55 protein-coding genes and 1 pseudogene (1 of these 56 running past the window's edge) are annotated in these 56,540 nt (G+C 51.7%); 30 read left to right on the forward strand and 26 right to left on the reverse strand.

The genetic code is table 11. The features are described 5' to 3' along the window. Nucleotides 1-1,362 (forward strand): chromosomal replication initiator protein DnaA, encoded by a 1,362-nt coding sequence (gene dnaA, locus RHJ80_RS00005; RefSeq protein ID WP_310801195.1) that lies wholly within the window; start codon nt 1-3, stop codon nt 1,360-1,362. 51 nt (nt 1,363-1,413) lie between these two features. Beyond that, complete coding sequence (ispD, locus tag RHJ80_RS00010) at nt 1,414-2,121, forward strand: 2-C-methyl-D-erythritol 4-phosphate cytidylyltransferase (protein WP_310743164.1); 708 nt, start codon at nt 1,414-1,416, stop codon at nt 2,119-2,121. Here ispD and RHJ80_RS00015 read toward each other — a convergent pair. After that, a complete protein-coding gene (locus RHJ80_RS00015; protein WP_310801196.1) occupies nt 2,118-2,507 on the reverse strand; it encodes a hypothetical protein in 390 nt (129 codons plus the stop codon). The two genes, ispD and RHJ80_RS00015, sit on opposite strands and share 4 nt — an antisense overlap. Before the next feature lie 100 nt (nt 2,508-2,607). Next, a complete protein-coding gene (locus tag RHJ80_RS00020) occupies nt 2,608-3,789 on the reverse strand; it encodes an aldo/keto reductase (RefSeq protein ID WP_315863384.1) in 1,182 nt (393 codons plus the stop codon). 155 nt (nt 3,790-3,944) lie between these two features. On the opposite strand from RHJ80_RS00020, the gene RHJ80_RS00025 reads away from it, so the two are divergent. From RHJ80_RS00025 to lipA, 5 genes are all read left to right on the forward strand, one after another. Beyond that, on the forward strand, nt 3,945-4,979 hold the full coding sequence (locus RHJ80_RS00025; protein ID WP_310801198.1) for a PstS family phosphate ABC transporter substrate-binding protein: 1,035 nt from the start codon (nt 3,945-3,947) through the stop codon (nt 4,977-4,979). 95 nt (nt 4,980-5,074) lie between these two features. Further along, nucleotides 5,075-5,779 carry a helix-turn-helix domain-containing protein gene (locus RHJ80_RS00030; protein WP_149817002.1) on the forward strand — a complete coding sequence of 235 codons (705 nt, stop codon included), beginning with the start codon at nt 5,075-5,077 and terminating at the stop codon, nt 5,777-5,779. A 168-nt stretch (nt 5,780-5,947) separates the two neighbouring features. Beyond that, on the forward strand, nt 5,948-7,093 hold the full coding sequence (locus RHJ80_RS00035) for a sugar phosphate nucleotidyltransferase (protein WP_206200534.1): 1,146 nt from the start codon (nt 5,948-5,950) through the stop codon (nt 7,091-7,093). A gap of 16 nt (nt 7,094-7,109) precedes the next feature. Beyond that, nucleotides 7,110-8,114: a permease gene (locus RHJ80_RS00040; RefSeq protein WP_206200535.1), complete on the forward strand. Its 1,005-nt coding sequence runs from the start codon at nt 7,110-7,112 to the stop codon at nt 8,112-8,114. A gap of 2 nt (nt 8,115-8,116) precedes the next feature. Further along, a complete protein-coding gene (gene lipA / locus RHJ80_RS00045) occupies nt 8,117-9,013 on the forward strand; it encodes a lipoyl synthase (protein ID WP_310801199.1) in 897 nt (298 codons plus the stop codon). Between the two features lie 136 nt (nt 9,014-9,149). On the opposite strand, the gene RHJ80_RS00050 is transcribed toward lipA, so the two are convergent. Next, nucleotides 9,150-9,680: a Dps family protein gene (locus tag RHJ80_RS00050; protein WP_310801200.1), complete on the reverse strand. Its 531-nt coding sequence runs from the start codon at nt 9,678-9,680 to the stop codon at nt 9,150-9,152. Between the two features lie 105 nt (nt 9,681-9,785). Between RHJ80_RS00050 and RHJ80_RS00055 the strand changes: the two genes are divergently transcribed. Then, nucleotides 9,786-10,052, forward strand: a complete 267-nt coding sequence (locus tag RHJ80_RS00055) for an Asr1405/Asl0597 family protein (protein ID WP_310801201.1) — start codon at nt 9,786-9,788, stop codon at nt 10,050-10,052. Here RHJ80_RS00055 and RHJ80_RS00060 read toward each other — a convergent pair. The 6 genes from RHJ80_RS00060 to RHJ80_RS00085 all read right to left on the reverse strand — a co-directional run bounded on the left by RHJ80_RS00060 (nt 10,049) and on the right by RHJ80_RS00085 (nt 18,878). Further along, entirely contained in the window at nt 10,049-13,693 is a 3,645-nt protein-coding gene (locus RHJ80_RS00060; protein ID WP_310801202.1) for a right-handed parallel beta-helix repeat-containing protein, read from the reverse strand. The two genes, RHJ80_RS00055 and RHJ80_RS00060, sit on opposite strands and share 4 nt — an antisense overlap. A gap of 158 nt (nt 13,694-13,851) precedes the next feature. Next, on the reverse strand, nt 13,852-15,012 hold the full coding sequence (locus RHJ80_RS00065) for a PQQ-dependent sugar dehydrogenase (protein ID WP_399384617.1): 1,161 nt from the start codon (nt 15,010-15,012) through the stop codon (nt 13,852-13,854). Between the two features lie 28 nt (nt 15,013-15,040). Further along, entirely contained in the window at nt 15,041-15,376 is a 336-nt protein-coding gene (locus RHJ80_RS00070) for a hypothetical protein (protein ID WP_206200539.1), read from the reverse strand. A gap of 10 nt (nt 15,377-15,386) precedes the next feature. Then, nucleotides 15,387-16,556, reverse strand: coding sequence for an RNA polymerase sigma factor RpoD (rpoD, locus tag RHJ80_RS00075; RefSeq protein ID WP_310801204.1), 1,170 nt, complete (start codon nt 16,554-16,556; stop codon nt 15,387-15,389). Nucleotides 16,557-17,042: 486 nt separating this feature from the next. Next, nucleotides 17,043-17,816 carry a hypothetical protein gene (locus RHJ80_RS00080; RefSeq protein ID WP_310801205.1) on the reverse strand — a complete coding sequence of 258 codons (774 nt, stop codon included), beginning with the start codon at nt 17,814-17,816 and terminating at the stop codon, nt 17,043-17,045. Nucleotides 17,817-17,825: 9 nt separating this feature from the next. Beyond that, nucleotides 17,826-18,878 carry a PstS family phosphate ABC transporter substrate-binding protein gene (locus RHJ80_RS00085; protein ID WP_399384330.1) on the reverse strand — a complete coding sequence of 351 codons (1,053 nt, stop codon included), beginning with the start codon at nt 18,876-18,878 and terminating at the stop codon, nt 17,826-17,828. Between the two features lie 749 nt (nt 18,879-19,627). On the opposite strand from RHJ80_RS00085, the gene pstS reads away from it, so the two are divergent. The 4 genes from pstS (at nt 19,628) to pstB (ending at nt 23,467) form a co-directional block, all read left to right on the forward strand. Then, nucleotides 19,628-20,674: a phosphate ABC transporter substrate-binding protein PstS gene (gene pstS, locus RHJ80_RS00090; RefSeq protein ID WP_310801207.1), complete on the forward strand. Its 1,047-nt coding sequence runs from the start codon at nt 19,628-19,630 to the stop codon at nt 20,672-20,674. A gap of 105 nt (nt 20,675-20,779) precedes the next feature. Further along, nucleotides 20,780-21,748: a phosphate ABC transporter permease subunit PstC gene (pstC, locus tag RHJ80_RS00095; protein ID WP_310801208.1), complete on the forward strand. Its 969-nt coding sequence runs from the start codon at nt 20,780-20,782 to the stop codon at nt 21,746-21,748. An 8-nt stretch (nt 21,749-21,756) separates the two neighbouring features. Continuing rightward, the gene (pstA, locus tag RHJ80_RS00100; RefSeq protein WP_302678519.1) at nt 21,757-22,644 is read left to right on the forward strand and encodes a phosphate ABC transporter permease PstA; all 888 of its coding nucleotides are present in this window, start codon (nt 21,757-21,759) and stop codon (nt 22,642-22,644) included. 22 nt (nt 22,645-22,666) lie between these two features. Then, nucleotides 22,667-23,467 (forward strand): phosphate ABC transporter ATP-binding protein PstB, encoded by an 801-nt coding sequence (gene pstB / locus RHJ80_RS00105; RefSeq protein ID WP_310801209.1) that lies wholly within the window; start codon nt 22,667-22,669, stop codon nt 23,465-23,467. Between the two features lie 3 nt (nt 23,468-23,470). Here the strand turns inward: pstB and gatA are convergent, their stop codons facing one another. Beyond that, entirely contained in the window at nt 23,471-24,919 is a 1,449-nt protein-coding gene (gene gatA / locus RHJ80_RS00110; protein WP_302678520.1) for an Asp-tRNA(Asn)/Glu-tRNA(Gln) amidotransferase subunit GatA, read from the reverse strand. Nucleotides 24,920-25,122: 203 nt separating this feature from the next. Here gatA and RHJ80_RS00115 point away from each other — a divergent pair, with 203 nt between their 5' ends. From RHJ80_RS00115 to RHJ80_RS00130, 4 genes are all read left to right on the forward strand, one after another. After that, entirely contained in the window at nt 25,123-25,506 is a 384-nt protein-coding gene (locus tag RHJ80_RS00115) for a hypothetical protein (protein ID WP_302678521.1), read from the forward strand. Then, a complete protein-coding gene (locus RHJ80_RS00120) occupies nt 25,503-27,053 on the forward strand; it encodes a DUF697 domain-containing protein (RefSeq protein WP_310801210.1) in 1,551 nt (516 codons plus the stop codon). The genes RHJ80_RS00115 and RHJ80_RS00120 overlap by 4 nt, the downstream gene beginning before the upstream one ends. Before the next feature lie 79 nt (nt 27,054-27,132). After that, complete coding sequence (locus RHJ80_RS00125; protein ID WP_310437777.1) at nt 27,133-28,608, forward strand: hypothetical protein; 1,476 nt, start codon at nt 27,133-27,135, stop codon at nt 28,606-28,608. 41 nt (nt 28,609-28,649) lie between these two features. Beyond that, nucleotides 28,650-29,393: a hypothetical protein gene (locus tag RHJ80_RS00130; protein ID WP_310437778.1), complete on the forward strand. Its 744-nt coding sequence runs from the start codon at nt 28,650-28,652 to the stop codon at nt 29,391-29,393. On the opposite strand, the gene RHJ80_RS00135 is transcribed toward RHJ80_RS00130, so the two are convergent. The 4 genes from RHJ80_RS00135 to RHJ80_RS00150 all read right to left on the reverse strand — a co-directional run bounded on the left by RHJ80_RS00135 (nt 29,390) and on the right by RHJ80_RS00150 (nt 35,080). Beyond that, nucleotides 29,390-30,532, reverse strand: a complete 1,143-nt coding sequence (locus tag RHJ80_RS00135; protein WP_310453831.1) for a GNAT family N-acetyltransferase — start codon at nt 30,530-30,532, stop codon at nt 29,390-29,392. The two genes, RHJ80_RS00130 and RHJ80_RS00135, sit on opposite strands and share 4 nt — an antisense overlap. A gap of 105 nt (nt 30,533-30,637) precedes the next feature. Then, entirely contained in the window at nt 30,638-30,934 is a 297-nt protein-coding gene (gene petF1, locus RHJ80_RS00140; RefSeq protein ID WP_011056851.1) for a ferredoxin PetF1, read from the reverse strand. A 198-nt stretch (nt 30,935-31,132) separates the two neighbouring features. Further along, nucleotides 31,133-34,486, reverse strand: coding sequence for a glycosyltransferase (locus RHJ80_RS00145; RefSeq protein ID WP_310801211.1), 3,354 nt, complete (start codon nt 34,484-34,486; stop codon nt 31,133-31,135). Between the two features lie 141 nt (nt 34,487-34,627). After that, nucleotides 34,628-35,080 carry a type IV pilin-like G/H family protein gene (locus RHJ80_RS00150; protein ID WP_310801212.1) on the reverse strand — a complete coding sequence of 151 codons (453 nt, stop codon included), beginning with the start codon at nt 35,078-35,080 and terminating at the stop codon, nt 34,628-34,630. A gap of 235 nt (nt 35,081-35,315) precedes the next feature. Between RHJ80_RS00150 and RHJ80_RS00155 the strand changes: the two genes are divergently transcribed. Next, nucleotides 35,316-35,594, forward strand: coding sequence for a hypothetical protein (locus RHJ80_RS00155; protein WP_310801213.1), 279 nt, complete (start codon nt 35,316-35,318; stop codon nt 35,592-35,594). Nucleotides 35,595-35,700: 106 nt separating this feature from the next. On the opposite strand, the gene psaC is transcribed toward RHJ80_RS00155, so the two are convergent. Then, entirely contained in the window at nt 35,701-35,946 is a 246-nt protein-coding gene (psaC, locus tag RHJ80_RS00160) for a photosystem I iron-sulfur center protein PsaC (protein WP_011056855.1), read from the reverse strand. A gap of 314 nt (nt 35,947-36,260) precedes the next feature. On the opposite strand from psaC, the gene RHJ80_RS00165 reads away from it, so the two are divergent. From RHJ80_RS00165 to RHJ80_RS00175, 3 genes are read left to right on the forward strand one after another with little or no spacing between them, the layout of a single operon-like run. Next, entirely contained in the window at nt 36,261-36,680 is a 420-nt protein-coding gene (locus RHJ80_RS00165) for a DUF4168 domain-containing protein (protein WP_206200556.1), read from the forward strand. Between the two features lie 4 nt (nt 36,681-36,684). Then, nucleotides 36,685-37,452 (forward strand): glycosyltransferase, encoded by a 768-nt coding sequence (locus RHJ80_RS00170; RefSeq protein WP_310801214.1) that lies wholly within the window; start codon nt 36,685-36,687, stop codon nt 37,450-37,452. Next, nucleotides 37,407-38,399 carry a glycosyltransferase family A protein gene (locus RHJ80_RS00175; protein ID WP_310801215.1) on the forward strand — a complete coding sequence of 331 codons (993 nt, stop codon included), beginning with the start codon at nt 37,407-37,409 and terminating at the stop codon, nt 38,397-38,399. Before RHJ80_RS00170 ends, RHJ80_RS00175 begins: the two co-directional genes overlap by 46 nt. On the opposite strand, the gene RHJ80_RS00180 is transcribed toward RHJ80_RS00175, so the two are convergent. The 3 genes from RHJ80_RS00180 to RHJ80_RS00190 form a co-directional block, all read right to left on the reverse strand. Continuing rightward, on the reverse strand, nt 38,391-39,392 hold the full coding sequence (locus tag RHJ80_RS00180; RefSeq protein WP_310801216.1) for a permease: 1,002 nt from the start codon (nt 39,390-39,392) through the stop codon (nt 38,391-38,393). The two genes, RHJ80_RS00175 and RHJ80_RS00180, sit on opposite strands and share 9 nt — an antisense overlap. 101 nt (nt 39,393-39,493) lie before the next feature. After that, a complete protein-coding gene (locus tag RHJ80_RS00185) occupies nt 39,494-39,733 on the reverse strand; it encodes a thioredoxin family protein (protein ID WP_190278283.1) in 240 nt (79 codons plus the stop codon). Nucleotides 39,734-39,907: 174 nt separating this feature from the next. Then, on the reverse strand, nt 39,908-40,075 hold the full coding sequence (locus RHJ80_RS00190; protein ID WP_206200560.1) for a metallothionein: 168 nt from the start codon (nt 40,073-40,075) through the stop codon (nt 39,908-39,910). A gap of 118 nt (nt 40,076-40,193) precedes the next feature. On the opposite strand from RHJ80_RS00190, the gene RHJ80_RS00195 reads away from it, so the two are divergent. Further along, a complete protein-coding gene (locus tag RHJ80_RS00195) occupies nt 40,194-40,586 on the forward strand; it encodes a metalloregulator ArsR/SmtB family transcription factor (RefSeq protein ID WP_310453062.1) in 393 nt (130 codons plus the stop codon). Here the strand turns inward: RHJ80_RS00195 and RHJ80_RS00200 are convergent. Continuing rightward, a complete protein-coding gene (locus RHJ80_RS00200) occupies nt 40,560-41,033 on the reverse strand; it encodes a type IV pilin-like G/H family protein (protein ID WP_310801217.1) in 474 nt (157 codons plus the stop codon). The two genes, RHJ80_RS00195 and RHJ80_RS00200, sit on opposite strands and share 27 nt — an antisense overlap. A 76-nt stretch (nt 41,034-41,109) precedes the next feature. Then, nucleotides 41,110-44,439 (reverse strand): tubulin-like doman-containing protein, encoded by a 3,330-nt coding sequence (locus tag RHJ80_RS00205; protein ID WP_310801218.1) that lies wholly within the window; start codon nt 44,437-44,439, stop codon nt 41,110-41,112. 274 nt (nt 44,440-44,713) lie between these two features. Here RHJ80_RS00205 and RHJ80_RS00210 point away from each other — a divergent pair, with 274 nt between their 5' ends. Then, a complete protein-coding gene (locus tag RHJ80_RS00210; RefSeq protein ID WP_225901601.1) occupies nt 44,714-46,057 on the forward strand; it encodes a MotA/TolQ/ExbB proton channel family protein in 1,344 nt (447 codons plus the stop codon). Between the two features lie 4 nt (nt 46,058-46,061). On the opposite strand, the gene RHJ80_RS00215 is transcribed toward RHJ80_RS00210, so the two are convergent. From RHJ80_RS00215 to RHJ80_RS13155, 4 genes and pseudogenes are all read right to left on the reverse strand, one after another. Next, the gene (locus RHJ80_RS00215) at nt 46,062-46,406 is read right to left on the reverse strand and encodes a histidine triad nucleotide-binding protein (protein WP_149817064.1); all 345 of its coding nucleotides are present in this window, start codon (nt 46,404-46,406) and stop codon (nt 46,062-46,064) included. 29 nt (nt 46,407-46,435) lie between these two features. Next, nucleotides 46,436-47,644 carry a (E)-4-hydroxy-3-methylbut-2-enyl-diphosphate synthase gene (gene ispG, locus RHJ80_RS00220; RefSeq protein ID WP_206200565.1) on the reverse strand — a complete coding sequence of 403 codons (1,209 nt, stop codon included), beginning with the start codon at nt 47,642-47,644 and terminating at the stop codon, nt 46,436-46,438. 121 nt (nt 47,645-47,765) lie between these two features. Then, on the reverse strand, nt 47,766-48,005 hold the full coding sequence (locus tag RHJ80_RS13150) for a hypothetical protein (RefSeq protein WP_310801219.1): 240 nt from the start codon (nt 48,003-48,005) through the stop codon (nt 47,766-47,768). A 6-nt stretch (nt 48,006-48,011) separates the two neighbouring features. Next, nucleotides 48,012-48,197: pseudogene (locus RHJ80_RS13155) on the reverse strand (hypothetical protein); the annotation flags it as partial. Nucleotides 48,198-48,296: 99 nt separating this feature from the next. Here RHJ80_RS13155 and RHJ80_RS00230 point away from each other — a divergent pair. The 5 genes from RHJ80_RS00230 (at nt 48,297) to RHJ80_RS00250 (ending at nt 52,144) form a co-directional block, all read left to right on the forward strand. Next, a complete protein-coding gene (locus tag RHJ80_RS00230) occupies nt 48,297-48,512 on the forward strand; it encodes a helix-turn-helix domain-containing protein (protein ID WP_149817070.1) in 216 nt (71 codons plus the stop codon). A gap of 144 nt (nt 48,513-48,656) precedes the next feature. Then, nucleotides 48,657-49,697, forward strand: coding sequence for a GGDEF domain-containing protein (locus RHJ80_RS00235; protein WP_310801220.1), 1,041 nt, complete (start codon nt 48,657-48,659; stop codon nt 49,695-49,697). Between the two features lie 27 nt (nt 49,698-49,724). Beyond that, nucleotides 49,725-49,922 carry a hypothetical protein gene (locus RHJ80_RS00240; RefSeq protein WP_225901602.1) on the forward strand — a complete coding sequence of 66 codons (198 nt, stop codon included), beginning with the start codon at nt 49,725-49,727 and terminating at the stop codon, nt 49,920-49,922. A 15-nt stretch (nt 49,923-49,937) separates the two neighbouring features. Further along, nucleotides 49,938-51,329 carry an argininosuccinate lyase gene (argH, locus tag RHJ80_RS00245; RefSeq protein ID WP_206200568.1) on the forward strand — a complete coding sequence of 464 codons (1,392 nt, stop codon included), beginning with the start codon at nt 49,938-49,940 and terminating at the stop codon, nt 51,327-51,329. A gap of 98 nt (nt 51,330-51,427) precedes the next feature. Beyond that, complete coding sequence (locus tag RHJ80_RS00250; protein WP_310743905.1) at nt 51,428-52,144, forward strand: heme oxygenase (biliverdin-producing); 717 nt, start codon at nt 51,428-51,430, stop codon at nt 52,142-52,144. 1 nt (nt 52,145) lies between these two features. Here RHJ80_RS00250 and RHJ80_RS00255 read toward each other — a convergent pair whose 3' ends face one another. After that, entirely contained in the window at nt 52,146-53,468 is a 1,323-nt protein-coding gene (locus tag RHJ80_RS00255; RefSeq protein WP_399384620.1) for a TldD/PmbA family protein, read from the reverse strand. A gap of 139 nt (nt 53,469-53,607) precedes the next feature. On the opposite strand from RHJ80_RS00255, the gene RHJ80_RS00260 reads away from it, so the two are divergent. Continuing rightward, nucleotides 53,608-54,480 (forward strand): SDR family oxidoreductase, encoded by an 873-nt coding sequence (locus tag RHJ80_RS00260; protein WP_302676930.1) that lies wholly within the window; start codon nt 53,608-53,610, stop codon nt 54,478-54,480. Here RHJ80_RS00260 and RHJ80_RS00265 read toward each other — a convergent pair. After that, nucleotides 54,477-55,343 (reverse strand): peptidoglycan recognition family protein, encoded by an 867-nt coding sequence (locus RHJ80_RS00265; protein ID WP_302678541.1) that lies wholly within the window; start codon nt 55,341-55,343, stop codon nt 54,477-54,479. The two genes, RHJ80_RS00260 and RHJ80_RS00265, sit on opposite strands and share 4 nt — an antisense overlap. A 69-nt stretch (nt 55,344-55,412) precedes the next feature. Here RHJ80_RS00265 and aroF point away from each other — a divergent pair, with 69 nt between their 5' ends. Together aroF and RHJ80_RS00275 are read left to right on the forward strand one after the other, a co-directional pair. Further along, nucleotides 55,413-56,444: a 3-deoxy-7-phosphoheptulonate synthase gene (aroF, locus tag RHJ80_RS00270; RefSeq protein WP_310800312.1), complete on the forward strand. Its 1,032-nt coding sequence runs from the start codon at nt 55,413-55,415 to the stop codon at nt 56,442-56,444. A 9-nt stretch (nt 56,445-56,453) separates the two neighbouring features. Beyond that, nucleotides 56,454-56,540, forward strand: the 5' end (the start) of a protein-coding gene (locus RHJ80_RS00275) for a GNAT family N-acetyltransferase (RefSeq protein WP_206200572.1). It continues 414 nt past the right edge of the window; the window shows 87 of its 501 coding nt (coding positions 1-87); it begins with the start codon at nt 56,454-56,456; the stop codon falls past the right edge of the window.

The raw sequence follows: 56,540 nt of genomic DNA on the forward strand, positions 1-56,540 counted from the left end.
GTGATTAGCTCTGCCGAAGATCTCTGGCACCAAATTTTGGAGCGGTTGCAACTGTTGCTCAGTCGCCCGACGTTTGAAACTTGGATTAAGACAGCAACGGTGCAGTCCTTTGATGGCCAGACCCTTACGATTTGCACCCCCAATCCCTTTGCCCGCAATTGGCTGCAAAAGTACTATTTGAAAACCATTGCCGATGTGGCACGGGAAATTGTCGGTGAGGCGGTGGAGATTGAGCTGGCGATCGCCCAAGGGGCAGAGCATGACACCAGCATTCGCCCCACCAGTCGTGCTGAAGTAGAGGCTACCACCCCGCCCGCTCGTCATCGCGGCAGTGAACTGAATCCCAAGTATGTCTTTTCCCGCTATGTCGTTGGCCCCAATAATCGCATGGCCCATGCGGCCTGCTTGGCAGTGGCGGAATCACCGGGGCGGGAGTTTAACCCCCTCTTTCTCTGTGGCGGTGTTGGCTTGGGCAAGACCCATCTCATGCAGGCGATCGGTCACTATCGCTTGGAAATTGATCCCAATGCCAAGATTTTCTATGTCTCGACCGAGCAGTTTACGAATGATTTGATTGCCGCCATCCGCAAAGACAGTATGCAGAGCTTTCGCGAGCACTATCGGGCGGTGGATGTCATGCTCGTGGATGATATTCAATTTATTGAGGGCAAGGAATACACCCAAGAGGAGTTTTTTCACACCTTCAATACACTGCACGAGGCCGGTAAGCAGGTGGTTTTGGCCAGCGATCGCCCCCCCAGTCAAATTCCCCGCCTGCAAGAGCGCCTGTGCTCCCGCTTTTCCATGGGTCTGATTGCCGATATTCAACCCCCCGATCTCGAAACGCGCATGGCCATTCTCCAGAAAAAAGCGGAGTACGAGAATATCCGTCTGCCGCGGGAGGTGATTGAGTACATTGCCGCCAGCTACACCTCCAACATCCGCGAACTAGAGGGGGCACTGATTCGAGCCGTGGCCTACATTTCCATCTCTGGGTTGCCAATGACCGTGGAAAATATTGCCCCCGTGCTCAGCCCCACCACGCGCAAAATTGAAACCTCCCCAGAGGTGATTCTCAAGGTGGTGTCGGAAGCCTTAAACATCCCCATCAGTGATCTCAAGGGTAACTCCCGCCGCCGCGAAATTAGTATGGCGCGCCAAATTGGCATGTACCTGATGCGCCAATATACTGGCCTCAGCTTGCCGAAGATTGGTGAAGAATTTGGCGGCAAAGATCACACCACCGTCATGTATAGTTGCGACAAGGTGGCCGAACTGCAACGTACCGATCCAGAAATGGGCAGCCTGCTGCGACAACTCAGCGATCGCATTAACTTGGCCAGCCGTCCCACAGAGCCATAGTGCCCAGAGCCTTCCTATGCCAAGATAAAAACAGTCTTAAAAGGGGTATGAATGCACATCCTCATTCCCGCCGCCGGCATGGGTAAACGCATGGGGGCAGGCCACAATAAACTGCGCTTGCAACTCTTGGGTAAACCCCTGTTGGCATGGACATTGGCAGCGGTGGCTGCTGCGGAAGCGATTGAATGGATTGGCGTTATTGGCCAGCCAGAGGATTTTCCCACTTGGGAAGCACTCCTTGGGGACTTGAACCTACGGCAGCCCGTCCAGCTCATCGAAGGGGGTGAGACCCGTCAAGCCTCTGTTTTTAATGGGTTACAGGCACTTCCCGAAAGGGCTGAGCAGGTCCTGATCCACGATGGTGCCCGCTGCCTTGCCACCCCCGATCTGATCAACCGCTGTGCCCAAGCCCTAGAGACCTACGCGGGACTGATTGCAGCCGTGCCGGTCAAAGATACGATTAAAATTGTCAATCGTGAAGGGGTTGTCGTCCAAACCCCAGAGCGGGACTCCCTGTGGGCGGCTCAAACTCCCCAAGGCTTTCGCGTCGAACCCTTGCGTATTGCCCATGAAATGGCGGTGGCCAGAGGCTGGGAAGTCACAGATGATGCTGCCCTTTTTGAACGCCTTGGTTATGCCGTGCACATTGTTCTAGGCGAAGAAACCAATCTCAAGATCACCACTCCCAGCGATCTCCCCCTTGCAGAACGAATCTTGCAGCATCGCCAAGAGCAAGGCCAAAGGGACACGATGCCCTAGGCCAAGGTTTCGGGACAGTAGCCCAAGCCTTGAATGAACTGCTTGCGAAACGCTTCAATGTCGTCGTAGTTGGGGTAGCCATGGGAGACAATCGCCACTTGATAACGGCGCATCACCTCCACCATTGACTGTCCGGTTTCCAGTGCCCACAGTGCCATTTTCAGCGAAATCCCCGGTGTGTAGGGGAATCCCAATTCGTTCAAGAAGGCGCGGAAATTCCCTGCTTGTTCGTCGGAGAGGGGCGAATGCATTTTAATGCGAATCACCCACCCATCCACTTGATGAATGACTGTAACAAACTGTATTGGTAGCTTGGCGTATTCATGCAAGAATTGCACAACCCGCAGGGTAAGGCTGGCATTGCTGAGGTGATAGATGAAATCCATGGTGTTGACCTCTTACCCTTGATACTTTTATTGTCGGTGGCACCTAGAGCGATCGCCTAGGGGAATTGTCCGCGATTTGCTGGGGAAAACTCCCCTATCCTCAAGATTGAGATAATCGCTGCTGCGGCGTGCCACTGAGCAGATCATGGGCTGCCTGCAAAATCCTTGGAATCTTCTGCCGATGGGGACTCTTTTGCAAACAGGGGTCTAAATCCAAGTGCTTGACCTGTGCTGCATTCGCCCCCGGAAACCAGTGGCCACCGTTGCCAAGCAAGTTATAGCGCATACGGGCGTACTCAAGCAAATCGTAGGCCTGCACTAGGTTCCACAGCCAGAGAATGGTGGGGATATTCACCTCACCGGGGGTGTGGCGATAGTCGGGCAGTCCCTGATGCCAAGTGTGGTGCCAGTCTTCCCCCAAACGCTCAATGGCGGCTTGCTCCAGCCGTGCCAAGATCGGCGGCAAAATTTCAGCGGCCTGATCCAACAGATCGAGCACCTTGAGATGCTCATCAAAATCACTGGGGCGAGCAGCACCGACACTCAGGGTATGCACTTGGGGATGGGAGAGGCAAAACAGATCGTTAAAGACCATTGGGCTTAAGGGGGCACACAGTTCCACTAGGCGTTGGGGTGGTTTGTAGAGCATCCCCCCCTTATCCGCAGGGCTAATGATAAAGACGCCCATATCACGGGCTTGGGCATCGAGAATCGCCGGCCAATTCTGCTGATTGATGTAGTACCAGTGCAGGTTGACATAGTCAAAGGCATCACTGGCGATCGCCCGGCGAATCACCTCCAGACTGCCGTGGGTAGAAAAGCCAATGAAGCGAATCTTTCCTGCCGCTTGCCAGTCCCGTGCCACCTCTAGGCATCCCCCCGGTCGCAGCACCTGTTCCAGATGCTCTGGCAAATTAAGGCCATGAATCGCCAGCAAATCGATGTAGTCCAGCCGCAGATTACGCAGCGAGGTTTCCAAGGTTGCCCGAAATTCCTTGGCGGTGGGTCGCGGCCCCACTTTGGTTTGCACGATCAGCTTTTCGCGAGGCAGCCGCGGCAGAATTTTGCCCAACTGCACTTCTGAGGTGCCATAGCCACGGGCGGTTTCAATATGATTAATGCCTAGCTCGACGGCTCGGCAAATCGTCGCCTCTAAATTGCGTTGATTTTCTTCTGGAATCGTACTCGGGCTGACATCCTGCCATGAAAACTGATAGCGCATGCCGCCACAGGAAAAGACAGGCATTGGTAATTGGGTACGACCAAAGCGACGGTAGCGCATGTTGAACTCAATGAACGTTTCTTCATCATTGTCGCGGAATTCCCGATCCTTCGCTAACGGGGGCATGAGGGGCTGAGGCAGCGGCACTGAAGAGAGTATCCACAACATCCCTTGGTTTGGGCTAGGCTGGAAAAAAATGACAGCAATTATTTTGTATGTTCCAAGGGAAAAGCAATTCTCTCCTGCCTCTACTCCTTTCCTTGCTGGCCACCCTCGGCCTTTTGGGCATTGGTGCAGGGCTGGTGCTTCGCCTCATCAATAACGGCGAAATCATTGGCAATGGTGGTCTCAATCTCGGAACCAAGGGTCAATCCACGTTTACCCAAGTCAAGAATGTCCCCAGTGGTCTTTTTAATTATGGCGGTAGCACCACTTGGGCACCCATTCGCCGCGATGTGGATCCGCTGCTGCAAGCGGCTTGGCCCAATTTTCAACTGCGCTATGTGGATCCGCCCACAGGAACGCCGGGGTCGGGCAGTGGGATCCGCATGTTACTGAATCATCAATTGTCTTTCTCCCAATCTTCCCGTTCCCTCAAGGACGAAGAGCTAGCCAAGGCAGCGGCTCAGGGTATTAAATTAACTGCCATTCCTGTTGCTATTGATGGGCTGGCGATCGCTGTCAATCCGAGGCTAGAAATTCCCGGACTGACGGTGCAACAAGTGGTGGATATTTACACCGGCAAAGTAACCAATTGGCAGCAGGTGGGCGGCCCCAACCAAAAGATTACCCCCTTCTCTCGCCGTCCGGAAGATGGTGGTACCGTTGAATACTTTATTCAGGAAGTGCTAGGGAAGCAGCCTTTTGGTCGCAATGTGGTCATGGTTCGCGATACCACCGATGGCCTACGGCGCGTCGCCGCGACACTGGGGGGTATTTATTATGCCTCTGCCCCAGAGGTCGTGGGTCAGTGCAGCATCCACCCGCTTCCCCTCGGCCGCCAAGCCAATGAGTACGTGCCTCCCTATCAAGACCCCTATGTTCCCCCTGAGCAGTGTCCCCAACAGCGCAACCAACTGAATCAGCGTGCATTTCAAGAGGGGACGTATCCCATCACCCGCCGCCTATTTGTCATTATCAAGGAGGACAATAGCCTCGATGCCCAAGCAGGACGTGCCTACGCTGCACTCTTGCTCACGGATCAAGGGCAAGCCGCCATTGAAAAGGCAGGATTTGTGCGCCTGCGCTAGCGATCGCCCCTTGAACAGGGCTTTGGCCAAAATCAACATTCTGGCACCGTCACCCCAGATAATAGATCTGGCCACCTGCTTCTTAATCTGGATCCATGACCTACAAGCGACTCAGTGACAGCGAACGCCAGCGTGTCTTTCAACAGTACACCGCCGGACAAACCATCAAAGCTCTGGCTGCAGAATTTGGTGTGAGTGAAAACACCATTCGGCGTGTGATCAAACAAATGGAAGAAGAAGCGGCTGCCCCTGAAGCTCCCCTATTGGCCATGGCTACAACGGATGACATGCCAGAGGAAGAGGATCTAGAAGATGTAGAGACGGCAGAGGCCGTTGTCCTCGATGAGGATGACTACAGTGATGCAGAGGATGACGATCTCGAAGATGACGATGACGAGGAACTTGAGGGGGACATTCCCTTACCGGATCTCGCCGATGTAGAAGTGGTGCAGTCGGTGGAGGTCATTCCCCTTGCCGAAGCAGTGCTGCCCCGTCCTTGTTATGTTGTTGTGGATCGGCGGGCGGAACTGCTCACCCGTCCCCTAGAAGCCTTTCGCGGTTTAGGTGCCCTCTCCAGTGAAGAAGCGCAACAAAGTACCCTACCCATTTTCGATAGCCGCCCCGTGGCTCTACGCTATTCCCAGCAAAATCAACGCCTCTATAAGGCCAGTGATGTCCAGTGGCGCAAGACCGTTGTTAAGGTACCTGACGGCGAAATGCTGCGGAAAGTGCGCAGCTATCTTCAGTCCAAAGGGATTACCCGCTTGCTTTACCATGGGCGGGTGTATGCCCTGGATTGAGGTAAGCTAGGGGGGATACAGCCCTTTTCTAAAACGTGGGGTTCCTCAAGGAGTAGTGATCAACCATAGCTTTGGCTCTTTCCAGAGTCTTCCATACCTTGTGAAAAGGGCTGTTATCACGAGTGGGGGTGTCTCCCTTTCAGTGTTGGTAGATTAGGTAAAACCGATATGAAAGCAATGATCTTGGCGGCTGGAAAAGGCACGCGGGTACGTCCGATTACATACACCATTCCGAAGCCAATGATCCCAATTTTGCAAAAACCGGTGATGGAGTTTTTGGTAGAACTTTTGCGGCAGCATGGGTTTACTGAAATTATGGTCAACGTTAGTCACCTAGCCCACGAAATTGAAAGCTATTTTCAGGATGGCCAACGCTTTGGTGTGGAGATTGCCTACTCCTTTGAGGGCTATATCAAGGATGGCGAACTCGTGGGCAAAGCCCTAGGCTCTGCGGGGGGGATCAAGCGAATTCAAGATTTTCACCCCTTTTTTGATGACACCTTTGTGGTGCTGTGTGGGGATGCCCTCATTGACTTGGATTTGACGGCAGCAGTGGCTTGGCATCGCCAAAAGGGGGCGATCGCTACCGTGATTATGAAAACAGTCCCCAAAGAGGATGTCTCTAGCTATGGCGTCGTCGTCACCGATAAGAGCGATCGCATTATCGCTTTTCAAGAAAAACCTAGCGTTGAAGAAGCCCTGAGCAACAATATCAACACGGGAATTTATATTTTTGAGCCAGAAATTCTCGACTACATTCCCTCCAACCAGGAATACGACATTGGCAGCCAGCTGTTCCCTAAATTGGTGGAAATGGGTGCCCCCTTCTATGGCCTAGCAATGGACTTTGAATGGATTGATATTGGTAAAGTCCCCGATTACTGGCAAGCGGTGCGCGGCGTTCTTGAGGGCACAATTAAAAATGTCTCGATTCCCGGCCATGAGCAGTTCCCCGGCATTTATACCGGGCTGAATGTGGCGGTCAACTGGGATAAAGTCACAATTCAAGGCCCTGTATACATTGGCGGCATGACCAAGATTGAAGATGGGGCAACGATTATTGGGCCGACGATGATTGGCCCCAATTGCCACATTTGCAGTGGTGCTGTCGTCGATAACTGTGTGATTTTTGAGTATTCCCGCCTTGGTTCGGATGTGCGTCTTGTGGATAAGCTGGTCTTTGGCCGCTACTGTGTTGACAAAACAGGGACAACGATTGATCTCAAGGCCGCTGCCCTCGATTGGCTAATTACCGATTCACGGCAAACGGATATTCAGCCGAGTCCCCTCGAGTTGAAGGAGATTGTGTCCTAGACCCCGCTATACACCCATGACATTTGCGAATCAGTTGCAAAGCGGTTTTACCCTTTTTCTGAGCCTACTGGTGGAGGCAGTGCCGTTTCTGCTGCTGGGCATTTTGCTCTCTAGCGTGCTGCTGCTATTTGTAGATGAGCAGGCGCTCATTCGTCGCTTGCCGCGATCGCCCCTGCTGGGAGCCTTGGTCGGCAGTTGCATTGGCTTTCTTTTTCCAGTGTGTGAGTGTGGCAATGTGCCGGTGGCGCGGCGATTATTGGTGCAAGGACTGCCTACATCCGTGGCCATTGGTTTTTTGTTGGCAGCACCGACAATCAACCCGATTGTGATTTGGGCAACGTGGACGGCCTTTCGTGATCAACCGGAAATTGTCGTCTTTCGTGTCCTCTTCTCACTGGCGATCGCCACCATTATTGGCTGGGTTTTTAGTTTCCAAAAGGATCTAACCCCCTTTTTGCAGCCCACCGTCACCAGTCTCATGCGTCGTCCCCAGCCTCAAGCAGCCACTATACCGGCCTTGCTCCAGTCAGGCACCTACCTGTTGGGAACCCCCGGCCAACCCCTTGCCATGGAAACTCTCACGCTTGCGCCACCGACTGCAACGATGCCTTGGCAGCAGCGTCTGCCCCAAGTCCTGGAGAATGTGGTGCAGGAATTTCGCGAATTGGGGGGAATTTTAGTCCTCGGTAGCCTAGTGGCGACTCTTATTCAGGTGGCGGCTCCCCGCGAACTCATTCTCAGCCTTGGCCAAGGGCCGGTGATCTCGATTGTGGCAATGATGATCTTGGGCACAGTGATTTCCATTTGCTCGACGGTTGATGCCTTTTTTGCCCTTGCCTTTGCTGCCACGTTTACGCCGGGGTCAATTCTCGCTTTTCTTGTCCTCGGACCGATGGTGGATCTCAAGGGACTGGGATTACTGCTGACGATTTTTCGCCCCCGTGCTCTAATTTACCTCTTTCTGTTGGTGGCACAATTGACGTTTTCCCTTTGTTTGTTTTTGAATTTGCAGTGGAGTTAGCCGTGGTTGTTAAGCCAGAGTGGTTACGGGTCAAAGCACCCCAGTGGCAGCGGGTCGGTTCCGTCAAGGAACTGTTGCGGGACTTAAACCTCAATACCGTTTGCGAAGAGGCCTCTTGCCCCAATATTGGTGAATGTTTCCATGAGGGAACGGCGACATTTTTAATGATGGGGCCAGCTTGCACCCGCGCTTGTCCTTACTGCGATATTGATTTTGCGAAAAAGCCACTGCCCTTGGATGCCACTGAACCCCAGCGACTGGCGGAAGCAGTGGTGCGGATGCACCTAAACCATGTCGTGATTACCTCAGTGAACCGCGATGATTTACCGGATGGTGGTGCCTCTCAGTTTGTGGCCACGATTCAGGCTGTGCGGGCGCGATCGCCCCAAACAACCATTGAAGTGCTCATTCCCGATCTCTGTGGCAATTGGCAGGCCTTAGATCAAATTCTCGCCGCCAGTCCCGAAGTGCTGAACCACAACACCGAAACCGTGCCCCGTCTCTATCGGCGGGTGCGTCCCCAAGGCAACTATCAGCGCAGTCTGGAACTGCTGCAACGGGTGCGCGATCGCGCCCCTTGGATCTACTCAAAGTCAGGCATGATGGTGGGTTTGGGAGAAACCCCTGAGGAAGTGGCGGCAGTGATGGCGGATCTGCGTCAAGTGGGCTGCGACATTCTCACGATTGGCCAGTATCTGCAGCCGAGTCCGAAACACTTACCCGTGCAGGCTTTTATTCCACCAGAGCAATTTGAAGCATGGCGGCAGCTTGGCGAATCCATGGGCTTTTTGCAGGTGGTCTCCTCTCCCCTCACCCGTAGTTCCTACCACGCCGAGCAGGTGCGTGCCCTGATGCAACAGTATCCCCGCCAGCGTCCTGCAACAAACCTCCTCGGATAAATTTATTGCAATTTAATCGCAACTAAGCTAGGCTAAGCAATAGGAAAAATCTGCATTAAAAAACCCCCTTGGGTGGGGGCGTTTTATGGACAACCGTGATCTTGCATTAAGGTTCGTTAACCTAAATTGCGAAAGACTACGCCTTCAGGCTGTCATTGGCCAGAAAGTGAGCGATGTGGTAGGCACGCTCCTCCGTTTTCAGCAGGATTTGATCGTACAGATAAGCTGTGGCGCGATCGCCCAAACTCTCTGCTTGGGTAGCCTGTTGCCGCAGAATCCCAATAATCGCCTGCTCCGCTTGCAAATCATTAGTGAGCATTTGGCGGCAATTAAAAGCCCCCTCCGGTTCAGGGGTAAAGCAGCAGAGAGCGGCCAACTGTTGAAAACCGGCGGCGGGAACACCCCCCAGACCATTCAGACGTTCACCCAAGTCATGGACGTGACCTTGCACCTGTTCATAGCAGTCTTGGAAAAACTGATGCAGTGGATAAAATTCTGCCCCCTCAACCACAAAATGATGCTTTTGGTACTGCAAATACAGGGCTTGAAAACTGGCCAAGAGGCGATTCATCCCCTCACAGATGGGCGTGGTGGTGGCTTTCTCCAGCAGTACAACGGTATCTTTCATCTCGCCAAACGCTTGGCGCGGCAATGCACTGGTCGTCATAGCACGATGCTCCTTTGCGGACACTAGTGAGCTAACTAACTTAGCTCTGACAGCCCGATCCTAAACTACCTTTCTGTACATTTTCAATAGTGGAGTGCTTATTGAATGTCTATAAACCCCCACCTTATTGCAGTTCAGTGGCAATTACGCTGGCCGATCTACCAACGGTTGATTGATCTAGAGGTGCCCTGTGACTATGCTCCCTATCAACCCCTGAGGGTCGAGGTCAACTCCCCCTTAGCTGCCTTACAGGTGTGGTCAGTGGTACGCCAAGTCTCTGCCCCTCGCGAGACTTTGATAGACTGGCTCGAACACTGTTGGCAGTGCTCTTTGACCACCTTGAGTGAGTATCACAATCCTGCTGAGTCCTAGGGGAATGTACAACCCGCAGGTGGTGCAGCACTGAATATGGCAGGCGTGATATTGGTAACTGTTCCAGTTATGTTGATGGCCACATTACCATTGTTCAGGCTGAGATTAAGAGAATCAACAATACGGAGGCTGCTACTACCACTACGTAGTAACTCGAAACCTGCACCACTTGTTTGGACATTACTAAATACGTTTGCACACAGGGTTGCACTATTAACAGCCCGCAGCTGTAAACTTTTCGTGGTAGAATTCCCTTGAGTGAGGGTGTTATTGTTGACTGTGGCATTGAGGCGAGAAGTATTCTGAGCACGCAGTCGCACTGCTTCACCACCAGCTGTTGCTTGGATACTGTTATTGCTAACCTCAAGTTGCAAGCTAGCATTGTTAGTGGTATCGATTTCTATCCCGCGATCGCTGACACCAGAAAGCTGATTGCCAACAATTCTGACCCGTGCCGGTGTTGGATTGGCAGCATTCGTGGTGAACTCAATGTCAATGCCGTCATTACCATTGCCAATATTTTGGATTACATTATTTTCAATGTTTAGTACCACTTGCCCTGCACTGTTGGACTCCAGCGTGATGGCATCATCATTGAGGATGTTGCGTATCTCATTGTTGCGAATTGTGATGTTTGCGCTAGGAGGTGCAATTGGAGCCGCACTGCTGACAATATCAAACGTCATCCCCGCATCAGAAATATTGTTAACCACGTTATTTTCTAGAACGGCTGTGAGGTTGGCACCATCGCCAATATTGAAGTCAATGCCATCACTGCCGTCGGTACCTGTACCAATGTTGCGAATCTGATTGTTCCGAACGATCACTGTTGCACTCGCGGGAGCCGCACAGTTCGCAAACTGATTGTCACTGAAACGGTCAGCCACAGCAAAGCTATCGCCACGGCAGAGGTTAAATTCAATTCCATCCACACGATTACCTGGCGTCAAGTTGTTTTCAGTCACGTTATCTTCGATGGTAATGTTGGCGTTGCCACGATTGTTGCGAATGAAGATGCTAGCTTCGAGGTTAGTATCTGTTGCTGTTTGGCCAACATTACGGACAGTGTTGCCACGAATAGTTACATTTCCAAGGGCATTGTCTAGGCCAATTCCCTCACCAACACCGCCATCAATAGTGTTATTTTCAATCGTTGCGTTGGTGCTTTCAGTAATACTGATGCCACGGCGGTTAAAGGCAGGGGCAGTTGTGCTCGTAATTGTAACGGTATTATTGCGAACCACAGGGGATTGTACATTTTGCAAGATAATACCTGCGGCATTTGTAACGGTGATAGTATTGTTGTTAACCGTAGGCGTCAATACAGAGTTATTTTGACCACGTAAGCGAATTGCTTCGCCTGTATTGGTTAAGATGTTGTTGCTGATTTCAATTGCTAAGCGAGCATTATTAGTGGTGTCCACTTCAATCCCGCGATCGCTAATGTTATTCAGTTGATTCCCCACAATTCTGACTTGTGCAGGGGTTGGACTTGCAGCCGTTGTTGTGAACTCAATGTCAATGCCATCGTTACCACCACCGATGTTTTGCATGACATTATTTTCAATGTTTAGTACCACCTGTCCCGCACTATTCGACTCTAGGGTGATGGCATCATCATTGAGGATGTTGCGTATCTCATTGTTGCGAATTGTGATGTTTGCGCTAGGAGGTGCAATTGGAGCCGCACTGCTGACAATATCAAACGTCATCCCCGCATCAGAAATATTGTTAACCACGTTATTTTCTAGAACGGCTGTGAGGTTGGCACCATCGCCAATATTGAAGTCAATGCCATCACTGCCGTCGGTGCCTGTACCAATGTTGCGAATCTGATTGTTCCGAACGATCACTGTTGCACTTGCAGGGGCAGCACAATTGGCAAACTGGTTATCACTGAAGCGGTCGGGCGGGGCAAAGCTATCGCCACGGCAGAGGTTAAATTCAATTCCATCCACACGATTCCCTGCTGTCAGGTTGTTTTCAGTCACGTTATCTTCGATGGTAATGTTGGCGTTGCCACGATTGTTGCGAATGAAGATGCTAGCTTCGAGGTTAGTATCTGTTGCTGTTTGGCCAACATTACGGACAGTGTTGCCACGAATAGTTACATTTCCAAGGGCATTATCTAGGCCAATGCCCTCACCAACACCGCCATCAATAGTGTTATTTTCAATCGTTGCGTTGGTGCTTTCAGTAATACTGATGCCACGGCGGTTAAAGGCAGGGGCAGTTGTGCTCGTAATTGTAACGGTATTATTGCGAACCACAGGGGATTCAGCATTGACTAAAATGATGCCACTGCCATTGGTACTCGTAATTTGGTTATTGGTAATTTGTACACCAGTACTATTCGTTATACTGATGCCGTTGGCATTGATGGTTGTAATTTGATTGTTGAGAATACGCGGTGGATTGACGTTATTACCAATAATTGCAGGTTGGCCGGAAGGCGGTGTAATATTGAACCCCTCAATTGTATTATTCTTAGCTAAAATAATAGTGGCAGCGATAATCGGCTTTTGGCTACTGGGTGTCAGAGCAGGAATCGTAATGGTTCCTACTGTACTTGGTAGTTGCCGATTGACAGTTGTCGAGAGGAGTTGGACGCCATCTCGGAGATTAATTGTGCCCTGACCTGCGGTATTGCCATCGGTGTCAGCAACGCCAACTAAGACAATATCGTTTTGAGCAAGGGGTAAATCATTAATACGAGCCGCGCTGCCAGCGCCAGTATCAACTGTGAAAACGCGATAAGGCTGACCTGTAGCAGGGTTAATTGCCGCAATTTGATCCTCAACAAGTTCGTTATCAACGGTAATAAAGCTGAGACGCTCTGGAGATTCACCTAGACGGGCTGCTACATTTTGACCCTGTTCTGGAGCACGGCGGCGACTACCTGCGACACCGGGAAAAGAAACCCCAATTCCAAACCAAGCTTTCGTGCCAAAGCGATCATCATTTTGCACTGTTGCACTGAGGCTGAGGTACTCAATAGGGCGGGTAGCTAAACGGGCACGGACGCCAACAAAATCAGCAATACTCTCACCGCTGTAGTAGTATAAACCTGCGTAACCCCGCAGATAGTCTTTACCTAATGGAACCAATCGGGTTCCTACTTCAAAGTCAAAACCCGTCAGCGCTTCTTGGAAAAGGCGATCGCGATCAAGAAGAATCTGGTTGTTTTGAATGGTGCCGATTGAACCCACTGCTTGATTGAGAAGGACTTGCCGAGTCCCTAGGGGGATATAGCCGTTTATACGGACATCAACATCTCCCAAGAGTTCCAGACCAAGCCCAAGCTGGTTAAAACCTGCATCTCCCGTGTTGCGAAAATCGTAGGATAGGTAGCCACCAAGGGCAAATTTCTGATTGCCTGTCAGGGCACGGTAGCCAAGGGTCAAATTGTACCCCAAGGCTGTATTGGGCGTGGCCATGAGGAGTTTGCCTTCAAAGAAGCCGACGCTAGCACCCTGCTGTTGAAAGAACGGAATAAATGTTTCTGCACTGAGGTAGTGATCAAAACCAGCGCCTTCACTATTGAAGCGAATCGTTCCACGGGGCTGGATTCGAGGCCCTAACATTTCCTCTGCTGATGACTGGCCAACGGCTGCATTGTTCAATCCCAAAATGACGCCCAAGCCAACTAGGCAGCTTCCTAGAAGCTTCCCCCAAGAACGCATATACACTCCTCAACACACAATTCGGCAGTCACACCTCACCTGCGACTGCTTTTTGTTCCTCGACTCAAGATATTGGCTTGTATTTAAGTGGCGATAAAGATTTGTTTAGCTGAACGTTAAGGAATTAAACGCAACAATCGGCCATTTTGGGGATCATCAGTGAGAACGTACAGGTAACCATCGGGGCCTTGGCGCACATCCCGTACCCGCTGACCTATCGGAATGCGCCCTTGGCTTGCAACAGCATTGTTGGTATTGACTCGAATTTTGCGCACATCTTGGGAGACGAGACCGCCGGCAAAAAGGGCACCTTGCCACTGGGGAGCGCGATCGCCCCGATAAACTGCTAGCCCTGAAGGCGCAATGGCCGGTGTCCACACCACCAAAGGATCCACCATCCCCGGCCGGCGCCGCTCTGGGGTAATTTCTGCCCCCCAATACTCACGGCTATAGGTGACCACTGGCCAACCATAGTTGGCACCACGCTCAATGCGATTGAGTTCATCACCACCAAGGGAGCCGTGCTCCGTTGACCACACCGTTTCTGTGACTGGATCAACCACCAGTCCTTGGATATTGCGGTGGCCGTAGCTCCAGAGTTCGGGGGTGGCCGTGGCATCGCCCACAAAAGGATTGTCCTCCGGCACAGTGCCATCGTCCCGCAGGCGAATAATTTTGCCCAAATGACTGCGGCGGTTTTGGGCTTGCTCGCGAATTAATTTGCCTTCCAGTTCAATTGGGGGATTGCCGCCATCGCCAATGGCCATGAGCAATGTGCCGTCGGGGAGCCAAGCCAAACGGGAGCCAAAATGCTGTGCCCCAGTTTTCGCTTGCGAGACTTCAAAGAGAACTGTCACCTCTTCAAGGCGATCGCCCACCAGACGCCCCCGTGCTAGGCGAGTACGATTCGCGGATGCTGTGCCATGGGCATAGGTAAGATAAACCCAATTGTTTTCAGCAAAGCGGGGATGAAGGGCGACATCCAATAAGCCCCCTTGGCCTTGGCCAAAGACCGGCGGCACGCCACGAATAGGTGAACCCAAACGCCCTTGGTGAAATCGCCGCAACCGTCCGGGGCGCTCAGTAATCAACGCACTGCCATCCGGCAGCCAAGTTACTGCCCAAGGATGCTCTAACTCTTCAACAACGGTTTCAATGCGTACCGCCAGTGTTGGTGGTGGCTGCGATTCTAACAGGGGTTCAGCGGTTGATAAGGGTAACGGGGTATCCGACTGCGCAATGGGACTACAGCCTAGGAATACCCCGATCGCCCCCATGAGGGGGAGTAATTTGACAAATCGATAACTAGGCAATGGGTGTCACATCTTCAGAACGCTCTGCACCTTCAGACTCTGGCAAGACCACCGGCAGTTCCAAAGAGGCAGCATCAGAAGCAGGGGTCGGGGCATCCGTTTGCTGCCGCCGTTGCCAGAGGGTCACCCCCACTGCCGCTGCTGTAATTGCACCTGCACCCAGTCCAAGGGCGATCGGCAGCTTGCTGCTATCGAAGAATGAGGAATTACTCAGACTTTGATGACTTAACCCTTTGGCATAGGCACAGGCTTGGGCAGAACTGGGTTGCGGCATTGCCACCAAAGTGGCAGACAGACCAACAGTCAGGGCAATGAGGGGACGCAACATAAACGACTCCTTAACGAATGTATTCTTTGAGGACACTGTTGCGGTTGGGATGGCGCAGTTTCCGCAGGGCCTTGGCCTCAATTTGGCGAATGCGCTCACGGGTGACATTAAAGAGTTGACCAATTTCCTCCAACGTTTTCATGCGACCATCGTCCAAGCCATACCGCAGTTTTAACACATCTCGCTCGCGGGGGCTAAGGGTGCACAATACCGTTTCTAAATCTTCGCGCAGCAGGTGCTTGGACACTTGATCTTCAGGGGTTTCACCGTCGGATTCAATGAAGTCCCCCAGACGGGAATCCTCTTCTTTACCGATAGGGGTTTCTAGGGAGATGGGCAGTTGTGCCGATTTGGCAATGAAGCGCAGTTTTTCAATGGTCATTTCCATGCGATCGGCAATTTCTTCCTCAGTGGGTTTGCGCCCCATTTCCTGTGAGAGGAGTTTAGTGGTTTTCTTAATCCGCGAAATGGTTTCGTACAGGTGCACAGGCAGACGAATGGTGCGGGATTGATCGGCAATGGCACGGGTAATGGCTTGGCGAATCCACCAGGTGGCGTAGGTGGAAAATTTATAGCCCTTTTCGTGGTCAAATTTCTCAGCAGCGCGGATGAGCCCTAGGCTGCCCTCTTGAATCAAGTCCTGAAAGGATAGCCCCCGGTTCATGTATTTTTTGGCGATCGACACCACCAGTCGCAGGTTCGACTGCACCATTTTTTCCTTGGCTTTGCGACCCACAAATAAGCGATGGCGAAAGGCTTGCACGGTCATACCCAGCTCTGTAGCCCAAGGCTCAGGATTGCGCTCTAGCTCTTCAGGGGTACAGCCGAGTTGTTGACACAGGCGATCGCGCACTCGCTCCATTTCTAAGAGATCGGCAATTTTGCGCGCCAATTCAATTTCTTCGTCGGCACGTAATAGACGAATGCGGCCAATTTCTTGCAAATAGAGGCGTATCGAGTCCTCGGTGTAGTGTTTCTTCTTGACCTGTGTCCGCCGTCGGCTGGCACGACCTTTTGTGGGCTTGCCGTCAAGATCGTCGCTGACCTCCTCAAAGTCTTCGCTCTCCTCCTCTTCTTCGGCCTCTACAGCATCAAGGCCATAATCACTGAGTAGAGCCACCTCATCCTCAAGGGGGGCTGTTGCGGGGTCGTAAACGTCAAGTACATTCGCTTGGGTCATGCCGTTGTCCTCGTAAAATCTCCCTAAATGTGTATTGTCAGTGTGTTGTCGGCAACCGTTGCCTTTGGTGACGCTAGAATCGTCAGCCACATTTCAATCATGGAATGCAGCCAAGGAAAGCGGTTGGACGGGGGCATAGGCTCTAGATTCCACATCCTCAGGATCTCTGCCGCTGGATCATCTTGAAAAATTTCCTGTGTGACCCACGGGGTCAGGGAGCAGGCAGTAGCGAGCGGTTGAGACTGTGCAGGAATCTTTTGACTAATTTTAACTAAAACCTCATTGATTGTAGCCTTTCTAACAGAAATCGCCCACAGCAAAGGGATAAATTTTTCGGGAATTCAGGGCTAGCGATCGCTCGCGTCAACAACCGCTAACAAATTCTAATTTGCTGTTCTCAGATAAAATTTCTATCCCTGCTGAGGGAAATTTCTTGCTTCTAGCCTAGCTAATTTATCACCGTTCCGCCGTACCCGTTACGTTTGATCACGAACGATCACGAAACGCCCGAATCGTGGCTTGCAGTGCCTGAGTGCTCCTGACATCACTGCTGTAATAAAATCGCAGGGGAATTACCTGCCCATTCTGTAACTCCAAGGCTAAACGAGCTGATACTCTGCCCTTCTGACCACGGGAGAGCTGTACGACGACATCCTTGAGGTCATGCCAAGGGAAGGTTTTCTTTTCTGTCCTGAGAAGACTGCTATATTGCAGCGATACCACGCCTGCACTTTTATCAAAAACCAGCACCAGCACCTTGGCTCCGATAAAGATTAGGGGTAAGCCTAGGCCCCAGCCAACAGCTAAGATCAAAAATCCCCACCAGTGGTTGTCTTCCACTAATGTTAAAGGGGGATGTTGCGGCTGCTGCAAAAAGCGACGGATGCGTTCGGCAACGGCTTCCCGATTCTGGCGATCGCGGGTAAATTCACCAAAGGCAATAGAACCCGCGGTGGTTTGTAGGTGCACCTGATAGACACGGTAGCGTCGTCCGCGACTAGAGCGCCACTGCTCGATAATGCCCACCCCTTGGAGCCGATTCAGGGGAATTTGGGTGATCTGTACCCCCGTTGCCCCAGAGCGCACCCAGCGACAGCGACTATCAATAACGCGAACCTCATGGCGGCACACCAGCTCATAGCGGGCTGCAAACCAAATCGGTACAGCAGCACCAACACAGAATATCAGACCTGCCAGCCACACCCCCCAAGGGCGACTGCGCAAAATCAGCCGCTGCTGAGACTTCTCGATAATTTCCATGCCCCTATTCTAGGGGGTCGGATTATTGGCATGGGCCTCTTGGAAGATCACCTGACGCCGCAGCACTTCTTCAATCGTCACATCAGGTTCAGGCACCCCCTTGAAGGCAGTCCCCACCTCTAGGCGAATAAACTGAATGCCTGCCAAGCGATAGCCTTCGGGCGTAAGGGGAACATACCCGACCTTGGGAACGACCGTCGGTGCCTGCTGGATGTAATACTCGACAAACTGTCGCAGCAGGGGCTTATCTTGGGCATATTTGGCATTGACATAGAGGAAGAGGGGGCGCGAGAGGGGCTGGTATGTACTGTTTTGCACCGTTTCCACTGAAGGCGGAATTGCCCCTCGGCCATCATTGACGGGCACAGCTCGTAGCCGATTCTGGTTGGCCATGTAGTAAGCATAGGGAAGGTAACCAAGGGCATTCACATCCCCGGCAATACCCGCTACAATTTCGTTATCGTCTTCGCTGGCTTTGTAGTCGGTGCGAGAGCCGCGCTGATTGCCAAGAATCGCCTCGTTGAAATAATCAAAGGTGCCTGAATCTTGACCCGGTCCCCAGAGCACAATGGGTGCATTGGGAAAGTCGGGACGTAATTGGTTCCAGCGAGTGAGCTTTTTCTCCGCCGCTTTTTCCCAGAGTTTTTTCAGCTCAGCCACAGAAATTTCCTTGAGCCAAGTATTTTGGGGATGGACGGCGATCGTCAGCGCGTCAAAGGCAATGGGCAATTCAATAAAGGGGACACCATTGGCAATGCACTCATTCATTTCGGTAATGAGGATCGGGCGAGAGGCGTCACTAATATCCGTTTTGCCGCTACAAAAGGCTCGAAAGCCAGCAGATGTCCCTGAAAAAGCAACGGCAATATCGGCCTCTTGACCATTGGGCGTGGTCTTAAACTCTTCGGCGATCGCCCTAGAAATCGGATAAACCGTACTCGATCCATCCACCCGAATCACCTTCAGCATCGGATCATTAGATGCCGCCTCCATTGTGCAGCCCACAAGGATGATGGCCAAAAGGGGTAAAACGCTGCGCCTCAATTGCTGAAACTGCATCACTCAAGCCTCACTCTAAAAATGACGGATATTGCATCAATTAGAAAATTGGTGAATTCAACTATTTCCCCACTAAAACAAAATCACTAAAAACGATGAATAACTTGCCAAAACTATTTATAAATAAAACTTCAAAGATGAGTTATTAATATAAATCCTTCTAAAGTTAGTAACTTGAATTCAAGGAATTGAGACTTAAAAAGTCTTATCTTAAGGCATTTCGTTAGCCCTTCTCCCTAGAGAAAGTATTGTTGAGAACACCCTAGCGATAATCTTAGGCTGCCTTTGGTCTCAGGAACCTAGAGATTAAGAAAATTTTTATAAATTGCTTCCTTGAAAGTATTCCTCACTACACTTGGCAATAAATCAAGCTTAGACTATCCTACCCAAGCTTTGGTTCGGAGCGACAGGCGCTGCACAATAATAAAAAAACTTAATTAACAGATGGGGTCGTTCTTAACCTAACCTTTACATCGTTCCCGTAATATCACCCTAGCTTGTTTTTGAGTCGCGATAGATTTGTCGTTGCTATCGAGCAAGCTGTCATGCAGCCCTTGTTCTGAAAACTATGGAGTACATGAACGGGGATGAGATCCTTGTGCCTGCTGTCAGTGCACAGTAGTTCTAACCACTTTGAGCAGTCTCAATCCTCACGAGAGGGGCTGTAAACACTGATGCATCAATGCATTTGTTCATTGTTCTTACTTGCGATCGCGCTTATGATCTTCAAACTCAGAAAATCTCGAATTCTCATGATCCTCTCCGCTATTATTACCGCTGGCATCGTTGTTGCTTGCGGTCCTCAAGGAGGGGGTGGCCCAAATCAAGCGGGCGAGCCGATAAATATTAATGGTGCCGGCGCCAGTTTTCCTGCCCCCCTTTACCAAAACTGGTTCAAAACCTACGCCCAGCAGGTTGATCCCAACGTCCAAATCAGTTATCAATCCGTTGGCAGTGGTGCTGGTTTGGAGCAGTATATTAACGGCACAGTGGATTTTGCTGGTTCCGATGCACCGATAGCCGGCGATCGCCTAAAATCCTTCCAAGAAAAATATAAGGCAGATCCAATTCAAGTGCCCATGGCGGGGGGTGCCGTTGTCTTTGCCTACAACCTGCCTGGTGTGGATGAACTGAAATTACCGCGGGCGGTCTATTGCGACATCGTCATGGGCAAAATTACCCGCTGGAATGATCCCAAGCTGGTTGCTGCAAATGAGGGTAAAACGCTTCCCGATAAACCAATTACCTTTGCCCACCGCTCTGACGGCAGTGGCACCACATTTATTTTCACAAACCACATCAACACCGTGTGTCCTGGCTGGCCGGCAGGGGTTGGCACCTCCGTCAATTGGCCTGTGGGCGTTGGTGGCCAAGGCAATGAAGGCGTGGCTGCCCAAATTCAGCAAAACGAAGGCACCATCGGCTACGTCGAGTATGCCTATGCCAAACTCAACAACTTGCCCCGCGCCCTACTGGAAAACAAGGCAGGTAACTTCGTCTATCCTTCCCCGGAAGCTGCCTCCAAAGCCTTTGAGGGTGCTGACGTTCCCGAAGATTTTGCATTGCTAGTGCCGGATCCCGAAAATCCCGAAGCCTTTCCCATCGCTGGCTTGACATGGATCTTGGTGTACCCTGAGTACCAAGATGGCAGAAAATGGCAAGCCCTTAAAAATGTGCTGCTTTGGGCACTGGGCAATGAGGGCAAAAGCATTGCCGAACAACTGGACTATGTTCCCATGCCTGACGACATCGTCGCGCGAGTCAAGGCAACCCTCGATAAGGTGAAAGTCACAGGCTAAATCATGCAACCGCAGGGGGAGTGTTTCCCCCTCGCAATCCCCTAGGATGAAAAAGAGCCAGTTATGGCAATTGAGGCAACTGATCAATATTACCCGTGAAACCCTATGGCTGTTACCAGCACCCCCCCTGAATCACCGGATTTGGCTGCGATTGAGGCACGGAAAAACCTCCGCTACTACCTCGATCAATCCTTCTACTATCTGACAATGGTCTTTGCCTTGGCGGTGGCTGTTGCCCTGCTCTGGATTGTGATTCAAATTGGCCTTGCGGCTATACCTGCAATTACACGATTTGGTCCGCGCTTTCTGGCTAGCACCACATGGGATCCGGTGCAAAATATCTACGGTATCCTACCCCAAATCTACGGTACCCTTGTCAGTGCCCTCATTGCCCTACTGGTGGCAGTTCCCCTAGGACTGGGTATTGCCGTCTTTCTCAGTGAGGACTTTCTACCTACGTACATTCGTACCCCAATTGCCTTTGCGATTGAGCTATTAGCTGCCATTCCTAGTGTGGTCATTGGCCTGTGGGGCATCTTTGTGCTGATCCCCTTTTTGCGGCCATTTTACAATTTCCTGCACGAGTACCTCGGCTGGATTCCTCTCTTTGGTACCAGTCCTCGCGGTAACAGCATCCTCACCTTAGGTCTAGTGCTGGCGTTCATGATTTTGCCCCTGATCACCTCCATTTCACGGGAAACGCTGGTTTCTTTGCCTCCTTACTTACGCCAAGGAGCAATGGCTCTAGGCGCCACCCGTTGGGAGACGATTTTGCGGGTGCTCATTCCCGCTGGATTTTCGGGGATTGTGGGTTCGATTATGTTGGCTCTCGGTCGGGCGATGGGGGAAACGATGGCCGCAGCCATGCTGGTTGGGAACGCTAACCGTATCAACATCTCTATCCTTGAGCCTGGCTCGACGATCGCGTCATTGATTGCCTCCCAGTTTGGGGAAGCAGGGCGAGAGCAAGTGGCTGCACTGCTGTATGCCGGTTTAGTGCTCATGATCCTGACACTGCTGGTCAATATCTTGGCAGAAATCATTATTAAGAAGTTTCAAAACGTTGAGCGATAGGTTGCACCATGACAGAGATCAGTAACCGCCTTTCTACCGCAGAGATTCAACTAGGCAAGGTCTGGACTTCGGCACGAAACCTCTTTGGTCTGTTGATGACAGGTGTGACGGGACTGTTTGCTGTCATTGCGGTGATTCCCTTGGCAGCCATTGTCATCAATGTGGCGTCCCAAGGACTGCCTCGGATTAACTTAGATCTGTTTACAAAACTGCCACCGCCGCCGGGTTTGAGTGGGGGGGGCTTGGGAAATGCGATCGTTGGTACGTTAATCGTGCTCGCTGTTGCCATGGCGATTAGTGTTCCCATTGGCGTTTTGGGCGCTGTGTGGCTGTCCGAATTTGGGCGGGGGAGCAAAATCGCCTATTGGGTGCGGTTTTCGGCAAACGTTCTCAGTGGGGTGCCCGCTATCATTGCGGGTTTGTTTTCCTATACGATTGTGGTCATGACGATGGGCACCTTTAGTGCCTTTGCCGGTGGGGTGGCTCTGGCAGTTGTCATGCTGCCCATTGTGATGCGAACCACAGAGGAAGGCTTGGTGCTGGTACCTGAGGAGGTTCGTCTGGCAGCATTGGGATTGGGTGCCACTCGTTTTGAGACGGTGACGCGAGTTGTTCTCCCTGCGGCGTTGCCTTCTATTGCCACGGCAGTGACTCTAGCGGTGGCGCGGGCAGGGGGTGAAGCGGCACCTCTCCTCTTTACGGCTCTGAATAATAATTTCTGGTCAACGGATTTGTTTCGCCCCATTTCCACGCTTTCGGTACAGGTTTATTTCTTTGCCATCATTCCCTACAAACCCCAGCAGGAACTGGCATGGGCAGGTGCGTTGGTGTTGCTGAGCATCATTTTGATCGTCAGTATTGGCTCCCGCTTACTCACTCGTAAGAAACGCTACTAAAGACTTAAAAGGTAACTGTTCTATGACAACTCACCCTCAACCCACTCCTAAAGTAGTTCTCCAAGTGCAGAATGCTTCGATTTTCTATGGTTCATTTCGGGCAGTACGGGATGTGACGATGGACATCTATGCCAATGAAGTAACGGCTCTCATTGGCCCATCGGGTTGTGGCAAGAGCACGCTGCTGCGCTGTTTTAACCGCATGAATGATCTGGTGCCGGGTGCCCGAGTCGAAGGCAAAATTACCTACCATGGCAAAGATCTCTACGCCCCAGAGGTGGATCCCGTGGAGGTGCGGCGGCGCATTGGCATGGTGTTCCAAAAGCCTAATCCCTTTCCCAAGTCAATTTATGACAATGTGGCCTTTGGAGCGCGGGTCAATAAGTATAAGGGGGATTTGGGTGAGCTAGTGGAAACTGCGCTACGGCAGGCGGCTCTTTGGGATGAGGTGAAAGACAAGCTCGAAGAAAGTGGTCTGTCGCTCTCTGGCGGACAACAGCAACGGCTATGTATTGCGCGGGCGATCGCCACCAAGCCCGAGGTCATCCTCATGGATGAACCCTGTTCTGCCCTTGACCCAATTTCTACCCTCAAGGTGGAAGAACTGATCCATGAATTGAAGCAGAACTACACGATTGTGATCGTGACCCACAATATGCAACAGGCGACTCGGGTGAGCGATCGCACTGCCTTCTTTAATGCCGAGGCCACAGAACGGGGCAACCGGGTAGGCTACCTCGTTGAGTATGACTATACTAGCATTGTCTTCAATAACCCCAAAGAGCAAGCCACGATGGATTATGTCAGTGGCCGTTTCGGCTAAGATCTAAAGCGGCGGCTGCTGCTGGTGCCAAGGGGTCGCCTGTTCATAGGCATAGGCAACGTGAAATAGGGTCTCTTCCCCTAGGACGTTGCCAATCAATTGCAGACCAATGGGCAGCCCTTCGTGATCAAAGCCACAGGGGAGGCTCAAGCCTGGTAGCCCGGCAAGGTTGACGGGAATGGTCATCAGATCTGACAGGTACATACTCAGGGGGTCGGCGGTTTTCTCCCCAGCTTTGAAGGCAGTGGTGGGAGCTGTGGGGCAGACCAAAACATCCACCTGTGCAAAGGCTTGGGCAAAGTCTTCTTTGATCAGGGTGCGTACCTTTTGTGCCCGTAGGTAGTAAGCATCATAGTAGCCAGCGGAAAGGGCGTAGGTGCCAATCATGATCCGTCGCTTCACCTCAGCCCCAAAGCCTTGGGCGCGGGTTTTCATGTACATTTCAAGGAGATCGCTGGCTCCTTCAGCGCGAAAACCAAAGTTCACGCCATCATAGCGGGCTAGGTTTGCCGAGGCTTCCGAAGGGGCAATAATGTAGTAGGTGGGCAGGCCGTAGGCAAAGCGGGGACAGGAGAGTTCAACAATCGTGGCCCCCAATTCCTCTAGGGTTTTTAGGGCGGCCTCAAGGGCAGATTTCACTTCTGGTTGGATGCCTTCACTCACTGTTTCTTGAATAACGCCAATGCGCATTCCCTTGAGATCGGGTTTGAGGGCTTGGGTGTAGTCGGGAATCGACACGCTGAGACTGGTGGCATCCTTGGGATCATGCCCCGCGATCGCCCCCAAAAGAATCGCAGCATCGGTAACTGTCGGTGCCAAAGGCCCAATTTGATCCAATGACGACGCATAGGCAACAAGGCCATAGCGCGACACCAAACCATAGGTCGGTTTGAGGCCGACCACCCCACAAAAGGCGGCGGGTTGACGAATGGAACCGCCGGTATCGGAACCAAGGGCAGCCGCACATTCCCCGGCAGCAACGGCAGCAGCAGATCCCCCAGAAGACCCCCCAGAGACCCGCTCTGGATGCCAAGGATTGGCGGTGAAACCAAAGGCAGAATTTTCGGTGGAGCTGCCCATGGCAAATTCATCGAGATTGGTTTTGCCCACCATAATCGCGCCAGCGGCCTGCAATTTTTGGGTCACGGTGGATTCGTAGGGGGGGACAAAGTGCTCCAGCATCTTAGAGGCACAGGTGGTGCGCACACCGTAGGTGCAAAGGTTATCCTTGATGGCCAAGGGAATCCCTGTGAGCACACCAATCTCTTCACCGGCAGCAATGCGCTCATCTACAGCGGCCGCTTGGGCAAGGGCGCGATCGCCCGTCACGGTTAAGAAGCTATGGAGCGTTGGCTCCACTTGGGCAATGCGATCTAAGTAAGCTTGGGTAATTTCAGTGGCGGAGCGTTCTTTGCGAACGAGTTGACGGTGGAGCTCCTGAATCACTGACATAAATGCAGATTCCCTAGTGACAATGCAACACTGGCGATCGCGGGCATGGCCGCAAACAGGCCAATCTTAAGTTTAGCAATGTGGCTGATCATTTATTGCTCCAGATGCAGCGCTTTGGCACAGGGCTGTCTCTGAATCAATCAGCGATATATTAGGAATCAAGAAGCCCTGACGACGGTGCTCATGCCCTTGGGGAGTATTCGATGGAACCGCTCGACCCCGTGGATCGGGAAGCCTTTACCAACCCGACATTGCAGCGATTGTTGTTCTTTGTCTATTTGCTGCCCATTTTTGGCATGATTCCAGCACTGTGGCAGTTGAGTCGCCGGGGGAGCGATCGCCAGACCCGACAAGTGAGCCGCCTCGCTGTTCTCATTGGTCTCATTTGGCTGTTGGGCTATGGCCTGCTGAATGGGGCGGTCAGCGTGAGTGAAGCCCAGTCTCTGCATCATGGCCTATTACTCTTTCTCAATAGTCTCTGGGGATCCGCCTATTTTCTGGTGAACTTGGGGCTGATGGTACAGTTGTGGCAGGGGCGATCGCTGCAATTGCCCTTCCTACAACGTCTGATGAAATACCTGCCATGACCCCTAGGCGTTGGTTTTGGCCCCTATTGGGATTCAGCGCCATTCTGGTGCTCATCCTCTGGTTGATATCGGCACTCACGTGGCTCTATGTACAGGTGGCCTTTACTGCCCCCTTTTTGGCCAATCTCTTGGTGCTGATTTTCATTGGTCTATTGGGGGGGTTGCTCTATACCTTCTTTCGTTACCTGTACTTACTTGAGCGCAAGGGCAAGCCCGCCACCGCTACGCCCCAAGCCCCCCTCGATAAAACGGAGGCCGCCGCCGAAAACCTCAAAGCCCTACGCCAGCAACTGAGTCAAATTGAAGATGAGGTGGCACGGCAAGCACTGTTGGCACGGGCACGGGAGCTGGCGGAGGATTTTTACCGCCAAGAATTGCGCATTGTGGTCTTTGGCACCGGTTCAGCGGGTAAAACCTCTCTCGTCAATGCCCTCCTTGGTGAAATGGTGGGGGAAGTGGCACCAACAATGGGCACCACTGCAGTGGGGCAAACCTATCGTTTTTGGCTACCTAATACAGAGCGGGAAATTCTGATTACCGATACCCCCGGCATTTTGGAGGCGGGTGTGGCTGGAACCTACCGGGAACAATTAGCGCGACAACTGGCCGCCGAAGCAGACTTACTCCTTTTTGTGCTCGATGATGACCTGCGCCAGTCGGAATATACCCCCTTGGTCAACTTGGTGGAAATGGGCAAGCGATCGCTCTTGGTCCTCAATAAAATTGACTTGCGCTCCGAGGCCGATCAACTGGCTCTTTTGCGCCATCTACGGCAGCGGGTCAAGGGGTTGATTCCACCCCAAGATGTGGTGGGTATTGCCGCCCGTCCCCAACCGATTCGCCTCGACACAGGAGAGTGGTTAGAACCCGAACCCCATATTTGGCCATTGATTCGGCGGCTGAGTGCCATTCTCCGCGAGGAAGGGGATGACCTCGTGGCAGATAATATCCTCTTGCAGTCGCAACGCCTAGGGGAGCAGGCTCGCAAAATCATTGATCAGCAACGGCGCCGCCAAGCCGATAAGGTGGTGGAGCGCTACCAGTGGATCAGTGCGGGTGTGGTCTGTGTCACGCCGATTCCCGGCGTAGATCTACTGGCTGCCGCCGCCGTGAATGCGCAAATGGTGATGGAAATTGGCAAGGTCTATGGCTGTGACCTGAATCGCGATCGCGCCCGCGAGCTAGCTCTTTCCCTAGGCAAAACCCTGGCCAGCTTGGGCATTGTTAAGGGAGCCATGAATCTCGTCGGTACGGCCTTGCAATTGAGCATGGGGGGGCTGGTGGTGGGCAAAGCCGTCCAAGGAATTACAGCCGCCTATCTCACTCGGATTGCGGGCAAAAGTTTTATGGAATATTTTCGCCACAACCAAGACTGGGGCGATGGTGGCATCAGCGAAGTAGTTCAACAGCAATTTGAACTCAATCGCCGCGATGAATTTATTCGCTCCTTTGTGCAGCAGGCGATCGCCCGCTTACCTGCACAACTTGGCACCATGATGCCTGAAGCAATGAAAACACCCCTATCCCATGAGGAAGAGCTGCCTTAAGGTATTCTTAGGATTCCCCCAAGGGTCTTAGCAAAAACCGCTACTATGTTCAGTAACTATTTTATGTTACCGATTTCGGATGAGTCTCTCGACCCGCAGTCCCGATCTTGAGGTGGAACAACTGCCGCAGTTATTGCAGGCAGCTCGGTCTCGTTATTTGGCCGGGGAGCGATCGCCCGCTGTGACGAAGCCCCTCTCTCAAGCCCTGCGAGCCATCCTCGAGCGCAACATTGATACCCATCTGAGTCAACGCGGCGGCTATCTCCAACGCCTAGTGGAAGCCTATTTTCGCCTCTTTCCTCGCTGCCTAGAAAACTTGAGCCGCGATCAACTCCAACAGCAGGCAGTGCAAAAAACGGTGCAGCGGTTACTGCAAATTCCCGCCACCGTCATTCAAGACGAGTACGATCGCCTCAATCGTGGCCAGTACAATCAACCCCTAAAGCAACTGGTGCTTGCCTTTAGTCGCCCAGCCCTAGCCAACCGTAATCCCTCTCCCGAATTGACAGAGGCCGAGTGTTTCCTTGCCTTCTTTATCCAGTGCCTACGTCAAGAACTCGGCGCAACGGTTCTCCTATCCCCCCAGTTTCGCCAAGAGTACCGCGATCTCCTGCGCACGGTGTGTCTGGGGAGTTCTGATCCCGAGCAATGCCAAAGTAACCTCACGGGCTGGCTCTGGGAAGCAATGAAATCCTTTGACCCCCTCAAGCCCTTTGGTGCCACTGGTCATGGTCGTCCCACCTTTGAAGCATGGGTGCGCACGGTCATCAGCAATAAACTGGCGGATGAAAAACGCAAACTCCTCAAGCGCGAGGCCGATGAACTGCTCTTCTATGACAACCGCGCCCTGCAAGTCTTTCAAGATCGTTATCAAGCAGCACCCCCTGAGGTACAACGGGAGATTGATCCCAAAGCCTGCGCTCAGTTGATTACGATTGTCCAAACGGAAATTACCGATCCCCGTATCCGTGCTTCGACGGCTCGCTTGCGCCAGCACATTGCCCAACTCTTGGGTTGGACGATCGAGTACACCCGCGACATTCATCAACAGGTGCGGCGTATTCTTGGACGTTATGTGCAGTCCACTCGCTCTCTGAACATTTGCTCCACCGACAGCAACCAAGAATGGATTGACAACTATCCCGATACCCGCACACTGCCAACCAGCAATGGCCAAGGGGTGGAGTGCATAGTGGAGTTTCTCAATGATCCGCAGACGCCGACATGGGTCAGGGATTGGTGTGAGCGTCGCCGTACCCAAGCCGAAATTGCCCGTGAACTCTTTGTCAGCCAGCCCACGATTTCTCGCTGCCTCGGTCGTGAATACCGCCTGTGGCTCTACCGTAAATTCTTTCAAGATCCCCAGATTCCGCAATGGATGAGGCGATGGTATGAAACCCAATCAATCCCCAGCCCCCACCAACGACGGCAAACCCGCCGTGAAATTCACCCTGATTATGCCCGTGGCCGCTACACCGCAAAACAAATTGATGAGCAAATAGAGGCCAAACTTGCGCAGTGGTGTGAGCATAACGATATTTACTACCTTCCCTAGGCAGCCTCGCTTTTTCGTACTTGGTTTGGATGACGACGGCTATGACTTCCTTTTTGGCACCGACTGTTCCCATTCGTTCCCTGATATTGGATGCCGCCCATGCGGTGCTTCAGGGATGTCGCCCCAGTCGGCAACGGCAGGTTCTGCCCTATTTGGTTGCCCTCTACGCCTTCATTGACTGGTGGGAAAATGAGGGTGTTCCCAGTAAGCAGGATGATCTGGACGATCTGCCCGATGATCTGACCTTGAGTACCACTTGGTGTGAGCGGCCAGAGGTTCTTGACCTTGTGGACATTGCGGATCTCAACTTGGAAGGGGTGCAGTTATCTATCTATCCTGTCGAGGCGGGAGAGTCTCTGCGGATTCATTGCCCGACATTTTTGGGGGTGATCAACGCCGATTTGGCGGTTGCTGTTGGTTTGGATCGCGATCGCCGTCAGGCACAGATGCTGGGGTTTTGCGATCGCCAGACCCTTCTTGACTACTGGCAACACCATCCAGCGGATGCCCAAGGCTATGGCACCTTTCCCCTAGAGCACCTGCAACCCATCTTCTACTTGCCTGAGCAAATTAGCTTCCTCAACCCGCTGCCCCGAAGCACACCGCTGGCCACCAAGGGCAATACCTACGGTCAACCCCTCGACACTCTACCGCAGCTCACCCAGCGCACGGCTGTTGCTGAACCAGAAGGGTTGCCCCTCGACAATGAAACCGCAATCCAACGGCTTTTACAAGCCCTCCAAGGCTACACTGAAACCTCGGAAATTTCCCTCTCCCAAGATTAGGATTGGGCTTCTGGGGGCGATGTGTTTTCGGGTGAGTGCTCGCGGTAGTAGGCCTGTGCTCCCTCTTTGGTATGAATCTGACCGGGTTGAGGACGGCGATGGGTTTGCAGGCCTTGCAGCACTTCTGATAAGGTCAAGCCTTCCGGCAGGGGCGATCGCACTTCCCGCACCTTGTGCCACACCGAGCGCGACATCATTAAACTGCGGCGGATAGGTTCAGCCCAGCTTTCAAGGTAGGCTTCTCGCTCCCCTTGGTAATCCGTCGAAGACAGCAGTAGAGGTACGGGCGGATAGGCCTGCACCAAGCGAGCAATGTGGGTCAGTACCCCTGGATACAGATTTGTATAGGCAGGATGTACTGTTAAGTCTAGCCAGTGGGGCGTGTGTCCATCTTGGCTGGTATGGAGTGTATAGGAGGCGATCGCCACCTTCCGCTGTGGTTCAAACACATAAGCACGATGCACTTGTACCTGTTGCGACCAACTGGCCAAACCGTGGTGTAGCCAATCCAAAAGACTCGTTTGAAAGTCCCGATAGTGACGATTAAAGACTTGGCGCACCAGTGCCGGCATCGACATCGTATCCAACTCATGCAGCAACCGTGCATCAGCATTCGTGACCTTCAGCAAATTAGGCAAGCAAGGCGTGCCCTGTGCCAGTTCTGCCAACTGATCCGCTGAAATTTGCCAGTAGGTGAGATGCGCCAAGGGTTGAAAGCCATTTTGGCGGTAGAGGTCTAGTGCTTCACGGTGGTCAATATTGATTTCAACCATCCAAGTACGGGCTTCCACAAGGGTACTAAAACAGTGGCGCAGGAGTTGTGTCCCCACCTCCGTAAACTCTTGGGCGGCCAATTGCTGCACCTGCCATGTGGTGCGACTTTCATTAAAGGGAGCCACCTGCACAACGCCTAACACTTGGTTGTCCCGCTCCGCGACATAAATCCGCAGCTTGCTCATCCCCGTTAGCCACTGCAATAGATGCAGCGGTGAGGTCATCAGGCCACCCGCCAAGGACGGCAGACCAAAGGGTTGATCATGTACCCCTTCATGGCACAGCCGCTGTTCCACCACCTCCACATCCCGATAGGCCAAGGGACGGATAATCAAATCACCAGTGGAGGGCAAGTCGGAAACCATCAGCCGGCACCAATCACTACTTCCATCTTAAGGACTCTAGTCCCAAAATAAAGGGGCGATGCCCAACGACAACCGCCCCAGCAACATAAATTGTGCAAAATCGCCTTAGTAAAGTTCTTCCTCTTGGTTGGTGAGGATTTTGCAGTCAGAACGGGGATAGGCGACACAGGTGAGCACAAAGCCCTTCTCGATTTGGTCATCATCCAAGAAGGATTGATCCGACTGATCCACTTCCCCTTCCAGCAGCTTGCCGGCACAGGTCGAGCAAGCACCAGCACGGCAGGAGAAGGGCAGGTCTAAGCCTTGCTCTTCAGCCACATCCAGAATGTACTCATCTTCGGGCACGTCAATTGTTGTTTCGCTTCCATCAGGACGCACTAGCGTTACTTTGTAGGTTGCCATGAATCTTGTCCTCTCATGTATGGAAAAGGCAGGGAGCCATCACGCTCCAATTTAGATACTAGGGGAAAACCCTAACCTTGATGGTTGGATTCAAGTCCCTCTTTGTATCGTTTTCGTAATTTGAGGCTCCCAAGGTATCTGAAATACTTATAGACATTGAACCCTATGGAGAAAATTAAGCAAACTCGATGACTGGCTCTATTCTCCGACTCGATGGCGCGGGGGCACAACCAACTCCCCTGTCCCATACCGATTCACCATGGCCGTTAGGGCTTGCTCCATCTCACGGCTAAAGCGTTGGGGATTCCACAGGGGGGCATAGCGTTTAGCTTGGCGCAGTTTCCAGCTGACCTGCTGCCGCAGCGCTGGCTCTGTACCAAAACGAATTCCCCAATTCACATACTCCTCATCATTGAAGGCAATCCCCTCCTCAACGCCGACATTTTTCAGGAAAGTATAGGTGTGCCGTGCCACAAACTGCTGGCCTACCTTTGTAACAATTGGCACCTCCAACCAGAGGGCTTCAAGACTCATTGCTCCCCCAGCATAGGGATAGGTATCCAGCACCACATCCACATCATAGAGATTGGCACGGTGGATCTCTGGCAGATTTGATGTCAAGAAATAGAGTTTGCTTAAATCAAATCCGGCAGCTTCCGCCACACTGCGGCACCACTCCTCAAAAATCGAGCTACTATGGTGATACTTCACAATAAGTACAGCATTTGGCACCGCTTCAACAATGGCAAATTGCAGCTTGAGCATTTCGGGTTGAATTTTACTGGCTCGCTGCGCACACAGAAAGATCACCGTATCGGCACTCAGCCCCAATTGATCGCGAATTCCGGTTTTATTGGCCACTTCATAGCCATTAAGGGAGAGATAACAATCCGGCAGCCGCCACAGGGTTTCTGTGTACCATGCCTGCGCTCCCTCGGGAAGAATATACGGGTCAACAATAAAGTAATCTACTGTTGGCAAGCCAATGGCATCAAAGCCCACCCATGTCGCTTGTACAGGTGCTGGCTTGAGGGTGAGAACTTGATAGGTAAGGTCACTGGTGCAGCTATCTAAGTCAATGAGAAGATCAATTTTATCGTCATAAATCTGCTGAGCAATTTCAGTAGCACTTTTGCCCCCTTGACGAATATGGCTCAAGTGAGATTGAAACCAACGCGCAATGTTGTCTTGCTTGATTGACTCTGACCATGGACTATAGCCAAAGACCTCAAATTCTTCACGATTAAAGCAGTGAATGAAGCCACGGATTTGGTGAGCAACGGGATGCTCCTGAAAGCACATTCCGATCAAGCCAACCCGAATTTTTTCAGACTCTCTTTTCAAGATGTGACAGTATTTCCCTATGTCTTTCAAGTAATTATGGGCATGATTATAAAAAAGCTGATTGCGCTGGTTGTAGATTGGCTTTAATAACTTTGGCTCATCAATGTAGTGACACCAGTGAAAGTAAGAAGAACTGGCGTAGAAAAAAGCGCCAAAACCTACCGCTGCACCATCTAAATGCTCTTGAAGATAGATATGGCAACTGGAAAGCTGCTCCTGCCATTGTTGAAATAGCCTAGCTAATGTTTGGTCGTAGCGCAGATCATACTTAAAGGTTTGATATACATGGAGCTGAGTGGTCAGAGTCAAATCTCTACCAAGGGGTGTCAACGAATCCTCAGCTAGTCGTTGAGCACAGGCTAGTGATAACTCAGGTAGCCCGCCCAAGCAAGCCATGCGTGCCAAAAACTCGTAGAGACCCCATTGCTCGTTAGCTAGCTCTAGATATAAGGGAGCGAGAACTTTTGCCCGCTGTGCTGGAGCATTACTGAGTTCATTAAAAATTAAATCCTGAAGCGAATTACTGAGAGTAGGACACTGGCTCAGAGCTTTTAGAAAATTGGGGAGCGAGGGTAGGTCTAGGTAATAGGTAATTAAGTAGCGAGCGATTTTTAGAGCATCGTCAGCCTGATTGTTATCTTCAAAACCCTCCTCCTGTAGCGAGGAAGACAACTGCTCCAGTAGAGAATCAACCTCGTTTGGTTCCACCCGCAGTTCTAGTAACAGTGCTAACAACTGGAATCCCCAAGAAACTTTAGCCTCAAATTCATAGGCATAGGTCAGCAGAATAAAGCGATGAGTCAAATCTACATCGGAAAAAGAGGCAATTTCAGCTAGAATCTTTGCCCATGTGTGGGTTGCAGTAGTATCTTCAGGAAACTCACTCAGATAGACAGACCACAACAGTTGAGCAGCGGATTCTTCCCCCTGAAGTAGATAGGTTCCTCCTTGGTAGCCTATCCATTGGGCGCTGGGGTGAGTTTGGCTGAGCCTCTCACAGGTGCTGAGGACTTTTTCATAGCGCTGGTGTTTCAGGTTATGACGTAAATGGGATGTCCAAGCAATTACATTGGGAACAACAGCCACCTGTATCAAAACTTGTTCTAGAAATGCTTCCCATTCGCGGGCACGAACTGACCATGTGCAGTGGCGATTGATGTAGTCCACTTGAGCACGGAGATGGGCATCGAGGGCGGCATGAGCTTGAGGGTCTTTAAACCGTTGAATCACCTGATCAAGCACGCAGCCATAGGCAGCCAGATAGTCCTCGTGGGGAAGAGGGATGAGGTCAGCAAAGCCCGCTGTTGTTTCAGGGAGTGCCCCCAGTTCACTAGTAATGACGTAGCAACCACTGGCCATAGCCTCCATTGCGGCAATGCAGGAGGTTTCAGCAAAGGTATTCGTATAAGCCCAAATGGCAGTGGATTTAAGGGCTTGAGCTAGTTCTGGTTGGGGGAGTGAGCCAATATAATTGACATTGGCCAAGTCATGGCAGCGTTGGTAAAGGTTCCCATACCGCTGCTGATCCTCAGCCTCGCTGGCTTGATAGACCTTCATGCTGGAATAAACATTGAGCTGTACTGCGGGATGGCTCGCCTGCAGCAAAGGCATGAGATCAAGAAGTAGATGCAAACCGCGAAAGGGGGTACTCGTATAGGCCAGCGTCAAGGGTTGCGCCTTTGCCTTAAGGATAGATTCTGTAGGATCAAAAAGGTTTTCAAAACAAGGGGCAATGGCATTACGCAGGACAGCGGTTTTCTCAACAGGAATCTTGAATACTTCAATATATTGCTCTTGCTGCCACTGACTAATTAAGATAATCCGTTGATAGACCTCTTGATGTTCAGGGGATTGCAAAGATTCAACGGCAGGTTGATCGGCAGCGTGTTGTGTCCATAGTAGTAGAGGAGTCTGGGGTGGCAGGACAGAGCGCAGCGGATCCATCGGTAGGGCACGGTTGAGCAGAACAGCAACATCGGGACGCAGTTGTTCAAGGAATTCTACTCTTAGCCAAGACAAGGGTAGGTGGGGAACATGGCGAATAGATTCAATGTGCTGTGTACTGTTGAAAAGCCAAACTTCATGCCCCCGCCGCTGCAACTGCTCCGCTAGATAACAGAGTGCTGATTGTGATCCCCCTAAGGGAGCTTCATAGGGTGTGTTGAGTGTGTACTGCCAACGAATCCGATCAACAAAAAGAATCCGCATCGCAAGAGGACTACCAATTAATATAATTTTCTCTTAGTACGATATTTTTTGATTAAAAAAAGCCAAGAATTGTTCCTTGGCTTTAAGCTTATGTACATTTGAGACCACTTAAGTCTCTTGGCTACTTGAATTTAGCTGCACTTAGCAGCTACCTGGAGCACTTTGGTCACTTCCTTCCTTAATGGTAGCAGTCGTTACACCATTAGCAACTGTGACACAGCCACGCACACCTGTACCTGCGGTGTCATTAGAGTTTGTAGTCACATCAGCAGTATTCACACCAACGTTGGCCAGTGTCAGCGCACTGTAACCATCAGGCTGGCTGACACCAATTTTGAGCGTAGCAAGGTCGTTGGCAAATGAAGTGGCTTCCAAGCGGTAGGCTTGCTGAGCACGGTTGACCGCACCCACAGCGTTTTTAGCACTGGCGAGACGGGCTTTAGCCGCCTGGTTGAGCATGGAGGGCAGGGCAATGGCGGCCAAGATACCGATGATGATCACCACCACCAGTAGTTCAATCAGGGTGAAGCCTTCGTTGGCTTTTTTCTTGGCCAGCAGGTGCTGGAGGAATTTCGCTTTCAGTTCGGTTTTCATATTTTTGAGACTCCTTAAGTCAAGACATATTCGCCTCTAGGCATAACATACCCACCCCCTGCAGCAAAATTAACACCCCTGCTAAAAAGTTTCCGATTTTTTCCCCGCTACTACTGGAGTGCCCTCGGTAGGCGTCATTCCCAATCTGCTAAATTTGCGGTAGCTGGCTCGCGTGGTATCTTCGCCTCATGTGCAGTAGGCTAGTCTATAGTTATCAAGCCTGATCAGTCTCTTTATGAATAACCGTGGCAATGGCTTTGGCTGGGGATTTCTTGCAGGTGCCCTTTTTGGGGGCATTGCGGGTTCCCTTGTCACGCTTTTAGTCAAGGACAGACTGCGGCAAGCAGCTACGGGTGAATCCAAACGGCTGCGGGGGGATAAAGCCACTCCTCTCAACGGCAGTGATGACAACTTAATGGAGTCGATGCGCCTAGAGCTAGAGGCCAAAATTGCCCAAATTAATGAAGCGGTGGATGACCTGCAAAACCGCCTCAGCAACGAGGATCAGCCTTGAGCAGTAGGTAGAGTACGGCCGCTAAAACAAATAAAAGACTTGAGACGTAGGGATATTGCCTCAAGCCCAATCAAGGATTTACCGAAGGTTTCACGAAAATAGGGGACTAGTAGGCTAGACCCATGCTGCGGGTGGTTTCGGCACCCAAATAGACACGAATGCTCAAAAAGTCCGTCGGACAGGCCGTTTCGCAGCGTTTGCAGCCAACGCAATCTTCTGTGCGAGGGGAGGAGGCAATTTGACCCGCTTTGCAACCATCCCAAGGCACCATTTCCAGCACATCGGTGGGGCAGGCTCGCACACACTGGGTGCAGCCAATGCAGGTATCGTAGATTTTGACAGTGTGAGCCATGTGGTAACCGCTCCTAAAACGATCAGGATGACAGGTGGATGCCCTGCCGCCAACTCAGGAAGCCCCTAAGCTACGACAATAAGGGCAGTCTGGAGATAAATACCGAGATTTAGGATACCGCAGTGGTTGGTTGCGCGGCGGGGTGGATGAGCAAACTTCAAAGAATGTAACTTTTTTGTAAAGTCTGGTAAATTTACCTACTGTGGGGTCAATCTTAGTCATTTAATCCGTGGCGCTTGCCTGGGTTGCGGAACTTGAAAGGGTTCTAGGGATTCCAAGTACAGTGTAGTCGGATGCGTTGTGTGTGGTGGTCAATGTCTTGGAAGTGGTTGCCCCTTGCTGTGTGTAGTGCAGGCCTACTGCTGGTGCCTGTGCCTTCACCTCATTCCTTGGCTCAAACTTCCCCGCGCACAGATGCGATCGCTCCGTGGGAGATCATGAACTATGCCCGCGTGGTTCTGGAAATTGAACCCATTCGTCAAAAATACTATCGTCAAGCTCAGGTGGCTTTCCAAGGTCAAGTGCCCCGCAACTCTTGCTTTGGTATGAATCCCCAAAATATCCCCAGTGGCTTGGAGACCATCTGTGCTAATTATGTGCGTGAGGCAATGCAGGTGCTGAGGAAATATAATATGTCTTTAGAGCAATTCAATGCGATTACACTGCGAGCACAGCAAGACAGCGCCTTGAGTCAGCGTATTCAGGCCGAGATGGTGCGATTGCAGCGACCTTGAACCCATGAAACCCACTCAACCAACTCTAAGTATTATTACTGCGACCTATAATGCTGAGGAACACCTGCCACGGTTGATTGCGTCGTTGATTGCTCAAACCGATCAAGACTTTGAGTGGGTCGTTGCCGATGGTGGCTCTACAGATCGCACTTTAGAGCTAATAGAAGCAGCAACAGCTGAACTCAAGGCAGTCGTTGTCGACTCGCGACCTGACTTTGGGATCTATGATGCCCTCAACCGTGCTATTCGCCTAGCCTCAGGAGACTATTATCTGGTGATGGGTGCAGATGACGAGCTCTTTCCTGAGGCAGTTGCCCAATACAAGATCGCTTGCGAGGAAACAGGGGCGGATTTTGTTACTGCTAGCTATTACATAGGAGAGCGTGACATAGCGTCTGTTTGGCAGCCAGCATGGGAATGGCGGAAGGGAATGCAGGCTCACGTAACTGGTCATGCTGTTGGCTTGGCAATTCGACGCACATTACACCAAAGGGTTGGTCAATACTCCCGCCATTTTCCTCTCCTAGCGGATCAGCTTTTTGTTATGCAAGCAATTCGTGCAGGCGCAAGGGTTGCTAGGAGAGATTTTATTGCTGGGCGTTTCCATCCCCATGGAACCAGTGGTAGCGATCTTTTGGGATTGATTGTTGAGCTGTATCGGGTTCAAGTTCGTTTAGGACACTCCCTCCTTGTCCAAACCTTGCTACTCTTTTATCGGATTATCAGATGTTGGCCCCGCATTCAACAACAGAGATCAAAATTTCTGTTGTAATTCCTTTGTATAACAAAGCTAGGCATATTGCTCATACGCTGAGGAGCGTTTTGCAGCAAGCCAGCCCAGCAGCTGAGATTCTTGTGGTTGATGATGGGTCAACTGATGCTGGAGCTGAAATTGTTCGCGGCTTTTTGGATCAGGGTGTGCGTTTGATTCAACAGCCAAACCAAGGGGTGAGCGCCGCCCGTAATCGCGGATTACAGGAAGCCAGTTATCCCTACGTCGCATTTTTGGATGCTGATGATGAGTGGTTGCCCGAGCACTTGAGTACTCTTCAAACATTAATCACGGAGTTTCCGCAAGCCGCTTTGTGGAGTACATTTTGTTTAATTCGGCAACATGGGAACTACTATTTGCCACCAAGCGGGTTGCCATATGGCTGGCGAGGCATGGTGGAGCGGTTCTTTGAAGCCCATGCCCAAGGACTAAGCATTGTTAATTCCTCAACTGCTTGTGTTTGCAAGGAGGCGCTACTTTCTGTTGGGGGCTTCCCTGTGGGTGTCAAACTAAATGAGGACTACATCGCTTGGTGGCACTTGGGGTACCAATACCCTGTGGCTCATGCAGCAATAGTTACTGTTATCTATAACCAAGATGCAGAGAATCGCTGCAGTAAAGTCCCTCAAGCTGCACTCCCTGCTTCATTACCTTTTTTAGTAGAGTTGTTACACTCTCAGCAAACTCCTTACCACCACCGCCGAGGGATTAAGGCCTGTTTTCGCCGAATTGCCATAGCCACATTGATAAACACCAAAATTAATGCAGAGACATTGGATACGAAAACTCTTCTTCGCCTCACATGGCGCAGTGGGTGCTATGAGTTGCTCCTAATCCTTGTTGTCCTTTATTTGTGCCCCAGAAGTTTTCTTGGGTTCCTTAAGCATAGACGCCATCGGCAACAGCGACAGCAGGCTAAGGAGCGGGCTAAGGATCTGTTAGGCTGAGATAGCATTAAATAAATAACCAACCCCCACAATTCCTAAGGTAGTTAAACTAATAAAAGTACCTAATAATTTTGGTTTTAAAACCTTTCGCAAAATGATCATTTCTGGCAAAGAAAGAGCAGTCACTGCCATGGTAAAAGATAAGACTGTACCGATAGGCATTCCCTTGGAAAATAGAGCTGAGGCAATGGGTAAAACCCCTGCAATATTAGTATAAAGGGGTACTCCAATTAAAACAGCAACTAAGACGGCAAAGGGGTTATCTTTTCCTATCCATTCGCTAATAAGTTGACCGGGCATATAACCGTGAATTCCAGCACCAATACCAATCCCAATTATCACATAAATCCAAACCGATTTAAGAATTTCACTCGATTGAAACCAACCAACTTTGAATCTATCTTCCCAGCTCATCTGAGAGGATCTTGTTAGTTCAATATCCTCATCTTGAGATTGTTTATGCTGTTTATTTTTTAATTCCCAAATAAAAGGTTCTACCCATTTTTCTAGCTTCAACAAGCCAATAATATAACCGGTAATAACAGCTAATGTAATCCCAAAAAAGATGTAAAATAAAGTTATTTTTAGACCAAATAAAGCGAATAATAAAAATACAGCAACTGCATCCACCATCGGAGCGGAAATAAGGTAGGAGAAGGTAATACCTAAAGGTATGCCAGCTTTAACAAAACCGATGAATAAAGGCACGGCAGAACAAGAACAAAATGGTGTTACTGCTCCTAAACTTGCTGCTAAAATATGCCCGCTTAATTTGCGTTTTCCTTCTAAATAAACTCTAACTTTTTCAGGTTCTAAGAAAGTTTGCAGTGTTCCAACTACAAAGCTAATTACAGCTAATAAGGTTAATATTTTTGGCACATCGTAAAAGAAGAAGTGCAAACTTTTGCCTAGGTGTGAATCTAGGGATAAGCCAAATAACTTCGTAACTATTTGAGCAGATAACCAATCAAAGGGGTAAAACAAATCCAGCATGTCTTTTTCCAGTTAAGTTTGTAGCGAACACTTGGGCTTTTTTCAAATTGAGAAAACCTCAAGCAATTGAAACGCTACCAATAGCAATACTCTACGGAATGTTATTTTAAGAAGGATGCAATTTCTTCAGGCGTTAAGACTTTTCCTTTGCTGACCACCTTGCCATTAATGGCCAAAGCAGGTGTTGACATTACTCCTCGGTTGGCTATTTCTAGGCTATCGGTTACGTGAGTAATTTCGGCCGCCAAGTTGAGATTTTTAACAGCAGTTTGAGTATTCACTTCTAGTTGTTGACATTTTTTGCAATTTGTGCCTAAAATTTCTATTTTTAATGTCATAATCTTTCCCTCTACTTTTAGGCGACATGCACCTAGGTCTGAGCGCTTTTCGTGTTTTATCCTGAGGCGATGCTTAACTCCGCTTGCACAAGTGTAGCACCCCTTCAGCTTTCCTGCTAAGGCTTGCTAGTGGTAAAGGGCGGAGTTCCCCGCCCATTCAGCTAAAAATTGCGAGCTTTAGCTACAGCCACAGCCTGTATGGCCACAGCCACCGCTTTCTTTGCAGGTGCCGTTGGCACAGGCTTCGGAGCAGTAGGGTTTGCCTTCAACCATGATGGCCTCGCTGAGGGAGACAATGCAGAGACAGTGGGGGCAGGCGCATTTCATTTGGGTAACGGTTGTCATGGCTTTTTTCTCCAAATGGGTGACACAAGGGAGGTATGCTTCACCTCTCCTTTAATATATCTGAACAGTTGTTCAAATGTCAATTAGTTAGCACCTGATCAACGCCTATGATGGAAGTATGAATACTAGAATTTTTGCTCCTTCTCATCCTCATCATCCAGAGGCTTTGGCACGAGCGAGCGATCGCCTGCTCTCTACAGAAAAAGCCCAACGGATGGCGCAATTTTTTGGCCTGCTAGCCGATGCCAACCGACTGCGGATTGTAGCCTTGCTCGCCCAAGGGGAGTTTTGTGTTGGCGATATTGCCGTGGCACTGGAAATGAGCGAGTCTGCCGTCTCCCACCAATTGCGGATGCTTAAGGCCATGCGACTGGTCAAGTTTCGTCGCCAAGGGCGGCATATCTTTTATCAATTGCTAGATCACCATGTCCTCGCTCTTTATGAGGCGGTCGCAGAACACTTAGATGAAGACGCATCAGACACTTCAGGGAGTGGGAACGGGGCAAGATGAGGGTGAGGCAATTCCTGAACCAGCGGGGGCAGCTTCTAAAATTTGGGTTGTGGTTAGTGTTGTAAACGTAGCATAGGTGCAGCCCGTAAACGCTTTCAATTCTGAACGCTCAGGGGTGGCTCGGAATTCAGCATAGTTACTATTCGCAGCGGTGATTGCGTAATCATAGTCGGGCGTATCACTAAAGCCGATTTGTAAACTTGCGATGTCAGTGGTGAATGTGGGATTGGCCAAACGGTAGGCCTGTTGCGCACGGTTGACCGCACCAACGTTTGTTTTGGCTTGGGATTCGCGGGCTTTGGTGGCTTGATTTAACATGGAGGGGAGGGCGATCGCGGCCAAAATCGCAATAATAATGACGACGACGAGCAGTTCAATCAGGGTAAAGCCTTTCGAGAGGATGAGCGATCGGTAGAACCAAGGCAAGTTGGAACGATAGGGAGACATAGAAGTGCTCCAGTGTTGGACTCGTCTTTACCCTAAAGTGTTCCCACAGATCTCCGTAAAATTACAGGGAGCTCCCCTATAGCCCCAGTAGTTTTTTCTTGGCCGCTTGGAACTCCGCTTCTGAGAGTAGCCCCTGCTGGTACATGGCCATGAGTTGTTGCAGTTGCTCTAAGCCAGAGGAACTCGCCGAAGCACTGGTTTCAGGTGTTGGTTCGGGTTGGGATGGAGGTGGTTCAGGAGCAGGGGACATTGGTGTGGGGCTAGGGGCTGGTGTGCCTTGAGCCAATTGATAGGTTTGGATCACCTCTTGGAGAATGGCGGCTTCTCGCTTATATTCAAGGCTGTCGCGTCCTCCAGCTTTGTGGAGTTCTTCCTCGCGTCGCTTCAAGTAGTTCAGTAGATGCTCATAGAGGACTTGCTTTTGTTCTGGGGTTTCGGCTGCTTTGAGAATAACGGTCACTTGGCGCTGAATTTCCTCTAAGTCGGGACGGCAGGCCAACACCTCTAGGACTTGGGTCACTTCCTCCCAGTTGGCGGCAATATCCACATCTTCAAGACCAACGGCGGTATGGCGGGTGTAGCGGATGGTGGCTTCACGGGTGGCGCGGTTTTCTGCTTGTTTGAGGACATCAAGGGCGCGAGCAATCACCACCAGTTTTAGAATTTGGGGGTTTTCTGGAAAGACATCCCAGAAGGGGGGATCCTTTTGCAGATGTACGGGGATGGGCAAATCGCGGTTTTCTCCCCGCAGGCGGGCGCGTTTGGCGGTAATCATTTGGCCTCGCCAATCTTGGTAGGACTGGCGCAGTTCGGGCATGCCCTCAATACAGCGTAGGGAAAAGCCCCCCATCTCTTGGACAAAGACAATGCGGTGGCGTTCGCGATCGCCCAAAGGCTTAATGTCATCACTGGTAATGCTCTGGCCATTCGGTTTGACGAGGTTCTTGAGCAGGGGAATCAGTTTTTTGGCAGCCAAATCGGTAGTATTTTCACCGCCGACAATGGCGATATTGGTATTCACTGAAGGAGTAAAGCCAGCATCACGACCACTCATGACCGCTTGGGAGAGCAATAGCAGTGGCTTTGATTTCTGATAGGCCATGCGCAGGACACTGAGGATTTCCCCTTCATCGTTGCGATAAACCTGCAACAGGCGATCGCAGGCAGTGAGATCCCGCACAAGGCGGCTCTCTTCTGGGGCATTTTGCACGGTGCGCCGTACGGTTTCTTGGATAATCTCCCGCAGGTCACTTTCTTGGACATCCGCTAGTTGTGCCAAATCCAAGAGACGCATCACCTCATTGGCGGCGCGGGTTTCCTTCCAGAGGGGACTGGCCTCCTGCAACACCGTTGCTGCCGTTGTGGTACAGAGTTGGTTCAGACCAATGGCAAATGTGGACTGCACCCCGGTATTGGCACCCGCATAGCGTTCCACCAAGTCTTGATAGAGGCCATTGAGTTCTTGGCGATCGTAGAGCTTCACCCCATTGATTCGCAGGGCATCGGCACTATCCGCTTGACTATCGGCCATTGCCTTGAAACTATCCCGTAAATTGAGGAGCCGCTGGTTGAGCTTGGCAAGACGTGCCTCCATCCCTTGTAGCCATTCCTCTAGTTTGTCCATCACCTCCTTGGCCAGAAAGCGGGCTTTAGCTTGAATGATGGCATTGAAACTGCCCTCAATCCCCTCTAGGGCCTGCTGGCAGAATTCCTCCATTTTCGCTTGCTTGGAGATGCCAAAGAGAGTGCTAAAGTGCTGGATATCCTGCAGGGCATTTTCGTATTGCCGCTGACGATTGGTGATATTGGGTTGCCAAGTTTGCTGAATTTCGCGGTCATATTTTTCCTTCTGACTGACAAAAATTTGGCGAATTTGCAGCAGAAAGGCATTGGCAAACTTGGGTCCGCGATTGCGATCTTCAACAATGCGGTAGAACTCCTCCTCAAGACTTTGGCGAGCCTGCTGGATAATTTGATTGCGGTTGTCGTACATGCGCTGCAAAAAGTCACCGTGGAGACGCTCATCGGGGCTAAGTTCGCGCAAGTGGGCAGCACGGTAATTGTCCACCTGTTCACTCAGCCAAGGCACAAATTGCAAAATTTTGCCTCTTTCGGCACCAATCATGCCCCCTACCCCCTGTTGGGTACATTCAAGGCGGTTTTCACGGCTAATTTGATTGCGTAGATCGTTAACCCAGCGGGAAATTTCCTGCATGTAGGGGCGATCGCCCGCTGCTGCTAAGGCCAGTACCAAATCCACATCCAGCAAGTTCATGGGTTTCAGGAGACTCTGGGTCACCTCTAAAAGCTGGGGTGGCAATTGCACCGATTCGTTCAGCCACCAGTGAATAAAGTCTTGGCAAAGGCGATAGGTCAAGGAGGCACGAATTTGGGCAATGGGAATTTCGACACTGGAGAGGCCAAAGGCCATAAAGCTCTTGGGATAGCCCCGCCCCCCGGCATCCTGAGAGGCCCAAGCTGCCTTAATGTTGTCGCGAATCGAGCGTTTGTGGGGCGCAAAGTCAGAAGTGAGATCCAAAAAGATATTTTGGGCAATCATCTCGCGGATCTCATCGAGCTTGAATTCATTCTCGCCGTTTTTGGTGCCCACGAGGTAGGTAAAGTCAAAGGGAGGACAGTTGTAGCGCACTTCGTCGCTGAGGCTGCTGCTAAATTGCGCCACGTACTCGGTGCGGTAGTCGGCAAAGTAACTGAGTTCCATGAGGGCGGCATAGCCATTGGCCAGCACGCGATCGCCGACACTAATGGCGGCAAAGGCATTGGGCATGGGCACAATTCCCGTGACGAGGGGACTCGACTGCCCCTTGAGCCAATGGCGCACACAATAGCCCAAGTCAATGAGCATACCGCTACCGGTGCCCCCAGAGAGGGAGCCCGTAATAAAGACATTTAAGCTGCTGTTGTTGACCTTGACCCCATAGCGGCTTTGCATATAACTTTCGTGGCCTTTAACGCGATCGCTGGCCGCTTGGAACTTTTGTTGAATCGCATGGTAGTTGCAAAAGAAGGCAAACCGACCACAGGCACGGATTTGACCCGCCCCGGCCTCTAGGGCGGTAATGTTGCGCTCCAGTTCCTTGGGAAACCAAGAGGCAATCCACGGGTAGTTGTCGAGGTTTTGAATGATTTGCTGCACGTTTTTGCCACTGACACTGGCCCAGTGCTTTTCGTTGTCCTTGAGGGGAGAGCCAGCGGCGAGGGGGTTACTCACTTTGTAGTCGCGATCGGTGTCAATGGCAAGGAAGCTAATCACGGGAAACTGTTTCAGACTGCCGTAGGTTTCTTCCACCAGTCGCCGCACCCGCGATAGCACCTCAATGCCTGTACCTCCCACGCCAACAATTACTGTCGGAACAATGGACTTTTCCTCCACCTGTGCAGGCATGATTCCCGTCTCCGTGACCAGTCATCCCCATCCTAGCAAGGATGTCTACCAAGTCTGGAGTGGCCTGTCCATGAATACCATCCCTCAGGAGAGCAGAGAACCGTGGTAGTAGGAGACTCATTGACTGGGAACTGGTACGAATCCTCTCACGGCAGTACCCTGTGGATTTCGGGGCTGGTTCATTCCCTGATCGGCAGCAGGGAGCAGCCGCAGTTGCCAAAATTTGAGGCGCCTTCACGATAGATTGAAAGATGTTTGCGCCCTGAGTATCGTCATGACAGCTTCTTCTCCGGTTTCGACAACAACTGCCCCTTCCCTAACACCGGTGGCGGTACCCCGCCAAGATCTGACTGTGCCGCTGTGGTTAGCGCTGGCGATCGCTGCCGTTGCTACGGTGATCCTTTACATTTTCTTTTTGCCCCTTCAGGGCACCTACCTTGGCCAACTGCTCCTCAATCGTGGCTGGACGCAACCCGTGGCTGTCTTTTTTGCGTGGACAGTTTTGGTGTTTACGATTTTGAAGGCGATCGCCCTCTTTCAACAAGCACCCAGCCTGCGGCAAATCTGGATTCCCGCCAACTACCCCTTCACCTCAATGCGGGATATTTTGCAATTACAGCAAACCCTTGCCCAACGGCGGACACTGCTGCCCAATCGCTGTGCCCGTGTTTTAGGCGCGTTTCTCAGTAGTGGCCAGCGAGAGATTGCCGTTGAAGCCGCCGCAGAAGAGAGTGGCAGTGCCGCAGCCGCCACTGATGCCTCCTATACGATTCCCCGTGTTCTCGTCTGGGCGATTCCCCTGCTGGGCTTTATTGGCACCGTGGTTGGGATTAGCCAAGCGGTCAGTGGCTTTTCCAGCTTTTTGGAGACGGCTCAGGACGTGAACCAAATCAAGGAGGGGATTGGCGGTGTAACGACGGGGCTAGCAGTGGCCTTTGATACGACCCTCGTGGCCTTGGTGCTGAGTGTGCTGGTGATGATTCCGATGGTGATCGTTGAACGCTGGGAGAATAAGCTGCTGCTGCAAATTGACACCTACATTAACGATCAACTGCTGCCCCGCCTCCCCGTTACGAATACGTCCGCAGGGGTGGATCGCGACACTCTCCAAGACGTGATTCAGGAAACGATTCGCACGGAGCTGCCCACGGAGGAACGGCTGCAACAACTCTTGGACAACTTAAATCAACTGGCCCGTGCCGTGGTCAGGGATCGGCAGCAATTTGTGGCCACACTGGAGGAGCGCCAGCAACAGTCCATTGAGCAGTTTGAGCGCCTCGTGACCCAGATTCAGCACAGCCAAGGGGAACTACTGGCGCACGTCAATCAGGAACAGACCGCCATTGCCCAAGAACTGCGGCAACAAAGTCAGTACATTGCTCAACTCTTGGCCGAGAGCGATCGCACCCTGCAACAGCGGTTACAACTGTTAGAAACCCTCAACCAAGCCCTGCAAGCACTAGCGGATACTGGCAATTTGCAACTGCTGCTTGATCGCCTCAACCACACCTTGGCCAGTTTGCAACCGGTACTGCGGCAATTGGCTCAGCCGCGGCGACTGATGCTCGTGGAACAGCCTAGGCTCTACGAATACGAAGAAGATCGACCGCAAAAATAATCTCTCAACCCGGTGGCCATTGCATGGCTCGCCCGCCCAACAGGTGCAGGTGCAGATGATAGACGGTTTGACCGCCATCGGGGCCATTGTTAATGACAATCCGATAGCCATTGGTTAAACCCTCTGCCTCAGCAATGCGTTTGGCCGTCAGCAGCAGGTGCCCCAGCACACGGTGATCTTCCGGTTCTGCCAAGCTGAGTTGGGGAATCGGCTTTTTGGGGATCACCAGAATATGCACGGGGGCTTGGGGGTTGATATCACGAAAGGCCAGACACAGCTCATCCTCGTGGACAATATCCGCTGGGATCTCGCGGCGAATGATGCGGCTAAAAATGGTTTCCGTGGTCATGGTTTCACTCCTCACAGAGGTCTAATGGTTTAGGGATCCACCCAGCGGCCATCGGCTTTGATTAATTCCACAAGGGCAGCCACCCCTTCAGATTCCGGCACCTTTTTCACTTCCTCACGACCGCGATAGAGCGAGATGTAGCCAGGTTGTTTGCCCACATAGCCATAGTCGGCGTCGGCCATTTCCCCTGGCCCATTGACAATGCAGCCCATGACAGCAATATTCAGACCCGTGAGGTGTTTGGTGGCTTCGCGGACTTTGTGCAGGACTTCCTCAAGGTTAAAGAGGGTACGGCCACAGGAGGGACAGGCCACATACTCCACCATGGTGCGCCGCAGACCCAAGGCTTGCAAAATGCCGTAGCAGACGGGAATTTCTTTTTCGGGGGCTTCGGTGAGGGAGACACGAATCGTATCGCCAATACCTTCGGCAAGGAGGGTGGCAATGCCAGCAGTGGATTTGATGCGGCCATACTCGCCATCGCCGGCTTCAGTGACTCCCAAGTGGAGGGGGTAGTCCATGCCCAGTTCATCCATGCGCTTGACCATAAGGCGGTTGGCGGCAATCATCACGGGTACCCGTGAGGCCTTGAGGGAAATTTCAAGGTTGTAGAAATTCAAAGACTCGCAGATGCGGATAAATTCTAGAGCCGATTCCACCATGCCTTCTGGGGTGTCCCCATACGTAAAGAGCATCCGCTCAGCAAGAGAACCGTGATTGACGCCAATGCGCATGGATTTGCCCTGATCCCGCAGCGAGATCACCAGTGGCTCAAGGGTTTCGCGAATTTTGGCACCAATTTCCTCAAACTCGGCTTGGGTGTATTCAGTGCGATCGGGCTTGGGTTTCTCAAAGACGTATAGCCCCGGATTGATGCGTACATTGTCCACGTACTTGGCAACTTCGAGGGCAATTTTCATGCCGTTGTGGTGGACATCGGCAACCAAGGGCACAGGTTTGTAGGTTTGGTAGAGGCGATCGCGAATCTCTTCCATGGCTTTAGCATGGGCAAGGCTAGGCACTGTCACCCGCACAATTTCACAGCCAATTTCATGGAGACGACGAATGGCGGCTACTGAGCCTTCAATATCTAGCGTGTCTTCATTGATCATCGATTGCACCGCCACAGGATGACCGCCCCCAATGATGACAGAGCCAACGGGCACAGGACGGGTTTTGCGACGGACAATGGCGGTTTCTGTCGGAGTAGCTTGAACAGGACTCGGCAGCGTTTGCATAGGATGTAAGTGGCCAAATTGCGCAACTTCTCCCTTTCAGGATGCCATAGAAGCGGCAAGCTGCGGCAGGCGATCGCCCCCCAAGAGATTTGCTATAATTTTTTCGGAACCTAAAAAATACTCAAACGTCCCCTTCATTGTTAGCAGCAGCCTTTAACAACCCTAACGCTGTTTCTAGCACCCGAACTGCTGTTGCTGGAGGTAAGTGACACAATTTGCCAAGAATCTCAGTCACCAGTTGTTCTTCTTCGCGGTTGGTGACATCCGTTTGGTTGAGGTAGGCGATAAAACTTTCTAAATCCTCAAAGCCAAAAACACGACATAACTTTAATAGATTTTCAGTATTTGGAAATGAAGCCATATTCTCCCATTTTTGCAAGCAGGTATAGGAGATTCCCAGCTCGGCGGCAAAGGCACGTTGACTGCGTATCCCCCGTTTTTGGCGTAGCAGCCTAGAGAGTTGTTTTCGAGAGCGTGGACTAACCATGCGGAACCTAAATAGACCCTTGGAAAGGGCACTGCGTCTTTCAATAACTTTACATGTCAAGCTCATCAATGAATACCCCCCACTACCTTGTCAAAAGTTGTCGCTTGACAACCTTATTGCCCGCAATTAACATTGAATTGTTGGGCACAGATTTATAACAGCACTATGCATCCTGAGGACATTAAGGCAGAATTGCGGAAACGGGGCTGGAATGGCGCTAAAATTGGCCAAAAGCTAGGGGTTTCGCGTCATTGTGTATCGGCAGTGATTCGTGGCCGCTCCCGCTCGGCAATGATTGAGAAGGAAATAGCAACGATTCTTGAAAAGCCCCTTTACGTTGTTTTCCCCGATTACTATAGTTGTCAATCCCCCTCGGATTAACTTTTCGCTCTAATTATCTATTTTTTAGTATAGCCTAACAATTAGAAAAATTTTACTTTGACAACTAACCTTTAATTTTTTGGTGTGTTCCTGAAATATTTCTTATTAGTATAACCATTCCTTTGATAGGCTCAAACGAAACAAATGAGGGGGACACTTGCTGAATATATTTGCCTTTTCCCTGAGCCGATCGCGATCGTGAACAGTAGCGGTGAAATTCTAGCAATCAACGATGGTGCCTCGCTCTTTTGGCAACAGGATACAGAAGCCTTAATTGGTAAATCCCTCGCAGCGCTGCTGCAACAATCGCCGGAGCAGGTACAGGCATGGTTAAAGCTCTGTCAAAGCAATGCCCAGATGTTGGCTGCCCATTTTCCGATTCCCAACCCTGAGACGGATCAGTGGGTTATTGAAGGCATTGGCGTCAATCTGGATGATGAACCTGCGATTTTGACGCGGATTGTTCCTAGCTTTTGCCACAATCAGCAGTTACTCGCTGCCCAGTTGCAACAACTACAGGCCGAACTGGCTCGGCAAATTGCCCTTGTGACGGAATTGCAACAATGCCAACAAGCCCTAGAGCAGGAAAAACAGCACCTCCAGATCCTTGCGGAACGGGATCCCTTAACGGGGTTAGGTAATCGTCGTTTTCTGGATGCAGCGTTGAATCGTCTTTGGCAGGAGGCACAAGTCCAAGGCCATGCCTTGACACTAGCGTTAATTGATATTGATGACTTCAAGGCCTATAACGACTGCTGTGGTCACTTAGCGGGCGATCGCGCCCTGCAACAGGTGGCTCAAACCCTTAAGACCCATCTGCGCTCCAACGATATCATTGCTCGCTACGGCGGTGAGGAGTTTGCCCTTGTGCTCTCCCATGTTTCTGCTGATACGGCTCTACACATTGTTGAACGAATGCTCCATCATGTCCGAGAGATGAAAATCCCCCAAGGGGAGAGGGCGCACCATCCCTACATAACAGTCAGTGCTGGGTTATGCTTTGTTCCTGCCAAGGCAAGTGAGGGCACCTTAACGGAGATTTTTGCCATTGCTGATGCCGCCCTTTATCAGGCCAAGCAACAGGGGCGCGATCGCTGTATTCTGCTGGAGTGGTCACACAATGGGTCTTCTAATCTTGGGGCTTGTGATACTGGTTGGCGATCGCCCCCGCCTCCGCTAGGATAAACTTGAGTTGCGTTTCCGCCAATGGCTATGAATACTGCACCGAACTACTTTATTGCCAGCCAAATGACGATTGAGCCGCAAATTATTGTGGCGCAGAAATTCAAAGATACCTTGGGGGAAGACGTTTCTAAGGCGTGGGCAAACTTTGTCGATTCTGGCCAACTGTGGGCACTGATTATTGGTCTGGCCATTGGCTGGATCTTTGGCAAGCTCCTGAATTTTTAGCCCTGAGAATCGCCCGTGACTGCCCAACCTCAGCCTTGGAGCCAGCGCTTTGAACAAGCCCTCCATCCGGCGATCGCCCGCTTTAATGCCAGTATTGGCTTTGACATTCGCCTCATTGAATACGACCTCAGCGGCTCCCAAGCCCATGCCCGCATGCTGGCAAAAACGGGGATTATTTCCCCTGAGGAAGCCGAAACGCTGATTCAAGGCCTAGAGCAAATTCGCCAAGAATACCGAGATGGCCAGTTTACCCCCGGTATTGAAGCCGAGGATGTGCACTTTGCCGTCGAACGCCGCCTCACAGAACTGGTTGGCGATGTGGGCAAGAAACTCCACACAGCGCGATCGCGCAACGATCAGGTGGGCACCGATATTCGCCTTTACCTGCGCTCAGAAATTGACCATATTCTTCGACAACTGCGACAGTGGCAGCGCACACTTCTGGATCTTGCAGAGTCCCACATTGAAACCTTGATTCCCGGCTACACTCACCTGCAACGGGCACAACCCCTGAGCTTGGCTCACCATCTGCTGGCCTACGTGGAAATGGCCGAGCGGGACAGCGAGCGACTACAGCAAATTCGTGAGCGGGTGAATGTCTCTCCCTTGGGAGCCGGGGCACTGGCGGGCACAACGTTTCCCATCGATCGCCACTACACAGCAGAGTTGTTGGGTTTTCGTGAACCCTATCGCAATAGCCTCGATGCCGTCAGCGATCGCGATTTTGCCATTGAATTTCTCTGTGCCGCTAGCTTGATCATGGTGCATCTATCGCGGCTCTCGGAGGAGATTATTCTGTGGGCCTCTGAGGAATTTGCCTTTGTCAAGCTCACCGACACCTGTGCCACGGGTTCTAGCATCATGCCCCAAAAGAAAAATCCCGATGTGCCGGAGTTGGTGCGGGGCAAAACAGGACGGGTGTTTGGCCATTTGCAAGCTCTCTTGGTGATTATGAAGGGGCTGCCCTTGGCCTACAACAAAGACTTGCAAGAGGATAAAGAGGCGCTTTTTGATGCTGTGGATACCGTCCGTGCCTGCCTAGAGGCAATGACGATCTTGATGGCCGAGGGGGTGGTGTTTCAACCGCAACGCTTGGCGGCGGCTGTGGAGAGCGATTTTGCCAATGCCACCGATGTGGCGGATTACTTGGCCAGTAAGGGGGTGCCCTTCCGTGAGGCTTATAACTTGGTGGGGCAGGTGGTGAAAACCTGTCTTGCTGAAGGGAAATTCCTCAAAGACCTCACCCTTGAAGAATGGCAAGCCCTGCACCCCGCCTTTGCAGCGGATATTTACGAACGCATTGCACCGCGACAGGTGGTGGCTGCCCGCAATAGCTACGGGGGCACAGGGTTTGATCAGGTGCGCCAAGCCCTCGCAGCGGCTCGCGATCGCCTTAATGATTTTTAATGAAAAATGGTGTCATTTACCCTTAGCCTGAAAAATAGACTGTACTGACGGTCGCTTTTAGAAACAAAACGTTGCAAATTTTTAAGAAGGATCTCGTGATGACGACGTCTCTAGCGACGAAATTGCGTGAAGGCACCAAAAAAGCCCACACCATGGCCGAGAACGTTGGCTTTGTGCGCTGCTTCCTCAAAGGCACCGTGGAAAAAAGCTCCTACCGCAAACTCGTTGCCAGCCTCTATCACGTTTACAGTGCCATGGAGCAGGAAATGGAACAGCTCAAAGACCATCCCATTGTTGGCAAAATTTACTTTCCGGAGCTGAACCGCAAAAATAGCCTTGAGCGAGATCTGACCTACTACTTTGGTTCCAATTGGCGGGAAGAAATTACGCCCTCGCCAGCCACACAGGCCTATGTAGCCCGCATTCATGAAGTGGCCAATACCGCACCCGAACTGTTGGTGGCGCACTCCTACACCCGTTACCTTGGCGATCTTTCGGGCGGCCAAATCCTCAAGGGGATTGCTGAGCGGGCGATGAACCTACAAAATGGCGAAGGTACGGCGTTTTATCGCTTTGAGGCCATTAGTGACGAAAAGGCCTTTAAGCAACTCTATCGCCAACGCTTGGATGAATTGGCCGTAGATGAAGCAACAGCGGAGCGGATTGTGGATGAGGCCAATGCCGCCTTTGGTATGAATATGAAGATCTTCCAAGAACTGGAGGGCAACCTCATCAGAGCCATTGGCCAGTTGCTCTTTAATACGCTGACTCGTCGTAAACAGCGCGGCAGCACCGAATTGGCGACTGCTGAGTAGCCTAGAGGGTAAACTGAAAGGCCTTGACGAGCATCCCCGGCACCGTAATACCCCCAAGGGAACGACGTTCATAGGTGTCGGTGTGGGCAATCCAAAGCGCGGTGTCTGTCAAGGCTTCGAGGTTGTCTCCCCAAAACTCATAGAGACTGTCATCAAAGCGCAGGTCTGTAATGGGTGCAACAATTTTGCCCTGCTCTACCCAAAAGCAAGCGTAGCGGGTCATGCCGGTCATTCGTCCATTGGGGCGATCGCTCCAGTTGAGGTAGTGTAAATTGCCCACATAGAGACCCGTATCGAGGGCAGCCAGCACCTCCTGCTCTGGTAGCGTGCCCGGCAAGAGGAGGGGCGATCGCAGAGTTTCTTGGCGGTTGGCACCATTGGCCACAAGGTGGTATTCCTGAGCGGTGCGCCGACTAATGAGTAACGTTTGCAATTTGCCGCGATCAATCAATGCCAAGCAAGGGGGCGCAATATCGCCATCGGCATTAAAGCGGGGCACCGTTCCGGTGGTAAAGTCTTCCTGCAAACTAAAGAGGGGAGAGAGGGTTGCCCCTTCCCGTAATTTGGCGAGGGCACTGCCGCCTTGACGATAGGCCGCTTCACTCACGGCTCCCCAAGAGAGCATGCCCACCAGTTCAGCCACCGCTGCCGGGGCAAAGTAGGTGCGATAGCGTCCCGCTGCTAACTGACGGGGAGGCTGTTCCAATTGTGCTAACTGCTGGCGATCGCCCTCAATTTGAGCTTGATAGATGACAGTGTCCCAATGGGTACTGGCATAGCTATTTTTCACCGCCTTGCCCGCCGCTGTAAAGAGAGAATAATCCAAGCAAAACGTTTCCGTAGCAAACCAGTGCTCCTGCCCAGCGGAGTTAAAGCTCCCACGAGCGATCGTCCCCCCACTGTAAATGCCCACAAAATCAAAGCCTTGAACGGGTGTCAGAATTGTCTCTACCACTGAGTCAGGATCAGGTAAGCGGCCAAGGTAAGTGTCTTGAATCGAACCGGTATCCGTTGGCGGTACAAGGTAAGGATCCACAGGGAGTTGCACCGTTTCTGAACGCAATGCGGCCAAGTGCTCTAGGGCAGCCGCTAGATCCGCCGTTCCCGTATAGGGAAACGAGGTGCTTGCCGTCCGTTGCTGCGATTGCAACCGCAGGGTTACCACCGTATCTTCTACGGTGCCAATTTGCCGCACCCGCGCCCGATTGAAGCGAATAAACTGGCTGGATTCACTGGCAATTTCAACGAAAAGCGCCTCTGCCGGTTTCAGGGCAGCAAACAGCTCATGGCTCAGGTGCTGAGCAGCAGAAAAGTCAAGGGTCATGCGGCGCAGAGTTTTTGTGAAGATTCTCAAAGGTATTCCTTAGATTAGCGCATTCCCCCCCTGCATATCCTTCAAGCGTCTTGCATTGTGGCTCTGCCTAGGGCACGCTGAGACAAGAATCGCTTAATAGTTCCGCTGCATGTACTTGGTCACGGGTGCCACAGGACAATTGGGTTTGCGGGTGGTGCGCCGCTGTATCACGTTGGGGCTGCCGGTACGAGCCTTTGTGCGCCTGACGAGTCAGTATGACCTCCTCAAGGAATGGGGTGCTGAGATTTTCATTGGCGATCTGCAACAGCCCCGCGATATTCAGGCTGCCATGGCGGGCGTGGAGGCGGTGATTTGCTGCCATGGTAGTCAGTTACTCAGCCGTGCCATTCAGGCGATTGATTACCGTGCTACGTTGGATGTGATTCAGGCGGCTCAGGAACAGGGGGTACGCCATATAACCTTGATTTCTCCTTTGGCGGTGACGGGCGATCGCCAGCAGTCCCCCTTTCTCAAGGCCAAGTACGAAGTCGAGCAGGTGCTCATCAGCAGTGGTCTCAACTATGCCATTTTCCGCTGCCCCACCCTTATGTCTAGTTTGCTGCCCCTTGCGGAGCGCTTTCAGCAGACGGGGGTTTACATTGTCCTTGGAGATCCCCAACACCGCCTGCAACTGCTCAGTCCCGAGGATTTAGCCCGCTGTATTCTCGTGGCTAGTCAAGCCAGCCAACCGGCCATTTTTAGCTTGGCACATCCAGAGGTCTTAACCCGCCAAGAGATTGCCGATCGCCTTGGTCGCTTTTTCAATAAACGCCCCTTTGTCATGACGGTTCCCCTAGCCGTGATTGACGGCGCTCGTCAGTTTTTGGGAGTGATGAATCGGGATCTTGAGGCCAGCCTAGGAACGCTGCGAACCCTATTGGCCTATGAAAGTCTCTGCCCTGCCAGTGAAATTGAACGTGCCCAAACCTATTTTCAACTCTCCTTTGAGTCTTTAGAGACATTCTTGGATCGCTACTTCTAGCCGCGAATATCCCCACAGGGGCGATCGCGATAGGCCTGCCAATAGCGATTAAACGTGGCCCAGTCAAAACTACGCGGATCCATGCGCTCGCCAGAGCGATCCACCGCCGCATGGGTGGTTACCCGTTGGAGATCAATGCCCGTTTGCGCCACCAGCCATGCCAAGGTACGGTACTGAGCATCGGTATAGCCCGCATGGGTAGAACCATTATGGCGACCTTCAGGAGGGGTTTCTAGGGAAAAGTGGAGGGCAAAATTGTTCACCGAAGGGGCAAGGCGGAGGTTGGTCTGAACCGTTTCCCTGCCAAAGACAGAGTTGCCCGCACCATAGGCACGCTTGGACCAAGGCACTAAGTGCAGCAGCCAACCCCTGAGGGTAATCAGTTCATGGTAGCTGGCTTGATCTTCATCGCGGGGATGCGGTGTTTGGAAAAAATCCAGCGTAGATTGGGCAGAGGCCACAGTTTCATGCAAAACAATCAGCGGTGCATTGTCCACCACTTGACCCCGAATATCGGTACGGTAGCGATCGCCAAAATTGGTGCGGTCGATGGGGACACTGTACCAAGGGGGCGTAAATAAACACTGTTGATGAACTTGGCGGACTTGAGCAAAAAGGCGTTCATAGGGGGCGCCATCACTGCGTTGTAGAGGCAGCAGGGTATTCTCTGGCAGCGGGGGTGAGGGCGATGAGTCCGTTGGCGGATCAAATTGGGGATCATCAATGGAGACCGCTTGACTCAAATCAAGGGGGCGATCGCCACTGGGGATAGAGCCAATCATCACACTCCACAGGGACAGCACAACCACGGTAGCGATCGCCAGCGAAATCATCAACCGCAGGCCTCGGAAACGACGCAGCATAGGCAGAACGGAACCAATTTGGCACAATACAATCAAACCCTAAGCCAAAAATTTGGGATCAGCAAGCGGATGATTATTGTTCTAAAAAGTGGCACCCCCGGTGAAGAGATTGAGCGGGTTAGCGCTGAGATGCGCACTTGGGGACTCACCCCCGAAAAAATTGTGGGCAAGCACAAAGTCGTTATTGGTCTTGTCGGCGAAACTGCGGAACTCGATCCCCTGCGAATTCAGGAAATTAGCCCTTGGATTGAACACGTTCTGCGAGTTGAGCAGCCCTTCAAGCGAGCCAGTCGCGAGTATCGCCACGGTGAACCCAGTGAAGTGGTGGTGCCAACGCCCAACGGCGAAGTTATTTTCGGCGAAGGTCATGATGTGGTGGTGGTGGCAGGGCCTTGCTCCGTTGAAAATGAAGCGATGATCCTTGAAACGGCGCAGCGGGTGAAAGCGGCGGGTGCCAAGTTTCTCCGCGGTGGCGCCTATAAACCCCGTACCTCCCCCTATGCCTTCCAAGGCCATGGTGAAAGTGCCCTTGATCTGTTGGCAGCAGCAAAAGAAAAAACGGGCTTGGGCATCATTACCGAAGTCATGGACGCAGCGGATCTAGACAAAATTGCCGAAGTGGCCGATGTGCTGCAAATTGGTGCCCGTAATATGCAAAACTTTTCGCTTCTCAAGCGGGTGGGTGCCCAGCCCAAACCTGTGCTCCTGAAACGGGGGATGTCTGCCACCATCGAGGAATGGCTGATGGCTGCTGAGTACATTTTGGCGGCAGGGAACCCCAATGTGATTCTCTGTGAACGGGGCATTCGCACCTTTGACCGTGAATATACCCGCAATACCTTGGATTTAGCAGCGATTCCGGTGCTGCGCAAGCTCACCCATCTGCCGATTATGATTGACCCCAGTCATGGCACCGGCTGGGCAGAATTTGTACCTGCCATGGCCAAAGCCGCCGTGGCCGCAGGTGCTGATGCCCTGATGATTGAAGTGCACCCCAACCCAGCAAAAGCCCTCTCCGATGGTGCCCAATCCCTCACGCCGGATCAGTTTGATGAGTTGATGCAAGCCCTGCAACGTCCCCTTGTGAGTCTCAGTCGATAGGCTGCCGAGATGACCGATATGCTGGTCAAGCTCTACGAGCTAGCGGTGGATTGGCCCGCCGTCATGGCGCATCAGCAGCAGGGGATTCACTACCGC

This window comes from Thermosynechococcus sp. QS41 (genome assembly GCF_031583515.1).
In the GTDB taxonomy this organism is placed as follows: Bacteria; Cyanobacteriota; Cyanobacteriia; order Thermosynechococcales; family Thermosynechococcaceae; genus Thermosynechococcus.

Excerpts from the sequence above, each read along its gene's own strand:
- ispD (WP_310743164.1), top strand. The coding sequence starts at position 1,414 with ATGCACATCCTCATTCCCGCCGCCGGCATGGGTAAACGCATGGGGGCA.
- RHJ80_RS00015 (WP_310801196.1), bottom strand. The coding sequence starts at position 2,507 with ATGGATTTCATCTATCACCTCAGCAATGCCAGCCTTACCCTGCGGGTT.
- RHJ80_RS00020 (WP_315863384.1), bottom strand. The coding sequence starts at position 3,789 with ATGCGCTACCGTCGCTTTGGTCGTACCCAATTACCAATGCCTGTCTTT.
- RHJ80_RS00025 (WP_310801198.1), top strand. The coding sequence starts at position 3,945 with ATGTTCCAAGGGAAAAGCAATTCTCTCCTGCCTCTACTCCTTTCCTTG.
- RHJ80_RS00030 (WP_149817002.1), top strand. The coding sequence starts at position 5,075 with ATGACCTACAAGCGACTCAGTGACAGCGAACGCCAGCGTGTCTTTCAA.
- RHJ80_RS00035 (WP_206200534.1), top strand. The coding sequence starts at position 5,948 with ATGAAAGCAATGATCTTGGCGGCTGGAAAAGGCACGCGGGTACGTCCG.
- RHJ80_RS00040 (WP_206200535.1), top strand. The coding sequence starts at position 7,110 with ATGACATTTGCGAATCAGTTGCAAAGCGGTTTTACCCTTTTTCTGAGC.
- RHJ80_RS00050 (WP_310801200.1), bottom strand. The coding sequence starts at position 9,680 with ATGACGACCAGTGCATTGCCGCGCCAAGCGTTTGGCGAGATGAAAGAT.
- RHJ80_RS00055 (WP_310801201.1), top strand. The coding sequence starts at position 9,786 with ATGTCTATAAACCCCCACCTTATTGCAGTTCAGTGGCAATTACGCTGG.
- RHJ80_RS00065 (WP_399384617.1), bottom strand. The coding sequence starts at position 15,012 with ATGGGGGCGATCGGGGTATTCCTAGGCTGTAGTCCCATTGCGCAGTCG.
- RHJ80_RS00070 (WP_206200539.1), bottom strand. The coding sequence starts at position 15,376 with ATGTTGCGTCCCCTCATTGCCCTGACTGTTGGTCTGTCTGCCACTTTG.
- rpoD (WP_310801204.1), bottom strand. The coding sequence starts at position 16,556 with ATGACCCAAGCGAATGTACTTGACGTTTACGACCCCGCAACAGCCCCC.
- RHJ80_RS00080 (WP_310801205.1), bottom strand. The coding sequence starts at position 17,816 with ATGGAAATTATCGAGAAGTCTCAGCAGCGGCTGATTTTGCGCAGTCGC.
- pstS (WP_310801207.1), top strand. The coding sequence starts at position 19,628 with ATGATCCTCTCCGCTATTATTACCGCTGGCATCGTTGTTGCTTGCGGT.
- pstC (WP_310801208.1), top strand. The coding sequence starts at position 20,780 with ATGGCTGTTACCAGCACCCCCCCTGAATCACCGGATTTGGCTGCGATT.
- pstA (WP_302678519.1), top strand. The coding sequence starts at position 21,757 with ATGACAGAGATCAGTAACCGCCTTTCTACCGCAGAGATTCAACTAGGC.
- pstB (WP_310801209.1), top strand. The coding sequence starts at position 22,667 with ATGACAACTCACCCTCAACCCACTCCTAAAGTAGTTCTCCAAGTGCAG.
- gatA (WP_302678520.1), bottom strand. The coding sequence starts at position 24,919 with ATGTCAGTGATTCAGGAGCTCCACCGTCAACTCGTTCGCAAAGAACGC.
- RHJ80_RS00115 (WP_302678521.1), top strand. The coding sequence starts at position 25,123 with ATGGAACCGCTCGACCCCGTGGATCGGGAAGCCTTTACCAACCCGACA.
- RHJ80_RS00120 (WP_310801210.1), top strand. The coding sequence starts at position 25,503 with ATGACCCCTAGGCGTTGGTTTTGGCCCCTATTGGGATTCAGCGCCATT.
- RHJ80_RS00125 (WP_310437777.1), top strand. The coding sequence starts at position 27,133 with ATGAGTCTCTCGACCCGCAGTCCCGATCTTGAGGTGGAACAACTGCCG.
- RHJ80_RS00130 (WP_310437778.1), top strand. The coding sequence starts at position 28,650 with ATGACTTCCTTTTTGGCACCGACTGTTCCCATTCGTTCCCTGATATTG.
- RHJ80_RS00135 (WP_310453831.1), bottom strand. The coding sequence starts at position 30,532 with ATGGTTTCCGACTTGCCCTCCACTGGTGATTTGATTATCCGTCCCTTG.
- petF1 (WP_011056851.1), bottom strand. The coding sequence starts at position 30,934 with ATGGCAACCTACAAAGTAACGCTAGTGCGTCCTGATGGAAGCGAAACA.
- RHJ80_RS00145 (WP_310801211.1), bottom strand. The coding sequence starts at position 34,486 with ATGCGGATTCTTTTTGTTGATCGGATTCGTTGGCAGTACACACTCAAC.
- RHJ80_RS00150 (WP_310801212.1), bottom strand. The coding sequence starts at position 35,080 with ATGAAAACCGAACTGAAAGCGAAATTCCTCCAGCACCTGCTGGCCAAG.
- RHJ80_RS00155 (WP_310801213.1), top strand. The coding sequence starts at position 35,316 with ATGAATAACCGTGGCAATGGCTTTGGCTGGGGATTTCTTGCAGGTGCC.
- psaC (WP_011056855.1), bottom strand. The coding sequence starts at position 35,946 with ATGGCTCACACTGTCAAAATCTACGATACCTGCATTGGCTGCACCCAG.
- RHJ80_RS00165 (WP_206200556.1), top strand. The coding sequence starts at position 36,261 with ATGTCTTGGAAGTGGTTGCCCCTTGCTGTGTGTAGTGCAGGCCTACTG.
- RHJ80_RS00170 (WP_310801214.1), top strand. The coding sequence starts at position 36,685 with ATGAAACCCACTCAACCAACTCTAAGTATTATTACTGCGACCTATAAT.
- RHJ80_RS00175 (WP_310801215.1), top strand. The coding sequence starts at position 37,407 with ATGTTGGCCCCGCATTCAACAACAGAGATCAAAATTTCTGTTGTAATT.
- RHJ80_RS00180 (WP_310801216.1), bottom strand. The coding sequence starts at position 39,392 with ATGCTGGATTTGTTTTACCCCTTTGATTGGTTATCTGCTCAAATAGTT.
- RHJ80_RS00190 (WP_206200560.1), bottom strand. The coding sequence starts at position 40,075 with ATGACAACCGTTACCCAAATGAAATGCGCCTGCCCCCACTGTCTCTGC.
- RHJ80_RS00195 (WP_310453062.1), top strand. The coding sequence starts at position 40,194 with ATGAATACTAGAATTTTTGCTCCTTCTCATCCTCATCATCCAGAGGCT.
- RHJ80_RS00200 (WP_310801217.1), bottom strand. The coding sequence starts at position 41,033 with ATGTCTCCCTATCGTTCCAACTTGCCTTGGTTCTACCGATCGCTCATC.
- RHJ80_RS00205 (WP_310801218.1), bottom strand. The coding sequence starts at position 44,439 with ATGCCTGCACAGGTGGAGGAAAAGTCCATTGTTCCGACAGTAATTGTT.
- RHJ80_RS00210 (WP_225901601.1), top strand. The coding sequence starts at position 44,714 with ATGACAGCTTCTTCTCCGGTTTCGACAACAACTGCCCCTTCCCTAACA.
- RHJ80_RS00215 (WP_149817064.1), bottom strand. The coding sequence starts at position 46,406 with ATGACCACGGAAACCATTTTTAGCCGCATCATTCGCCGCGAGATCCCA.
- ispG (WP_206200565.1), bottom strand. The coding sequence starts at position 47,644 with ATGCAAACGCTGCCGAGTCCTGTTCAAGCTACTCCGACAGAAACCGCC.
- RHJ80_RS13150 (WP_310801219.1), bottom strand. The coding sequence starts at position 48,005 with ATGGCTTCATTTCCAAATACTGAAAATCTATTAAAGTTATGTCGTGTT.
- RHJ80_RS00230 (WP_149817070.1), top strand. The coding sequence starts at position 48,297 with ATGCATCCTGAGGACATTAAGGCAGAATTGCGGAAACGGGGCTGGAAT.
- RHJ80_RS00235 (WP_310801220.1), top strand. The coding sequence starts at position 48,657 with ATGAGGGGGACACTTGCTGAATATATTTGCCTTTTCCCTGAGCCGATC.
- RHJ80_RS00240 (WP_225901602.1), top strand. The coding sequence starts at position 49,725 with ATGAATACTGCACCGAACTACTTTATTGCCAGCCAAATGACGATTGAG.
- RHJ80_RS00250 (WP_310743905.1), top strand. The coding sequence starts at position 51,428 with ATGACGACGTCTCTAGCGACGAAATTGCGTGAAGGCACCAAAAAAGCC.
- RHJ80_RS00255 (WP_399384620.1), bottom strand. The coding sequence starts at position 53,468 with ATGACCCTTGACTTTTCTGCTGCTCAGCACCTGAGCCATGAGCTGTTT.
- RHJ80_RS00260 (WP_302676930.1), top strand. The coding sequence starts at position 53,608 with ATGTACTTGGTCACGGGTGCCACAGGACAATTGGGTTTGCGGGTGGTG.
- RHJ80_RS00265 (WP_302678541.1), bottom strand. The coding sequence starts at position 55,343 with ATGCTGCGTCGTTTCCGAGGCCTGCGGTTGATGATTTCGCTGGCGATC.
- aroF (WP_310800312.1), top strand. The coding sequence starts at position 55,413 with ATGATTATTGTTCTAAAAAGTGGCACCCCCGGTGAAGAGATTGAGCGG.